This is a genomic window from Corallococcus sp. AB032C (assembly GCF_003668935.1).
In the GTDB taxonomy this organism is placed as follows: Bacteria; Myxococcota; Myxococcia; order Myxococcales; family Myxococcaceae; genus Corallococcus; species Corallococcus exiguus.
Genome location: NZ_RAWP01000027.1, coordinates 1 through 56,512, shown reverse-complemented (window position 1 = coordinate 56,512; position 56,512 = coordinate 1). Strand labels below are relative to the sequence as shown.

49 protein-coding genes (1 of these 49 cut by a window edge) are annotated in these 56,512 nt (G+C 69.7%); 17 read left to right on the top strand and 32 right to left on the bottom strand.

What is annotated here, in order from left to right:
- On the top strand, positions 1–842 hold the 3' portion of the coding sequence (nadC, locus tag D7X99_RS14520; RefSeq protein WP_169820991.1) for a carboxylating nicotinate-nucleotide diphosphorylase. 37 nt of this gene lie to the left of the window's left edge; 842 of the gene's 879 nt are visible here — the last part of the coding sequence; its start codon lies beyond the left edge, outside the window; it ends in the stop codon at positions 840–842.
- Between the two features lie 69 nt (positions 843–911).
- Here nadC and D7X99_RS14515 read toward each other — a convergent pair whose 3' ends face one another.
- The 6 genes from D7X99_RS14515 to D7X99_RS14490 form a co-directional block, all read right to left on the bottom strand.
- Positions 912–1,139 (bottom strand): hypothetical protein, encoded by a 228-nt coding sequence (locus tag D7X99_RS14515; protein WP_121778328.1) that lies wholly within the window; start codon positions 1,137–1,139, stop codon positions 912–914.
- Positions 1,140–1,262: 123 nt separating this feature from the next.
- On the bottom strand, positions 1,263–1,847 hold the full coding sequence (locus tag D7X99_RS14510) for an NAD(P)H-binding protein (RefSeq protein WP_121778327.1): 585 nt from the start codon (positions 1,845–1,847) through the stop codon (positions 1,263–1,265).
- Positions 1,848–1,858: 11 nt separating this feature from the next.
- On the bottom strand, positions 1,859–2,728 hold the full coding sequence (locus D7X99_RS14505) for an aldo/keto reductase (RefSeq protein WP_211486137.1): 870 nt from the start codon (positions 2,726–2,728) through the stop codon (positions 1,859–1,861).
- Positions 2,725–3,564 carry an SDR family oxidoreductase gene (locus D7X99_RS14500; RefSeq protein WP_121778326.1) on the bottom strand — a complete coding sequence of 280 codons (840 nt, stop codon included), beginning with the start codon at positions 3,562–3,564 and terminating at the stop codon, positions 2,725–2,727. The genes D7X99_RS14505 and D7X99_RS14500 overlap by 4 nt, the downstream gene beginning before the upstream one ends.
- Positions 3,565–3,587: 23 nt before the next feature.
- Entirely contained in the window at positions 3,588–4,643 is a 1,056-nt protein-coding gene (locus D7X99_RS14495) for an NAD(P)-dependent alcohol dehydrogenase (RefSeq protein WP_283244453.1), read from the bottom strand.
- A 69-nt stretch (positions 4,644–4,712) separates the two neighbouring features.
- The gene (locus tag D7X99_RS14490; protein ID WP_121778325.1) at positions 4,713–5,615 is read right to left on the bottom strand and encodes a LysR family transcriptional regulator; all 903 of its coding nucleotides are present in this window, start codon (positions 5,613–5,615) and stop codon (positions 4,713–4,715) included.
- A gap of 234 nt (positions 5,616–5,849) precedes the next feature.
- Here D7X99_RS14490 and D7X99_RS14485 point away from each other — a divergent pair, with 234 nt between their 5' ends.
- From D7X99_RS14485 to D7X99_RS14475, 3 genes are all read left to right on the top strand, one after another.
- On the top strand, positions 5,850–8,126 hold the full coding sequence (locus D7X99_RS14485; RefSeq protein ID WP_121778324.1) for a hypothetical protein: 2,277 nt from the start codon (positions 5,850–5,852) through the stop codon (positions 8,124–8,126).
- 94 nt (positions 8,127–8,220) lie between these two features.
- Complete coding sequence (locus D7X99_RS44655; RefSeq protein ID WP_147476153.1) at positions 8,221–9,246, top strand: HmuY family protein; 1,026 nt, start codon at positions 8,221–8,223, stop codon at positions 9,244–9,246.
- On the top strand, positions 9,246–10,826 hold the full coding sequence (locus D7X99_RS14475; protein ID WP_121778322.1) for an MXAN_6640 family putative metalloprotease: 1,581 nt from the start codon (positions 9,246–9,248) through the stop codon (positions 10,824–10,826). The genes D7X99_RS44655 and D7X99_RS14475 overlap by 1 nt, the downstream gene beginning before the upstream one ends.
- On the opposite strand, the gene D7X99_RS14470 is transcribed toward D7X99_RS14475, so the two are convergent.
- Positions 10,823–11,827 (bottom strand): hypothetical protein, encoded by a 1,005-nt coding sequence (locus tag D7X99_RS14470; RefSeq protein WP_233613374.1) that lies wholly within the window; start codon positions 11,825–11,827, stop codon positions 10,823–10,825. The two genes, D7X99_RS14475 and D7X99_RS14470, sit on opposite strands and share 4 nt — an antisense overlap.
- A 223-nt stretch (positions 11,828–12,050) precedes the next feature.
- Here D7X99_RS14470 and D7X99_RS14465 point away from each other — a divergent pair, with 223 nt between their 5' ends.
- The gene (locus D7X99_RS14465; RefSeq protein ID WP_121778320.1) at positions 12,051–13,664 is read left to right on the top strand and encodes a LysM peptidoglycan-binding domain-containing protein; all 1,614 of its coding nucleotides are present in this window, start codon (positions 12,051–12,053) and stop codon (positions 13,662–13,664) included.
- Positions 13,665–13,768: 104 nt separating this feature from the next.
- On the opposite strand, the gene D7X99_RS14460 is transcribed toward D7X99_RS14465, so the two are convergent.
- The 4 genes from D7X99_RS14460 to D7X99_RS14445 all read right to left on the bottom strand — a co-directional run bounded on the left by D7X99_RS14460 (position 13,769) and on the right by D7X99_RS14445 (position 19,587).
- Positions 13,769–15,364: an aromatic amino acid hydroxylase gene (locus D7X99_RS14460; protein WP_121778319.1), complete on the bottom strand. Its 1,596-nt coding sequence runs from the start codon at positions 15,362–15,364 to the stop codon at positions 13,769–13,771.
- Positions 15,365–15,457: 93 nt separating this feature from the next.
- On the bottom strand, positions 15,458–16,378 hold the full coding sequence (locus D7X99_RS14455; RefSeq protein WP_121778318.1) for a LysR family transcriptional regulator: 921 nt from the start codon (positions 16,376–16,378) through the stop codon (positions 15,458–15,460).
- Positions 16,379–16,392: 14 nt separating this feature from the next.
- Positions 16,393–17,214: an NAD(P)-dependent oxidoreductase gene (locus D7X99_RS14450; RefSeq protein ID WP_121778353.1), complete on the bottom strand. Its 822-nt coding sequence runs from the start codon at positions 17,212–17,214 to the stop codon at positions 16,393–16,395.
- Positions 17,215–17,310: 96 nt separating this feature from the next.
- Positions 17,311–19,587, bottom strand: a complete 2,277-nt coding sequence (locus tag D7X99_RS14445) for a kelch repeat-containing protein (RefSeq protein WP_121778317.1) — start codon at positions 19,585–19,587, stop codon at positions 17,311–17,313.
- A 648-nt stretch (positions 19,588–20,235) separates the two neighbouring features.
- On the opposite strand from D7X99_RS14445, the gene D7X99_RS14440 reads away from it, so the two are divergent.
- Positions 20,236–22,920, top strand: a complete 2,685-nt coding sequence (locus D7X99_RS14440) for a M1 family metallopeptidase (RefSeq protein WP_121778316.1) — start codon at positions 20,236–20,238, stop codon at positions 22,918–22,920.
- 18 nt (positions 22,921–22,938) lie between these two features.
- On the opposite strand, the gene D7X99_RS14435 is transcribed toward D7X99_RS14440, so the two are convergent.
- The 3 genes from D7X99_RS14435 to D7X99_RS14425 all read right to left on the bottom strand — a co-directional run bounded on the left by D7X99_RS14435 (position 22,939) and on the right by D7X99_RS14425 (position 24,883).
- The gene (locus D7X99_RS14435; RefSeq protein ID WP_121778315.1) at positions 22,939–23,337 is read right to left on the bottom strand and encodes a hypothetical protein; all 399 of its coding nucleotides are present in this window, start codon (positions 23,335–23,337) and stop codon (positions 22,939–22,941) included.
- An 83-nt stretch (positions 23,338–23,420) separates the two neighbouring features.
- Positions 23,421–23,765: an antibiotic biosynthesis monooxygenase gene (locus tag D7X99_RS14430; protein WP_120580272.1), complete on the bottom strand. Its 345-nt coding sequence runs from the start codon at positions 23,763–23,765 to the stop codon at positions 23,421–23,423.
- The gene (locus D7X99_RS14425; protein WP_121778314.1) at positions 23,762–24,883 is read right to left on the bottom strand and encodes a cytochrome P450; all 1,122 of its coding nucleotides are present in this window, start codon (positions 24,881–24,883) and stop codon (positions 23,762–23,764) included. The genes D7X99_RS14430 and D7X99_RS14425 overlap by 4 nt, the downstream gene beginning before the upstream one ends.
- Positions 24,884–24,946: 63 nt before the next feature.
- On the opposite strand from D7X99_RS14425, the gene D7X99_RS14420 reads away from it, so the two are divergent.
- Positions 24,947–25,630 (top strand): helix-turn-helix transcriptional regulator, encoded by a 684-nt coding sequence (locus tag D7X99_RS14420; protein ID WP_121778313.1) that lies wholly within the window; start codon positions 24,947–24,949, stop codon positions 25,628–25,630.
- Here D7X99_RS14420 and proC read toward each other — a convergent pair.
- Both proC and D7X99_RS14410 read right to left on the bottom strand, forming a co-directional pair.
- The gene (proC, locus tag D7X99_RS14415; protein ID WP_121778312.1) at positions 25,612–26,463 is read right to left on the bottom strand and encodes a pyrroline-5-carboxylate reductase; all 852 of its coding nucleotides are present in this window, start codon (positions 26,461–26,463) and stop codon (positions 25,612–25,614) included. The genes D7X99_RS14420 and proC overlap by 19 nt on opposite strands.
- Positions 26,464–27,208: 745 nt before the next feature.
- Positions 27,209–27,985: a YdiY family protein gene (locus D7X99_RS14410; RefSeq protein ID WP_120580276.1), complete on the bottom strand. Its 777-nt coding sequence runs from the start codon at positions 27,983–27,985 to the stop codon at positions 27,209–27,211.
- A 144-nt stretch (positions 27,986–28,129) separates the two neighbouring features.
- Here D7X99_RS14410 and D7X99_RS14405 point away from each other — a divergent pair, with 144 nt between their 5' ends.
- Together D7X99_RS14405 and D7X99_RS14400 are read left to right on the top strand one after the other, a co-directional pair.
- Positions 28,130–29,017, top strand: coding sequence for a PhzF family phenazine biosynthesis protein (locus tag D7X99_RS14405; protein WP_121778311.1), 888 nt, complete (start codon positions 28,130–28,132; stop codon positions 29,015–29,017).
- 154 nt (positions 29,018–29,171) lie between these two features.
- Positions 29,172–29,840, top strand: a complete 669-nt coding sequence (locus D7X99_RS14400; protein WP_121778310.1) for an Hsp20/alpha crystallin family protein — start codon at positions 29,172–29,174, stop codon at positions 29,838–29,840.
- 16 nt (positions 29,841–29,856) lie between these two features.
- On the opposite strand, the gene D7X99_RS14395 is transcribed toward D7X99_RS14400, so the two are convergent.
- From D7X99_RS14395 to D7X99_RS14385, 3 genes are read right to left on the bottom strand one after another with little or no spacing between them, the layout of a single operon-like run.
- Positions 29,857–30,552, bottom strand: a complete 696-nt coding sequence (locus tag D7X99_RS14395) for a hypothetical protein (protein ID WP_121778309.1) — start codon at positions 30,550–30,552, stop codon at positions 29,857–29,859.
- Positions 30,549–31,214: a hypothetical protein gene (locus tag D7X99_RS14390; protein ID WP_121778308.1), complete on the bottom strand. Its 666-nt coding sequence runs from the start codon at positions 31,212–31,214 to the stop codon at positions 30,549–30,551. The genes D7X99_RS14395 and D7X99_RS14390 overlap by 4 nt, the downstream gene beginning before the upstream one ends.
- Complete coding sequence (locus D7X99_RS14385; protein WP_121778307.1) at positions 31,211–31,888, bottom strand: Fic family protein; 678 nt, start codon at positions 31,886–31,888, stop codon at positions 31,211–31,213. Before D7X99_RS14385 ends, D7X99_RS14390 begins: the two co-directional genes overlap by 4 nt.
- 157 nt (positions 31,889–32,045) lie before the next feature.
- On the opposite strand from D7X99_RS14385, the gene D7X99_RS14380 reads away from it, so the two are divergent.
- The gene (locus tag D7X99_RS14380) at positions 32,046–32,966 is read left to right on the top strand and encodes a diacylglycerol kinase family protein (protein WP_121778306.1); all 921 of its coding nucleotides are present in this window, start codon (positions 32,046–32,048) and stop codon (positions 32,964–32,966) included.
- On the opposite strand, the gene D7X99_RS14375 is transcribed toward D7X99_RS14380, so the two are convergent.
- The 8 genes from D7X99_RS14375 to D7X99_RS14340 form a co-directional block, all read right to left on the bottom strand.
- Positions 32,956–33,846, bottom strand: coding sequence for a protein-glutamate O-methyltransferase CheR (locus tag D7X99_RS14375; protein WP_121778305.1), 891 nt, complete (start codon positions 33,844–33,846; stop codon positions 32,956–32,958). The genes D7X99_RS14380 and D7X99_RS14375 overlap by 11 nt on opposite strands.
- Before the next feature lie 2 nt (positions 33,847–33,848).
- Positions 33,849–34,913 (bottom strand): chemotaxis-specific protein-glutamate methyltransferase CheB, encoded by a 1,065-nt coding sequence (gene cheB, locus D7X99_RS14370; protein WP_121778304.1) that lies wholly within the window; start codon positions 34,911–34,913, stop codon positions 33,849–33,851.
- An 11-nt stretch (positions 34,914–34,924) separates the two neighbouring features.
- Positions 34,925–35,260 carry an antibiotic biosynthesis monooxygenase gene (locus D7X99_RS14365; protein WP_121778303.1) on the bottom strand — a complete coding sequence of 112 codons (336 nt, stop codon included), beginning with the start codon at positions 35,258–35,260 and terminating at the stop codon, positions 34,925–34,927.
- A gap of 22 nt (positions 35,261–35,282) precedes the next feature.
- Positions 35,283–36,812, bottom strand: coding sequence for an AarF/ABC1/UbiB kinase family protein (locus tag D7X99_RS14360; protein ID WP_121778302.1), 1,530 nt, complete (start codon positions 36,810–36,812; stop codon positions 35,283–35,285).
- 34 nt (positions 36,813–36,846) lie between these two features.
- Positions 36,847–38,949 carry a methyl-accepting chemotaxis protein gene (locus tag D7X99_RS14355; RefSeq protein WP_121778301.1) on the bottom strand — a complete coding sequence of 701 codons (2,103 nt, stop codon included), beginning with the start codon at positions 38,947–38,949 and terminating at the stop codon, positions 36,847–36,849.
- Positions 38,949–39,437 carry a chemotaxis protein CheW gene (locus D7X99_RS14350; protein WP_121778300.1) on the bottom strand — a complete coding sequence of 163 codons (489 nt, stop codon included), beginning with the start codon at positions 39,435–39,437 and terminating at the stop codon, positions 38,949–38,951. Before D7X99_RS14350 ends, D7X99_RS14355 begins: the two co-directional genes overlap by 1 nt.
- Positions 39,434–41,602, bottom strand: a complete 2,169-nt coding sequence (locus D7X99_RS14345) for a chemotaxis protein CheA (RefSeq protein WP_199756343.1) — start codon at positions 41,600–41,602, stop codon at positions 39,434–39,436. Before D7X99_RS14345 ends, D7X99_RS14350 begins: the two co-directional genes overlap by 4 nt.
- A gap of 176 nt (positions 41,603–41,778) precedes the next feature.
- Positions 41,779–42,702 carry a PAS and helix-turn-helix domain-containing protein gene (locus D7X99_RS14340; RefSeq protein WP_121778299.1) on the bottom strand — a complete coding sequence of 308 codons (924 nt, stop codon included), beginning with the start codon at positions 42,700–42,702 and terminating at the stop codon, positions 41,779–41,781.
- A 286-nt stretch (positions 42,703–42,988) separates the two neighbouring features.
- Between D7X99_RS14340 and D7X99_RS14335 the strand changes: the two genes are divergently transcribed.
- From D7X99_RS14335 to D7X99_RS14325, 3 genes are read left to right on the top strand one after another with little or no spacing between them, the layout of a single operon-like run.
- On the top strand, positions 42,989–44,047 hold the full coding sequence (locus D7X99_RS14335) for a DUF72 domain-containing protein (RefSeq protein WP_121778298.1): 1,059 nt from the start codon (positions 42,989–42,991) through the stop codon (positions 44,045–44,047).
- A 38-nt stretch (positions 44,048–44,085) separates the two neighbouring features.
- On the top strand, positions 44,086–44,397 hold the full coding sequence (locus D7X99_RS14330; protein ID WP_126934629.1) for a hypothetical protein: 312 nt from the start codon (positions 44,086–44,088) through the stop codon (positions 44,395–44,397).
- On the top strand, positions 44,330–44,680 hold the full coding sequence (locus D7X99_RS14325; RefSeq protein ID WP_120565617.1) for a Smr/MutS family protein: 351 nt from the start codon (positions 44,330–44,332) through the stop codon (positions 44,678–44,680). Before D7X99_RS14330 ends, D7X99_RS14325 begins: the two co-directional genes overlap by 68 nt.
- Before the next feature lie 6 nt (positions 44,681–44,686).
- Here D7X99_RS14325 and D7X99_RS14320 read toward each other — a convergent pair whose 3' ends face one another.
- The 4 genes from D7X99_RS14320 to D7X99_RS14305 all read right to left on the bottom strand — a co-directional run bounded on the left by D7X99_RS14320 (position 44,687) and on the right by D7X99_RS14305 (position 50,632).
- Positions 44,687–47,407 (bottom strand): SNF2-related protein, encoded by a 2,721-nt coding sequence (locus tag D7X99_RS14320; RefSeq protein ID WP_233601453.1) that lies wholly within the window; start codon positions 47,405–47,407, stop codon positions 44,687–44,689.
- Positions 47,408–47,649: 242 nt separating this feature from the next.
- A complete protein-coding gene (locus D7X99_RS14315) occupies positions 47,650–48,975 on the bottom strand; it encodes a DUF58 domain-containing protein (RefSeq protein ID WP_121778297.1) in 1,326 nt (441 codons plus the stop codon).
- Positions 48,972–49,907, bottom strand: a complete 936-nt coding sequence (locus tag D7X99_RS14310; protein WP_121778296.1) for a MoxR family ATPase — start codon at positions 49,905–49,907, stop codon at positions 48,972–48,974. Before D7X99_RS14310 ends, D7X99_RS14315 begins: the two co-directional genes overlap by 4 nt.
- Before the next feature lie 56 nt (positions 49,908–49,963).
- Complete coding sequence (locus D7X99_RS14305; protein ID WP_121778295.1) at positions 49,964–50,632, bottom strand: hypothetical protein; 669 nt, start codon at positions 50,630–50,632, stop codon at positions 49,964–49,966.
- A 402-nt stretch (positions 50,633–51,034) separates the two neighbouring features.
- Here D7X99_RS14305 and D7X99_RS14300 point away from each other — a divergent pair, with 402 nt between their 5' ends.
- A complete protein-coding gene (locus D7X99_RS14300) occupies positions 51,035–53,131 on the top strand; it encodes a peptidylprolyl isomerase (protein WP_121778294.1) in 2,097 nt (698 codons plus the stop codon).
- Between the two features lie 17 nt (positions 53,132–53,148).
- Here D7X99_RS14300 and D7X99_RS14295 read toward each other — a convergent pair whose 3' ends face one another.
- Complete coding sequence (locus tag D7X99_RS14295) at positions 53,149–54,270, bottom strand: HD domain-containing phosphohydrolase (protein WP_121778293.1); 1,122 nt, start codon at positions 54,268–54,270, stop codon at positions 53,149–53,151.
- A gap of 246 nt (positions 54,271–54,516) precedes the next feature.
- Between D7X99_RS14295 and D7X99_RS14290 the strand changes: the two genes are divergently transcribed.
- The 3 genes from D7X99_RS14290 to D7X99_RS14280 form a co-directional block, all read left to right on the top strand.
- Positions 54,517–55,518, top strand: a complete 1,002-nt coding sequence (locus D7X99_RS14290; protein WP_121778292.1) for a dihydrodipicolinate reductase — start codon at positions 54,517–54,519, stop codon at positions 55,516–55,518.
- Between the two features lie 20 nt (positions 55,519–55,538).
- Positions 55,539–55,988, top strand: a complete 450-nt coding sequence (locus D7X99_RS14285) for a MaoC family dehydratase N-terminal domain-containing protein (RefSeq protein WP_121715724.1) — start codon at positions 55,539–55,541, stop codon at positions 55,986–55,988.
- Positions 55,988–56,512 (top strand): MaoC family dehydratase (locus D7X99_RS14280; protein ID WP_121778291.1); only part of this gene is annotated, 525 nt, incomplete at its 3' end. The genes D7X99_RS14285 and D7X99_RS14280, both read left to right, overlap by 1 nt.

Here is a 56,512-nt window from a genome sequence, read left to right as displayed (position 1 = left end):
CCCTCGACGAGGACCTGGGTGCTGCGGGGGACGTCACCTCGCTGGCGGTGGTCCCCGCCGAAGCGGAGGGCAGCGGTGAGCTGGTCGCGAAGGAGCAGATGATCGTCGCCGGCCTGGACGCCTTCGTCCGCGTCTTCCACATGGTGGACGCGGAGGTGGAGGTGGAGGTCCTCAAGCGCGACGGCGAGGAGATCAAACCGAAGGTGGTCGCCGCGCGCGTCCACGGCAAGCTGCGTTCGCTGCTGGCCGCGGAGCGCACGGCGCTCAACCTGGTGCAGCGCGCCGCCGGCATCGCGACGCTGGCCCAGCAGGCGATGACCTCCGTGCGGGGCTCGAAGCTGCGGGTGCTGGACACGCGCAAGACTCCGCCGGGCATGCGAGGCCTCGCGAAGCACGCGGTGCGCATGGGAGGCGCGTCCAACCACCGCTTCGGCCTCTTCGACGGCATCCTCATCAAGGACAACCACATCGCGGCGGTAGGTGGCGACATCACCGAAGCGGTGCGCCGCGCGAAGCTGAACGGTCCCCGGCTGGTGAAGATTGAAGTGGAGGTCACCAACTTCAAGCAGCTGGAGGAGGCCATCGCCGCGGGCGCGGACGTCATCATGTTGGACAACATGGACGACGCGCAGATCCGCGAAGCGGTGAAGCTGACGGCGAGCCGCGTGCCCATCGAAGTGTCGGGCGGCGTCACGTTGGACCGGCTGCCCCGGCTGGCGAAGCTGGGCGTGGACTTCGTGTCGATGGGCGCGCTGACGCACTCGGCGCGGGCCATGGACCTGTCGCTGGAGATCGCGACGACGAAGAAGTCCACGCGCAAGCCCCGCTCCGCGCAGGGCTGAAGCGGTCAGCGGTCTTCACGAATCCGTAGAAGAGCGCCTCCGAGTCCTGGGACTCGGAGGCGCTTGTGTTTACGGCTGGGTGCAGCGCCAGACCCCGCAGGAACCGCCGCTCGTGCCGCACTCCATCTGGGTCGAGCACGGCTTGCAGGTGCGCGAACAGATCATCTGGACCGCGGACGTCTGGCTATCAGTCGTCTCCGCCGTCGAGCCGGGAACCATGGCCAGGGCCGTGCCCGCCATGATGCCGATGATCAGCGCGAATCCAGGAATCGTCTGCTTCAGTCGCGATGCCTTCATGCTTCCTCCGGGGTGGGGGCCACCGGGCCAGAGCATCCTGGCCCGCTGACAGGAAGGCATTCGAACAAACGCCGGGGATCGAGCCAAGACGGAACCGCTTCGCTGGAGGAGTTCTTGGACACTTCAAGCCCGGCTCACGCCGAGGCTCCTGCGGCTCTCCATGCCGGGGGTGGCCGCCAGCTTCACGATGAGGTCTGAGAGACTGTCGAGCGAAACGTCGCGTCCCTTGAACGGCTCGCCCTTCTGCGTGAGGGTGTACCGAATCTCGTGATCGTGTGTGAACCAACCGGGGCGCAGGATTGTGTAGTCGAGGTCCGAGGCCTCGATGACCACTGCTGAGTCGCGATACGGATCGAGGATGCTGCTGTACCTCTCCCCCGGCACCTCGCCGTAGATGCCCATCGAACTGATGAAGACGAGGCGCCGCACGCCCGAGGCGTGCATCGCGGACACGATGTGCTCGGCCTGCTCCTTCATCGCGCCAGTCAGGTTCGCGTACACGACGTCCTGCCCTTTCATGGCGGCTTCGAGGACCGCACGATCCAGCACATCGCCCTCGACGATGCGGACGCGGCCGGGATCAGGGTTCCGCAGGCGGCTCGCGCGACGCAGATAGAGCGTCAGCTTCGCGTCGGTATCACGCAAGAAGACACGGGTCGTGTTGCGCGCGAGCTGCCCGTTGGCGCCGAGGATGAGCACGTGGGGCACGTTTCGCACGCTCAACTGATGCCCTTCACTTCACTGAGCCGCTTGACCATCACCGGATCACGATGGTCGAAAAAGCTGCTCGTGTTCGTGTCGAGCGTGGCAATGGCCGCCATGTCGTCGGCGCTCAATTCGAAGTCGAACACCGCGAAGTTCTCGGCGATGCGCTCCTGACGGACGGACTTCGGAATCGCGACGACGCCGCGTTGAACGAGCCACCGCAGGATGACCTGCGCCACGCTCTTCCCGTGCCTGGCACCAATGGAGTGCAGGAGCGCGTTCTGGAAGATGTCGTGCTTCCCTTCCGCGAAGGGGCCCCACGACTCGATCTGCACCCCGTTGTCGCGCAGGAACTTCTGTGCCTCGAGCTGCTGACAGAACGGGTGCGTCTCGATCTGGTTCACGGCCGGCACGATCTCGTTGTGGACGATGAGATCCATCACCCGGTCGGGATGGAAGTTGCTGACGCCAATCGCGCGGGCGCGCCCCTCACGTTGCAGTTCCTGCATCGCGCGCCAGGCCCCGTGCACATCTCCGTATGGCTGGTGAATGAGGTACAGATCGATGACGTCGAGCTGAAGCCGCCGCAGGGAACGTTCGATGGCCTTCCGGGTCTTCTCGTAGCCCGCGTCTTCAATCCACAGCTTCGTCGTTACGAAGATCTCGTCGCGCGGGATACCGCTGCGGCGGATCGCATTCCCGACTGCTTCCTCGTTCTGGTACGCGGCCGCCGTGTCGATGAGCCGGTAGCCGACACGGAGTGCTTCTTCCACGCTCCGTTCGCACTCCGCGAGATCGCGCACCTGATAGACGCCGAAGCCGAGGAGGGGCATCTTCACCCCGTTGTTCAGCACTGCTTCCGGCACCATGGTTTTCGTCGTCATGCTTTGATCTCCACGTTCAATCGGCCCATCCGAATGGCCGGAATGACGCCGCCATCCATGAGGAGATCGCTCCCCGTCACGAAGCCGGCGTCGGGACCGAGCAGGAACGCTGCGGCGGACGCGACCTCCTCGGGAGTACCGACTCGCTTGAGCGCTGATGCCGCGATCATCGCTCGGTAGGCCGCACCGATCGGTGAAGACAGTTCCTTCTGCGCCAATGGCGTGAGGATGATGCCTGGGCTGATCGCGTTCAACCGTGCGCCGCGTTCAGCCCAACGCAAACTCTCAGCCTGGATGCGGAGGTGGTTGGCGCGCTTCGAGATGGCGTACGCGGCTCCCGAATCAGAGATGGCTGACGGCTGGAGTGAAGGCAGCTTCAACAGCTCGTCGGCGGGCGTGGTCGCGAGCGCCAGGTCGACCTCTGTCGGTAGGGGCGGAAGCATGTAGCCGGCCATGCTCGAGATGATGATGCCCGCCCCACCCGGGGCGACAATGTTCCCGAACTCCTCGAGCACGAGCGCAGTACCGAGCAGGTCGACCGCGAGAATCCTGTCGGGCGGCGCCATGTTCGGAGATACGCCCGCCGTGTGGACGACCTCGGTCACCGCTCCAAGCCTGCTGGCCTCCTTGACGACCTCGTGGATGGACGTACGCGAGGCCACGTCCACCGGCATGGCCGAGACCGCGTAGCCCGTCGCTTCCAGGCTCTTGGCGGCGGCGTCCAGTGTCCGCTCGTCAAAGTCCGCGAGCAGCACCGTCTTCCCCGCGCCCTGCCGGCGGGCAATCGCTTGCCCGATCCCACCAATGCCAATCACAACCAGTACGTTCTTGCTCATGATGTTGGATTCCTTGGGTGACTTCACGGCTGTGGCAACGAGGCCATGTCGATGACGAAGCGGTACCGAACGTCTGCTTGCCCGAGCCGCTCGTAGGCCTCGTTCACCTGATCGATGCGAATCAGCTCGCAATCTGGAAGCACCTGCTTCCGGCTGCAGAAATCGAGCATCTCCTGGGTCTCGGCGAGACCGCCGATGGGCGAGCCCGCGATGCGGCGACGGCCGAAGAGAAGTGGCACCGAGCTCGTCTCGGCCAGTGGCCCGACCTGACCCACGATGACGAGCGTTCCGTCGATATCCAGGAGCGGCAGGTAGGGGAGGAGCTCGTGCTTCGTCGGCACCGTGTCGATGATGAGATCGAGGCTTGAGCCTGCTTTCGCCATCGCCTTGGCATCCGTCGACACCAACAGGCGATCCGCACCGAGCGCGAGGGCGTCCGCTTCCTTGGCGGCGCTGCGGCTCAGCACGGTGACTTCGGCGCCCATTGCGACGGCGAACTTGACCGCCATGTGGCCAAGCCCCCCCAGTCCAATGACCCCCACGCGGCTCCCCGGACCGACGCCCCACGTCCGTAGCGGGGAGTACGTCGTGATGCCAGCACAGAGCAGCGGCGCCGCCTTCGAAAGGGCGAGCGCGGCCGGCATGCGGAGCGCGAACTCCTCCCGGACCACCATGAACTTCGAGTAGCCCCCGTAGGTTGGATCTCCGGTCACCCGGTCCATGCCGTTGTACGTGTGGGTATGGCCCTCGCGACAGAGCTGCTCTTCGCCCTTGCGGCACTGGTCGCAGCGCTGGCAGCTGTCGAGCATGCATCCCACCGCCACGGCGTCGCCCATCTTGTGGCGTGAAACGTCCGAGCCAACGGCGATGACACGTCCAACAAACTCGTGACCGGGAACGAACGGGTACCGGGTCGCGCCCCAGTCGTTGCGCGCCATATGCAGGTCCGTATGGCAGATGCCGCAATAGAGGACCTCCATCGCGATGTCGTTGTGCCGGAGCTCGCGGCGTTCGAAGGTATAGGGAGAAAGAGGCGCATCCGCGGAATGCGCCGCGTATCCGGTGGTCTTCATCGGCATGAGCAGAGGTGTACGCGCGAAGGCACCTCCGCGAAACCGCCGGTTCTGGGACGGACGCTTTAGGAAAGCTTAACGACTGCTGGCCAGCTCCCGGGCGACCGTCACGAAGGCGCGCAGCGCGGGAGAGATTTGAGCCCGGTTCGGGAAGTAGAGGAACAGGCCGGGCACCGTCGGGGCGTACTGGGAAAGCACCACCCGCAGGCGGCCGCTGCGGAGGTCCTCGGACATCGTCGGCTCGAGTCCGTAAGTCAAGCCGACCCCCGCGATGGCAAGCGTGCGGCGCAGCTCGTTGTCACTGAGCACGACCGGTCCACGCACGGGGACGCGGACCGTCTTCTTTCCACGCTCCAACTCCCACGCCCAGAGTCCACCGCCGGGTCCCAGCCGGAACACGAGGCAATCATGGTGGAGCAGATCGGCGGGCTTCTGCGGGGTACCGCGCTTGTCGAGATACGAAGGCGCGCCTGCGACAACGACGCGGCAAGGGCCCGTGAGCCGGATGTGCACCATGTCCCGGTCAATGGACTCGACGAGCCGGATGCCGGCGTCGAAACCCTCGGCGACAGGGTCGACGAGTCGATTATCGACGCTCACCTCCAGTTCGACCTTTGGGTGTCGTTCGACGAACCGGGGGATCAGTCGTTCGAGTACCAGCGAACTCGCGGCGGTCGGAACGGTGATGCGAACACGTCCGGTCACTTCGCCACGCCTGGCCTTCACCGTCTGCAGGGCCTCCAGCGCCTGGTCCACCGCCGGCCCTGCGTTTTCAAGGAGCCGTTGGCCCGCCTCCGTGAGGGCGACGCTGCGCGAGCTGCGAATGAGCAGCGGCGTCTCCAAGCGCTCCTCGAGCTGGCGGACCGACTGGCTGAGTGCGGACGTCGACACGCCGAGCTCCCGCGCGGCCACGACGAAGCTCAGCTTCCGTGCGACGGCGACGAAGGCGTTGAGCGCGTTGAGCGGAGTGAAGGCCATCGTGAGGGTTCTCCATACCTGCTCATCAAACGGTACCAGCCACACGGGTCGGACGATGCGGAAACCCCGGCGCTGGTTGTTCGAAATGCGCTCCAGTCTGGAACACCGCGCACCGGAGTGGAGCGAGTGTCCGCGCCAGTCCGGTGCGGTGCGGAGCCGTTCCAGGGCGAGCGGTGACGGCATGGGGCTCGCAATGACTCGCGGCTGAACCCCACTCCCGCGAGCAGGTGTGCCATGCCGTCCGCCCCCAGCACCGAAGCCATCCAGCGCATCTCCCTGAAGAACCGCGAGTACGCATACATCGAGGACGCCAACCGCGGAGTCGTGCTCATGGAAGTAGGCCCGCGCGTGCTGACGCTCGAAGCGCACCTGACGCTCGTGGCGAAGGAGCGGATGGTGGAGTTGGGCGCCGGCAGCTGGTGCGTGGTGCGCAACCCCGTGGTGCGCGTGGACGGCCAGGTGGCGCTGGACGACTTCGGCCAGGCCCGCGTCGCGGTGGGCGACCGCGAGGTCCGCGTGGGCCCGAAGGTGTTCCCGCTGTACCCCGGCGAGGAGCTGGAGGGCGACATCGTCCCGGAATACGTCCTGGGCGTGTCGGAGGCGCTGCGTCTGCGCGCGCTCACCGCCTTCACGGACGCCCACGTCCCAGACGCTCCCCGCCGCCGTGAAGCCGGTGACGAGTGGCTGGTGCGAGGCCCCGGCCGCTACGTGCCGGGCGAATCCGTCACCGTCGTGTCGCTGGAGAAGGCCCGCGTCCTCAAGGAGACCGAGTACTGCGTCATCCTCAATCCCGTGGACCGCGCCACCGGCCGCGTGCAGGAGGGCCGCCGCAAGGTCGTCTCCGGCCCGGATGTCTTCTTCCTCGAACCCGGCGAGGCGCTGGAAGGGGACGTGCGCCGCAAGCATGTCCTGTCGGAGCTGCAGGGCCTGAAGCTCCAGGCACTGGACGACCTCTCCGAGAACGAGGGCGGCGAGCCGCGTGCACGCAAGGCCGGTGACACGTGGATCGTCCGCGGCCCTCGCACCTACGTGCCCAGCGAGAAGGTCCTCATCCACCGGGAGATTGCCGCGCTGTCATTGGGGCAGGGGGAAGGCCTGTACGTGCGCGACCTGCGCTCGGGCAAGGTGTCGCTCGTCCAGGGGCCTTGCCAGTTCATGCCGGAGGCGCACCAGGAACTGCACGAGAAGCGCCTGTCCCCGGACGCGGAGGCCCTGCTGGGCCTCACTCCGCCGCTGCCGCCCGCGGAGGCGAAGGACGCCCGCGCGCCACGTCCCATGATCGCGACGGAGAGGGGGGACCGCACGCGCGCCATCGTGCTGCGCATCGAGGACAACACGGCGGTCCTCATCAACGACTTCGAGTCCAATCACGCGCGCGTGGAGTTCGGCCCCGCGAAGGTGATGTTGCGCCCGTACGAGGACGTCACCGTCCTGGACTTGTCCGGCAGCACGCCCAAGCGCCCGCGTCAGCTCAAGGTGCTGATGCTGCGGCTGGGGCCGGACTTCGCCACGGACCTGTTCGAGGTGGCCACTCGCGACCACGCGCGGCTGCGCATCAAGCTTTCATACAAGTGGCAGTTCGACGTGCAGGGCGACCCGGAGAAGGACAAGGCCATCTTCCGGGTGAACGACTTCATCGGGTACGTGTGTGAGAACCTCGCGTCGCGCATCCGCCAGGTCGCCGCGGAGAACGAGTTCGAGACCTTCCACAAGAACGCCAGCGTGCTCATCCGCCGCACCATCTTCGGCATGGATGACGCGGGACGCGCTCGCAAGGACCGCCTCTTCTCCGAGAACCAGCTGCGCATCATCGACATCGACATCAAGGACATCGCCCCCGTCGATGATAAGACGGCCCTGAAGCTGCGCGAGGCCATCGACACCAACATCCAGATCCAGCTGGACGCCTCACGCCAGGAGGCCCAGGCCGCCGCGGAGCTCAAGCGCATCCGCAGCGAGGAGGAGAAGCAGCTCGCTGACATCGCCAGCCACCGCAAGTCGGAGGCGGAGCGCCAATCCCTCATCGAATTGCAGAACCGCAACCACCAGCTGGAGACGCTCAGCCGCGCCAAGGTGGAGGCGGAGGCCCAGCTGGAGCGCGCCCGCGTGGAGAGCGAGGAGGCCCTGGCCCGCGCCGAGTCCGACGCCCGCGCTTCGCGCATCCGCTCCGAGGCGGAGCTCGAGCGCGAACGGCTCACCACCCAGGTGGCCCTGGAGCGCCAGCAGCGCCTCAATGACCTGGAGGTGGAACGCCAGTCGCGCCTCGCGGAAGTGGAGGCCAGTCAGTTCCGCCAACGCGTGGAATCCCTGGGGGGCGGGGAGAACTTCGTGAAGGCCGTGGCCGCGCAGGCCCAGGCCGCCGTCGTCGGAGGCCTCGACAAGGTCGTCTTCCTCCCCAGCGGCTCCAACCTCAACCTCTTCGACGCCATGCAGGGACTCCTGGGCCCCGGCGGACAACCCCGCCTGTCCGCCCACAACGCACCGAAGCCGCCCGGCGACACTTCGGCCTGAAAATGGATCGTCGATATTGAAAATGATAATCGTTATCGAATAGAGATCGTCCCCATCGAACGGCGGCGGGTCTCCGCGGCGAAAGGTGACGACGATGAGCAACCCCGAAGGGGCGGTCCGGAAGAGCGGTGCACGTTGGTTCGGCATGGGGGCCCTGGCGGCCCTCGCGCTGGCCGTGGTGGCGCCGGGATGCAGCAGCGACGACTGCGTGGATGCGTTCGACTGCCGTGATGAGGGCGCGGCCCCCGCGGGCCAGGCCTGGACCTGCAACGCGGACAAGAAGTGCGAGCTGCGCACCCTGACGCCGGACGAAGAGCCGGAGACGGACGCGGGCACCACCACCGACGCCGGGACCACCACCGACGCGGGCACGACGACGGACGCAGGTACGACCACGGACGCGGGCACGGAGACCGACGCGGGTACGGAGACCGACGCCGGCACTCCCACGGACGGTGGCGCGGAGCTGTGCCGCAACGCCGTGGCCTGCACGGAGCAGAGCATCGACAAGCTTCGGCTCCGGACCACCGTCGCCACCGGCGGCGTGACCGAGGAAGGCACGACCCAGGGCGAGTACCTCACGTTCCTGGACGGCCGCGCGGGTGGCACCAGCGTTCCGGAGTCGTACACCTACGCGCGCTTCACGCCGACGGGGCTCCAGAAGGTCGACATCGATGATCAGGCCGCGCTGAGCTCGACGGCGTGGGACGTCGCGGTGCGCCGGTACGTCGTGCGCTTCAACAGCGGCGTGTCCGGGCCGTCGTGCGTGACAGTGGCACCGACGCCGGACGGCACGACGTTCGAAGCGGTGACGTCCGTGCCTACCGATGCTCAGTTCCAGGCGGAGAACTACTACACCCCCGACACCTGCACGTTCAGCGGGGACCCGTTCGGCCTCCAGAGCCCGGCGACCCAGACCCTCACGTTCTGGGACTATGCCCAGTGCCTGCAGATGACGAACAAGGTCTTCCTCATCCAGTTGGCGGACGGCCGTCACGCGAAGCTGCAGGTCAAGGCCTACTATGAGCCCACCGTGCAGTCGCAGTGCGACACGACGGGCTCGGTGAGCTCTTCCACCAGCGCCGGGTCGATCCGCCTGCGGTGGGCCTACCTGCCGTGATGACCCCCGGGGTTCCCACGCTGCTCCTGCTGCTGGCCGGCGCGGGAACCCCGCGTGGCCTCCCGCACGAGCGGGAGGCCGTACAGAAGCGGGTCGCCGAGTCCGGGCGGCCCACCTCGCCTGGCGCGCAGGCGCCGCGCTATGAGCCCGGGGACACGGTGGAGTCCGTCGTGTCTCCGGGCGGGCGCTTCCGCATCCACTTCACCCGCCAGGGCACCCACGCCGTGCCGCCAGCGGACGCGGATGGCAGCGGCGTGCCCGACTTCGTGGAGCTCGTCGGGCGCACCTACGAACGCGTGGCGACGTTCTACGTGGACCTGGGCTTCCGCCTGCCGCCCGACGACACGAATCCGGCCGGGGACGACGGCGGCGACGGCCGCTTCGACGTGTACCTGGTGGACTTCGCGGGGATTGGCGACGGCGCCTTCCGGCAGGAGACCTGCCTGGAGGGCGTCACGCGCTGCACCGGCTTCATGCTCCAGGAGAACGACTTCACGGGCTACAACTACCCGTCCGACGCAGAGGCCGTGGAGATCCTGGCCAGCCACGAGTTCTTCCACGCGGTGCAGGCCGCCTACCGGCCCGACCTGGGCGGCGTCGCCTCCGAGGGCACCGCCGTCTGGGCCACCGAGCGCTTCGAGCCCGCGCTCGACGACCTGGAGCACTTCACCCGCGGCTACATGCTGACTCCGGACAGCACGCTGGTGCTGGACCCCGCAGGGCCCGGCGTGACCTTCATCTACGGCGCGGGGCTCTTCTTCCAGTTCGTGGGCGAGCGCTACGGTGACGGCGCGCTCGTCGCGCTGCTGGAGGAGTCCGTGCGCCAGCCGGAGGCCCGCTGGCCGGTGCTGCTGGACACCTGTCTGCGCCGCGACTTCGCCTCCAGCTTCGACGCGGCCTTCGCCCAATTCGCCACCTGGAACCTGGGCACCGGCCCGCGCGCGACGCCGGGGTTCGGCTACGCGCGAGGGGAGGGGTATGCACCGGTGGCGAAGACGGCGGCGGAGTTCCCCACCACGCTCGACCGCGTGCGCGTCGCGGCGGCGGCCTCGCGGATCTTCGAGGTCCCCGGCGGCGCGTCCTTCGTGGGCGCCTCGTATGAGCCCGAGCCGGGCATCGATCCGGCCACGGTGCACCTGGTCGTCGCGGCCGTCACGGATGACGCCGTACTGCGGGTGGCGACCGTGGACGGGCCGGACGCCCTGCGCGCCCAGGTGGCCGCGGATGACGCCACGCGCGTGATGGTGGCGGTCGTGGACGGCCGGATGGAAGGCCTGGGCCGCTATGGCCGGCTGTGCATCGCGGTCACCGGCCAGGCCGCGTCCTGCGCGCCGCTCCATGCGACGGATGCGGGCACGGACGCCGGAACCGACGCCGGGACGCCCGATGCTGGCGCGGATGCGGGCACCCCCGATGCGGGGACCGTGGACGCGGGCAGGCCCGTGGATCCCATTGATGATCCGCGCACGCCCTCGGATGACGGTAGCTGCCAGGCCGCGGGTGGCCCCCTGTCCGGTGCGCTCGTCGCGCTGCTGCTCGGTGGGGGCCTGCGGGCCCGGCGGCGTTCACGGGCGCGTTAGCGCTCGAACTCGTCGCACCCCGTCTCCTGCTTGGACGGGAAGGCGGACTTCTTCTCCTGGCGCACGTAGTCGTGGCTCTGGGAGAAGAGGTCCGGGCTGTTCACGGTCACGGTGCCCTTGGCGGCGTCGGCCGTCTTCCACTGGAGCGCCTCCGGCTTGCCGTCTGCGGCCGTGAGCCCCAGCACCCAGGTCCCGGTGCCCTTGCCGGCCTCCACGGATGTCACCTTCATCGTCGTGGCCTCCTGCCCCAACTGCACCTCCACCTCACCCGTCGCGGGCTTGACGGTGAAGCTGCGCGTCGCGGCCGAGCAGGGCTTGAGCACCACGAAGCCCTTGCCCTGGCGCGTCAACTCCACCCACGTCCCCGCGAAGGGCTGGAGCTTGTCCGCGGCCACGGGAGCCTTCGCGGCCGTGGGCGCGCCTTCCGCCGCGCAGTCCAGGTCCTCGCGCTTGAGCAGCCCCGCCGTGGCCTTCTGGGGGCCCTGGAAGCGCGCGGCGAGGAAGTCCGGCTCCACCGGGTCGACGTAGGCCTCCACCGCGTCGCCAGACACCACGAACGCCTTGCGCGGCGTGTTGGCCGCGTCAGACGCGTGGAAGACCGCCTTGGACACCTTCACCTTGCAGATGCTCAGTGGCTTGGAGGTGCTCCGGGCGAACGTGTCCTTGCCTGAGTAGCCGGCGCCGCAACAGGACGGTGACGGACCCGACTCCAGGACGAATTGCTTGGGATTGACGCGCAGCGTCCAGGCGTCTTCCTCACCCGCCTGATGAAGTGACCAATTCGTGACTGTCTTCTTCTGGACGACCAAAGCGCAATCGCAGGTGCCCGCGCTGCTGCCCTGCGGGAACGAGCCCGAGAAGTGCACGAGCGTCTCGTTGCTGCCCTCGACGATGGCGAGCGTCCCGCCCTTGTTCGAATAGACCCCCGTGAGTCCCTCGGACCCCTGAGCCGAGGCGTCCGGGACCGCGCTCGTGACGCAAATGGCAAACAGCAATGCCAAACTTTTGAATTCCGGTTGGATCCTGGACATCGGACTGGTCCTCCTGGGCAGGTTCTTCAGCCTCAGCGGATCGATCCGCTGAAACTGAAGTTACTGGAATCACTGGTTTCACGCGATTGTGACTGGGAATGCGAAACTGATCGCATTGCCTTTCGATAATCCGGTCAATCCAAGCACGTCCGCGGCGCCTTTGGTCGCGGCCAGACATAGAGGGGTCTTCTCCGTGACCGTCTCCAACGTTCGCATCCAGTCGGGTGACACGCTTTCCGGCCTCGCGAAGCGCTACAACACCACCGTTGACGCGCTGGCCAAGGCGAACAACATCAAGGATCCGAACAAGATCCTGGCTGGCCAGACGCTGAAGGTGCAGGACGGCTTCGACACGAAGGGCACCAACAAGTCGAGCGCGGGGACGAAGACGTCGGGCGACAGCTTCACGCAGTCCACGGACGGCGCGAAGGCGACGACGCCCGCGACGAACACGTCATCCAGCAGCGCGACCAACGGGGAGCTGGGCGGGCTGAGCCGCAAGTATGAGGCTCGCGGCCCCGGCACCGTGTCCACGGGCAAGGGTGACAAGGGCGGCGTGTCCTACGGCTCCTACCAGTTCGCCTCCGCGAACGGGTCCGCGCAGTCGTTCGTCAACTCGCTGAAGAAGACGAACCCGGAGTTCCACAAGGCGCTGTCGGGCAGCAAGCCGGGCACCGCGGAGTTCTCCGCCGCGTGGAAGCAGCTGGCCGCGAAGGACCCGAAGGGCTTCGACAAGGCGCAGCACGACTACATCAAGACCACGCACTACGACGCGGGCGCCGCCAACATCAAGAAGGCGACGGGCATCGACCTGGACAAGCGCTCCGCGGCGCTGCGGGACGTGGCCTGGTCCACCTCCGTGCAGCACGGCCCGGGCAAGGCGGACGACATCTTCAAGAAGGCGCTCAACGGGCGCGACCCCGCGAAGGTGAGCGACGAGCAGCTCATCAAGGACATCTACGCCGAGCGCGGCCGCACCAACGCCAGCGGCACCCTGGTGCACTTCTCCGGCAGCTCCAAGGATGTGCAGAAGGGCGTGGCCAACCGCTTCAAGTCGGAGGCGAAGGACGCCCTCGCGATGCTGAAGCAGGAGAAGTCGGGCACCACGACGAAGCCGGCCAACACCAACACGGGCGTGGTTCCCCCGTCCGTGAACAACGGTTCGAAGCCGGGCACCACGGAAGGCAAGCCCACGACGCAGGGCACGAACACCTCCAAGCCCACCACGGAGGCGGCCCCCGCGAACACGGAGCAGGTGGCCCCGTCCAAGGACAAGCCGGCGGTGCACGTGAAGGTGCCGTACTACAGCCAGTTCGAGAACGGCCACGGCTACACCGCGAGCGACACGGCGTGCTTCAAGGCCGCGACGGCGATGGCGCGTGACTCCGGCGCGACCGTGCTGGGCCCCGACCGCCGCATCCAGGTGGGCAAGAGCGAGAACGGCGTCGGCGCGCTCAACGTGGACTCGAAGAAGGCCGCCGAGGGCCGCAGCTACATCGACAAGCAGCTGGAGGCCGGCAAGCCGGTGGTCGTCGGCGTGAGCCACAAGGACGCGAGCTACAACGCGGACGGCCTCACGGACCACTTCGTGACCATCACGGGCCGCGGCGTCGACGACAAGGGCCGCACCTACTACACGTTCCACGACCCGGGCACGAAGAACGCCAGCACGGGCAAGGACACGAACCCGAACAACCGCTTCTACGTGGATGACAAGACCGGGAACATGTACCGCCCCGGCAAGGCCGCGAACGGCTACGTGACCGAGCGCCACTACGACGTGGCCATGGTGCGCATCAACAAGTAGTCCCGGCGGCGAAAGCCCCTGGAAGTGATTCGGCCCGGCGACCTCGTGAAGAGGTCGACCGGGCCGTTTGCGCGTCATCCGTCTGTGATTCGAAGCACCGGGCCCTACGCCTGCGCCGCCTCGCGCCGCGCGGGCACCTCGCCGCGCAGCTCCGCGACCTCGGCGCGCAGGAGCCAGTCGGTGGGGAAGTCCGTGGACGCGCGGGCGATCTGCTCCAGCCGCTCGGCGGCCAGCTGCCCCGTCTCGCGGATGCGGCGCACCTCCGTGTAGAGGGCGGCCAGCGACGGGGGCAGGGCCTGCGCCTTGCGCTCGCGCGCCTGGGCCTCGCCGTCGCCCGCGGTGAAGGCGTCCATCTCCCCGAACCACTCGTCCCACGTGCCCGGGTCGGCGGGGCCGCCCGCCACGGACGGCAGCCGCTCCGTCAGGTACAGGCGCGCCATGGACGGCAGCGTCAGCTCCTGGCCGGCCAGCGTGCCGCGCAGGGCAATCACTTCTCCGCCGCCCACCGCGAAGCCCTCCAGCACCAGCCCGCTGTCGAGCGTGAGCGTGAAGCTCCCGCGCTCCGGCAGGGTGCCCTGGCCAAAGGCGACCAGCGCCGCGCCGCTGAACGGCATGTCCACGGCGTGCCCGTTCATGGACGTGAGGATGGGGCCCTCCAGCCGGGCCAGCGCGGTGGACAGGCCCGGGGCCACGTCCTTCGCGGCGGGCAGCAGCTCCACCACCTTGCCCGTCACCTCGCGGCCGTCCGCGAGCACCAGGTGGTTGACCGTGCGCGCGCGCAGCGCCTCGTTGAGGCCCAGGTCTCCGCCGCGCTTCCACGCGAGCGTGGACTCGAACTCGGCCAGGACCTCGAAGAGGTGCTCGAAGTCGCGCGCCACGAAGAGCTGCGGCTGCATGCGGGTGATGTCGTAGTCCGTGTCCGCGCACGCCACGCCCAGGGACAGCTTGTGCACGGCGGACGTCAGGCAGTGCCGGGCCTCGCCAATGCTGGACAGCAGGCCCGCGCCGTAGATGCGCGGGTGCTTCAGGTCGCCAATCAGCCCGTACTCCGCGGTCCACCAGTACAGGCGGCTCGCGCGGGTGCTCTCGCTGATGTAGCGGTGGCTGGCGTTGGCGGCCTCCAGGCGGGCCTGGGCGTGGGAAATCTCCTCCTCCGTCGCGGTGGGGTCCTCCTTCACCACGGAGAGGTTGCGGATGGCCTCGAAGACGGCCTGGTCCTCCACGCTGGCGATGGCCTTGAAGCCCACCAGCCCCACGGCCTTGAGGTACTGCGCGTAACGCGCGTTCGCGATGATGGGGGCGTGGCCCGCGCTCTCATGGACGATGTCCGGCGCGGGCGTGTACTGGATGTGCTCGTGCGTGCGGATGTCCGCCGCGATGGCCAGCACGCCCTGCGCCTGCAGCTCCGTGAAGACGGCCGGCGGGATGAAGCCGCGCACCGCCACGCAGGACCAGCCCAGCTTGGACAGCTTCTCGTTCATCTCGTCCAGGCTGGGGATGGCCTCCGCGCCAATGCCCGTGGCTTCCAGGCCCTCCAGGTAGACGGGGTGCGCCTTGTCGCTCAGGTGCTCGCGCAGCTGCCCCAGGATGTGCCGCCACACCGCCTGATCCCTGGGCGTGTACGCCGCGTAGTCCTGGCCCACCACGTAGCGGCGCAGGTGGGCGGGAAGGCGGGCAATGGTCCGTTCCGTGGGTGTCATCGCGAGCGGCTCCTTCAGGAGATGCAGGACTCCTGAAGAATACCCACCCCACTGCAAGACGGAAATCCGGCAGAATTCGACGTCTTCGTCGGATTATCGCCGTTTGTTCAGGCGGCGACGCAGCCCGTCAAGGATGGATTGGACGGCGGGGCTGAGGCCTCCGGAGGGCCAGACGGCTACCACCTCCACGACCTGGGGCTCCTGTTCGCGCAGGGGCCAGACGTGGAGGTCGGTGGGGAACGGCTGGGTGGGGCGTACGTCCGGGGCGATGGTGCAGGCCTTGTAGGCGCGCAGCAGCTCGTAGAGGTGGAGGAAGCTCTCCACGCGGCCGACCTCGGTGACGGACACGCCGTGCGCGGCGAAGCGCGCGCTGTTGGCGCCGCCGTAGGGGTCGTCTCGAAGCCAGTCCACGAAGCGCTGGCCCTGGAGGTCCTTCACGTCCAGCGAGCGGCGGGAGGGGTGCTCCCGGGCGAGCGCGGAGTCGGGACCCGCGATGACGACGAAGGACATGCGCAGCAGGGACTCGGTGTCCACGCCCTCGTGTGGGGGCAGGGGGGTGAAGTCGAGCGCCAGGTCCTGCTGCCGCGTCTGCACCTGCCGCATGAGTTCGTGCGAGCCGCCGAAGCCCACCACCAGCTTGAGGTCGGCGGCGGCGGCATCCTGCGCGATGCCGCCCAGCAGCGACATGGACAGCGTGGGGTTGAGGCCCAGGCGCAGGGTGGGCTCCACTCGGGCCAGGTCCATCAGCCGCTTCACGTCCAGCTGGTGCAGCGGCGTCTGGGTGCCCGCGTAGAGGCGCTCTCCACGCGCGGACAGTTGCAGGCGCCGGCCCGGCCCCCGCTCCAGCAGGGCGGCGCCATCCGCGAGCGCTTCCTCCAGCGCGCGGATGTGCTCGCTCACGACGGAGCGGGCGACGCCCAGGTGCTCCGCGGCGGCGTCGATGCTGCCGGCCTCCACGGCGGCGGTGAAGGACTCGAGCCAGACCAGGTGTCGCTGGAGCTTGCGCGGGGGCATGGGGCCGAGCCGCGCTAGAGGAAGAAGTCGGGCAGCAGCTCCGCGCCGGGGACGGACTGGTACTTGTCCAGGTTGGTGATGCCGGCGGCGCGCAGCACTTCATCGTCGATGCAGAAGTTGCCGGTGAAGGAGCGGCTGGGCTTGGTGAGGATGGTGTACGCGGCGTCCGCCATGATCTCCGGCGTGCGGCTGCCTTTGATGGTGTCGTCGCCGCCCAGCAGGTTCTGCACGGCGGCGGTGGCGATGACGGTGCGGGGCCACAGCGTGTTGACGGCGATGCCGTCGTCCTTGAGCTCCTCCGCCATGCCCAGCGCGCACAGGCTCATGCCGTACTTCGCGATGGTGTAGGCCACGTGGGGGCCGAACCAGCGCGGCTCCATGTTGAGCGGCGGCGAGTTGTTGAGGATGTGCGGGTTGGAGGACTTCTTGAGGTACGGGATGCACGCCTGCGAGCACGCGAAGGTGCCGCGCGTGTTGATGCCGTGCATCAGGTCGAAGCGCTTGAGCGGCGTCTCCAGCGTGCCGGTGAGGCTGATGGCGCTGGCGTTGTTCACCAGGATGTCGATGCCGCCGAAGGTCTCCACGGCCTTGGCGACGGCGGCTTGGATCTGCGCCTCGTCGCGGATGTCCACCACGCAGGGGAGCGCCTTGCCGCCGGCCTCTTCAATCTCCTTCGCCGCCGTGTAGATGGTGCCGGGCAGCTTGGGGTGCGGGTCCGTGGTTTTCGCGGCGATGACGATGTTGGCGCCGTCGCGGGCCGCGCGCAGCGCGATGGCCTTGCCGATGCCGCGGCTGGCGCCGGTGATGAAGAGGGTCTTGCCTTGGAGGTTGGACATGGGCCGCATCCTCGCTCAATCGCGCGGCGCCGCAATGCCCGGAGCGGCCGGACCTGTGTGGGTCCGACCGCTCCTCAACTGAGTTTCAGGTGGACTTCAGGGGCTCGCGGGCGTGTAGACGAGGACGGCGCTGACGGTTGCTCCGTCGTCCCGGTCATAGCCGCTGATGAAGAGCACCTTGCCGCTGGGAAGCACGGTGGTGGCCATCAGGTAGCGGTTGGACGCCATGCTGGTGGAGAACGCGGAGGTACCGGTTGAAAGGTCGAAGACCTCCGTCGTCAGGCCCACCGTGGAGTTCCCGCCCGCGAGCAGCAGCTTCCCGGAGTTCAGCCGGACCAGGGATGAGCTGGCGCGCTCGTAGGTGAAGTTGCCCAGCGTGGCCTGGACGTTGAGCACCGGGTCGTACGTCGCGACCAGCGTCCCATCCACCAGGACGACCTTGCCAGACGGCTGGAGGAAGGCGTCGGTGAAGGTCCGCGTCGTCAGGCCGGTGGCGGTGCTCCAGGTGTTGTTGGACGGATCGTAGATCTCCGACGGCAGGTTGCCGCCCACGGTGAGCACCTTGCCCGACGGCAGCAGGACCGCGCGGTGGTTGGACCGGGCATAGGTCGGGCTCGCCACCGGCACCCAGCTGTTCGTGGCGGGGTCGTAGAGCTCGATGGAGCGGTTGCTGACGGTGTCGCCCGTGGTGACGCCGCCGATGACCAGGACCTTGCCGTTGGGCAGTAGCGTCGAGGTATGGGCGCCGCGCGCGAAGCCCATCTGCGGGCCAGCCGTCCAGGTGTTGGTCGCGGGATCATAGAACTCCACGGCGCGCAGCGCGGTGCTGGCCGGGTACGCCACGAAGCCGCCCGTGACCATGACCTTGCCAGAGGGCAGCAGTGTCACCGCGGGGTTGTAGTGCGCGGTGCCCAGCGTTCCAGCGGAAGACCAGGTCCCCGTCGCGGGATCGTAGAGCTCCGCGGTGCCCAGGGCGGTGGAGGAAATCGTCCCGCCGAAGACGAGGATCTTCCCGGAGGCCAGGGGGATGAGGCTCGCACCGAAGCGGCGCTGCGTCATGCTGGCCGTGAGGTCCCACCGCGCGACCGTGGTGGGCGGCGTGCACGCGGGGGCGTTCTGCACCGCCACGGTGAAGGCCTGGGACGCGGAGAAGCCCTGGGCGTTGGTGACGGTGGCGGTGACGGTCGCGTTCCCGCCGGTGGGCGCGCAGGTGGGGGCCTTCCAGGAGGTCTCGCTGGAGGTGAACCCGGACGAGGGCGCCGCGAGCGTGCCGGTGCTCGAGGCCCAGTTGAAGGTGAGGGCGCCACCGTTGCCGTCCTCGGCGAGGACGCGGAACGTCACGGTGCTGTCGCCCACCACGGACGCGCTGCTCTGGTGCGCGAGGACGATGCGCGGGGGAACGTTGGTGGTCGCGCCGTCGCCCACGCAGATGCGCAGCGTGCCCTGCGTCTGGCCGCCCTTCGGATCCTTCACGGTGACGGTGAGCGCGCAGTTGCCGCACGAGTCGCCAGCGGGCACGGCGGTCGGGGTGAAGGAGGCGACGTTGGAGGTGTCATCGGTCCAGGTGCCCGCGCAGGACGCGGCCCACTGGTAGGTCAGCGCGTCGCCGTCCGGATCCGTCACGTCCGCGGTGACGGTGGTGCTCTGGCCCACGGGCACGGGGGACCGGGACGCGGTGACGCGGGTGACGGCGGGGGAGATGTTGAACGTGACGGACACCTCCGCGGTGCCGGCCGTGGTGCCGCCGTCCTTGGAGATGACGGTGATGTCGATGCGGATGGTCGCCGTGGCGCCGCGCGAGTCGATGACCGTCAACGTCAGCCCATAGACGCCCGGGGTCACGGGCGCCGTCCAGGTCGTGGACGTGAGCGTGGGCGAACCGAAGGTGCCATCCGCCGCCGTCCAGGCGTACGTGATGGAGTCGGACGCATCCGGATCATGCGCCGTGGCCTGGAGGGAGATGGAGCCCCCGGGGAGGATGCTGCTCGCGGATGCCACGAGCGAGTCGATGCACGGGGCCGAGTTGTCGAACGGGCCCGGGCCATTCAGCGCCTGGAGGGTGATGGCCACGATGGAGGTCGTGCCCGCGGTGATGGTGACGTCCGAGGCCGCGCCCCGGTAGCGCAGGGCGCCGTCCGCGGCGAAGGCCTCCGCGGTGAAGGTGCGCTGGGTGCCGGCGGGCACTTGGTACATGGTGCCGCTCCAGCCATCCGTGCCCTTCGTGAGCACGGTGGTGGCGGAAGGCACGCCGGACGCCGTCAGCGTGACGGTCACGCGGGTGATCTCATCGCCCGCGAGCGCCTGGGGCACCGCGCTGACGAACCGGACGTTGCCGGTCTCCCGCTCCGGCTCGCCCCCCGTGTCGCAGGCCATGACAGAAATGACAGCGCTGATTAGTGCGTAAAACAAAACCCGAGGCGGTGTGGCTTGTCGGCGCATCGCACGTTCCTGGCGAAGTGAGAGGAAAGGGCGATCTATCAGTTTGGACGCATGAAGACAGACATGTTGTGGGGTTCTGCGGTGTCTGTCTAAACCCGATCGGGGTCTATGAGTACCCCGTGGCGGGGTGGGGCTCTGCGCGTCGTGTCTGCGGCGCTATGGATTGGAGACGTCCCAGGATGGCTTTGGACGCGAGCTGAAACGCAGCATCCTGAGGCATGATCCGTGTCCGCCGTCGTGGGACCACGATGGTCTTGACTGTACGGACGGAACAAAGTCGTAACCATCCGTGTGCCCACGCCTGGGAATGGCTGGTGGCTGGATGTCCTGGTGCTTGCATGAACGAATGGCTCGTAGGGAATTCAGCGCCTCTTCCTGGCATGTGTCGGTCAGGTCTTCACGATCGAGGAGATCGAGAGCGACGGCGTCCTTGTTCTCAACGTTTCCCGCATTGGCGTGCCCCTGTTCGGAGGGACTCGACACATCATCATGGTGGACCCGGCCGACGTCGGAGTCGTGTAGTCACCGGCCGCATCCAGGCTGCGAAGACCGCTGGCGGACGTTGGTCTACGCTGCGCCCCCATGCGACTGCTCCCACTCCTCGTCCTGGTGGTGTTGACCGTCCGCTGTGCCCACGCGCCGGAGGCCGCACCGGCTGCTTCCGCGCCGCCCGCCGTCTCGTGGCCGGAGGCACTGCCTCCCGCGCTACGGTTGCCGGACACCGTGCGGCCCGTGCACTACGCGCTGGACCTGAAGCTCGTGCCCAAGGAGGACACGTACCCGGGGAGCGTCACCATCGACGTGGAGGTCCGCGAGCCCGTGCGCCAGGTGTGGCTGCATGCGCAGGACGTGGAAGTGACGCGGGCGCGTGTCACCGTGGCGGGCCGCACGTTCGCCGCGAAGCCTGTCACCGCGCCCGAAGGACGTCTGGGATTGCTGCTGCCGGAGGAACTGCCGGTGGGCAAGGCCCAGCTCCTGCTCGACTTCACGGGCAAGGTGGACCGTGAGCGCAGCCAGGGCATCTACGGGGTGGAGGAGGGCGGTGAGCCCTACCTCTACACGTTCTTCGAGCCCATCGACGCGCGCCGTGCCTTCCCGTGCTTCGACGAGCCGACCTTCAAGGTGCCGTGGCGCCTGCGCTTCACCGTGAAGGCCGGACACGTGGCGCTGGCCAACCATCCCGTCGTGTCGCGCGAACCGCTGGCGGACGGCCTGGAGCGCGTCACCTTCGCGGAAAGCAAGCCGATGCCCAGCTACCTCGTGGCCTTCATGGTGGGGCCGTTCGACGTGGTGGAGGCAGGCACCGTGGGACGCACGAACGTGCCGCTGCGCTTCATCGTCCCCAAGGGCCGGGGTGCGGAGACTCGCTTCGCCGCGAGCATCACGCCTCGCATCGTGAAGGGACTGGAGGACTTCTTCGACCAGCCGTATCCGTACGAGAAGCTCGATGTGGCGGTCGTGCCCCGGTACTGGGGCACCATGGAGCACCCGGGCATCGTCGCGCTCGGACAGCCGCTCACGCTCATTCCGCCCGGCGAGGAGACGCTGGCTCGCCGCAAGTCGTACGCGGTCATCGCCAACCATGAGCTGGGCCACTACTGGTTCGGGGACGTCGTCACCTGCTCCTGGTGGAACGACATCTGGCTGAACGAATCCTTCACCGCGTGGTTGGACCGGCAGACCGTGGACCGGCTGGAGCCGTCCTGGGACTACCAGCAGGAGCGCGCCATGTCCGCGACCCGCTCCGCCCTGGCGTCGGATGAGCTGGCGTCGGCGCTGCCCGTGCGCAAGCCGGTGGAGAGCAATGACGACATCGTGGGCTCGTTCGACAACGGGACGACGTATGACAAGGGCTCGTCCGTCATCGCCATGTACGAGGCCTGGATGGGACCGGAGCGCTTCCGCGACTTCCTCCGGGGCTATGTCCGCAAGCACGCGTGGAAGGTCGCGACGATGGAGGACTTCCTCGCGGACCTGTCCCAGGCGGCGGGGCCGGAGGTGGCGCAATCCTTCGGCGGGTTCATCGAGCGGAGCGGGGCGCCTCGGATCACCGCGCAGCTGTCGTGCCCGGCGGGCGGTGCTCCGTCCGTGAAGCTGTCGCAGGAGCGGTACCTGCCCGTGGGCTCCAAGGCGGACTCGCGGCAGGAATGGCAGGTGCCCGTGTGTCTTCGCGTGGGCACGGGCACGCAGTCGTCGCGGGTGTGCTCGATGGTGCAGGGGCCCTCGACGGAGGTCGCGCTGCCCTCGAAGCAGTGCCCGGCGTGGGTGCTGCTCAACGCGGGCGGCACGGGTTACTACCGCGGCGGTTACACCCGCGAGCAGTTGACGAAGCTGCTCGCGACTCCGGCCGCCGCCTTCACTCCCGCGGAGCAGATGGCGCTCTGGGCGGATGTGGATGCGGCGGTGAGCCGGGGCGACCTGCCGCTGGGGGAGGCGCTGAAGGCGGTGCCTGCCTCCGCGAAGTCGACGAACCGGCTCGTGGTGCAGAGCGGCGCCTCGCTGCTGGAGCTCGTGCGTCTGGAGCAGCTCACGCCCGAGGAGCGCCAGCGCTTCCGCGCGTGGGTGGCCTCGCTCTACTCGGCGCGCGCGCGGGCCATGGGCTGGGTGCCGAAGCCGGGCGAGGACGACTCCGTGAAGGATTCACGCTCCCTGTTCCTCCGGCTGGCCGGGGGTCTGGGCGATGACCCTCGGCTGGTGAAGGAGGCGCTGCCCCTGGTGCGCGCATGGCTGGCGGACCGCAAGTCGGTGGACCCGGAGGCGTTCAGTGCCGCGCTGCCCCGAGCGGCGACGCACGGCGATGCGGCGCTGTTCGACGCGCTGCTGGAAGCGGCGAAGAAGGAACAGGACCGCACCGAGCGTTCCCGGCTGCTGATGTCGCTGGGCTACTTCCGGAGCCCGGAGCTGTTGTGGAGGGCGTTGGGGCTCGTGGTGTCTCCGGACTTCGACGTGCGCGACTCGCAGATCATCCTCCGGATGGCGTTGATGTCGCCGGAGTCGCAGTCGCTGGCGTGGAACTTCTACCAGACGCACTTCGATGCGCTGGCCCAGCGGCTGCGTTCGGATGAGCTGGGCCGGCTGATTGGCCAGACGGGGAGCCTCTGCGATGACATCCACCTGGCGCAGGTGGAGACGTTCCTCACGCCCCGCGTGGACAAGATTGAAGGCGGACCGCGCGCGCTCACCCGGGCCCTGGAGTCCATCCGGCTGTGCATCGAGTCCCAGAAGCTCCAGTCCCCGAGCGTCAAGGCGTTCCTCCGCGCCCGGTGAGCCCCACGGCGTGAAGCCTCACGGACCGTAGGGACACATCTTCAGCATCTGCGCGATGGGCGGGCGGCAGAGCTCCAGGAGCTGGGTCTCGTCCAGGAACGAGGACGTCCGCGCCTTGAAGAAGCATGCCGCGGGATCATCCGAGGGCTGGGCGTACTGGCAGAGCTGGAGCGCCTGCGGGTCGGCGAGGAAGCCCTTCTCCTTCACCCGGAGGAAGCACTGTGCCGGGGTGTCGGAACGGGCACCCTGGCAGAGCTGCGCCGCGATGCTCTCACTCACCGAGCTGCCCTGGCGCGCCGCTTCGAAGCAGGAGTATTGCGACGCACCCTCGGGTGGGCCTTCCATCTGCCCCACCGCCGGAAGCCCGAGCAGCGCGGCAGCCAGCCCCCAGGCACCTCTCCAATGGCCTCGCTTCATCGTCCACCCCCCAAAGAAGGTGGGGGAGTCATGGCCCGCATGGGAGGGACGGGCGGGAAGACAGCCGCCGTGCGCCGGCCACGTCAGTCGTGCACGGTGCGACTGTCGGCGGGCACGGCCGCCCGGTCCTTCAAGCCGTAATCCCTCACGACGTGCGCCACTCGCAGGCGGTAGTCGCTGAACACGCCACCCCGGCCTTCGCGTTGGGCCTCACGGTGGGCCTCCTGGCGCCGCCACTCCGCCACCGCCGCCTCGTCGCGCCAGTAGGACAGGGACAGCAGCTTCCCCGGGGTGCTGAGGCTCTGGAACCGCTCGATGGAGATGAAGCCGTCGATGTCCGCCAGCAGGGGCCGCAGCTCCGCCGCGAGGTCCAGGTATCGCTGCCGATGCGACTCGTGTGTCCAGACCTCGAAGATGACAGCAATCATTCCAGTCCTCCCAGGACGCGGGCATTGGTGGAAGCACGCCAGGTGACGGGGCCCGACAACGGTGACAGGTCCAGGCCGCTCGCGAGCACACGCACCGCCGCCGCCTTGGCCATCGTCGTCGCGAGCAGGGGCCCGGGGCAGGCATGCGAGCCCAGGCCGAAGGTGAAGCTCTGGCGCCGCGCGCGCTTTGGCAGGAAGGCGTCGGGCTGGGGATTCTCGAGTGGATCCCGATTCGCGGCGGCGAGCACGACGACCACGGTCGCACCGGCCTCCAGCGCCTGACCCGCGATGGTCGCGGCGGCGTGGGTGAAGCGTCGCGTGTTCTGGACCGGGGAATCGTGTCGAGCCGCTTCCTGGACCACGTCGTCCATCGTGCACGCGCCATGTGAGAGTTGCTCGCGCAACTCGGGCACGTGAGCGAAGGCCCGCAGCGTCGAGCCCAGGAGCCCGGCCGTCGCTTCATATGCCTGGGTAAGCAGACCCACGGCGTTCGGGATGCGCAGGTCCTCCGAGCCATGGCCTTCCAGAAGCCGCGTCGTGAACGCGGTCCTCGCCGTGGACTGGAAGCAGGCCGCCACGCGTTCGTTCAGCCTCGCCGCACCCTCACTGCCCGCGGGAGGACCGGCGGCCGAGCGGACATAGGCATCCACGTCCTGCACGCTCGCCTCCAGCGTGTCTTCCGGGAAGCCCAGCAGCGACCCCAGCACGAACACGGGAAGCTGGAGGGCGGCGTCCGGCAGCCGAGACAGTGAGGGCGTCGCGAACAGCCGGGCCGCCTGGCGGCGGCTCTCCGCTTCGACCTCACACAGCGCCTCCGGCAATGCGCGCGAAAGCGTCTGCTTCACGGCGGGGTAGGGGCCACCTTCGTTCATCCGCACCAGCCGGCCAAAGAGGGACCCGGCGGCGGTGCCCACCAGATGCGGAGGCACCGGTTCCGACAGTGGCCGGACCCGGCAGTGCTCGCTCGTGAGCACCGCGCGGACGGTGGCCGCATCCGCCGCGATCCATGGCCCGAAGCCGGGGACGCGGTGCAGTCCGCCCCGGGCGCGAAGCTCCGCGTAGTAGGGGTATGGGTCCGGGTGGGTGACGGCCTGATACGGGTCGGTGGGCGGTGTCATCGGTCCTCGTGGCCGGACACTCTGCTGCCGTTGCCGTGTCCGTGTGCTAGGAAATGGTTCGCCATGGACCGAACGATGAATGCAGGGCCGGACCTCACGACGCTGGCCACGGCCGTGGGTGACGCCACGCGGATCCGGATGCTGGAGCTGCTCATGGAGGGACGGGCGCTCGTCGCGAAGGAGCTCGCGTTCGGTACGGGCGTCAGCCCCGCGACGGCGACCGCGCACCTTCAGCGGCTGGAGCAGGCCCGGCTGGTCCGCGTCACCCGGCAGGGGCGCAACAAGGTGTTCCGGATCGCCACGCCCACCGTGGCGCGGATGGTGGAAGCGCTGATGACCGTGGCGGTCCGTGGACCCCGTGCGTCAGTGACTCCGGAACCCCTGCGTGCCGCGCGCTATTGCTACGACCATCTGGCGGGCAGATTGGGCATGGGCATCACCGACGCGCTCCTACGGGCCGGGCATCTCTCCCTTCGTAAACGGGCATTCGCGCTCACCCCGAGCGGCGAGGCGTGGTTCCAGGACTTCGGCATCGACCTGGCGCCCGTGCGCGAGCAGCGGCGCCACTTCGCCCACCGCTGCCTGGACTGGAGCGAGCGGCGCGATCACCTTGCAGGGGCGTTGGGCGCAGCGCTCGCCGCCCAGGTGTTCTCATTGGGATGGGTGGAACGTCAGCCCGATTCTCGCGGCCTCATTGTCACGCCTGGAGGCCAGCGGGGGATCAAGCGTCACTTCGGCGCGCTGTAGGCCGCGGCGTTCGCGTCCGCGCGCTCCCGGGTGCGCTGGATGGCGACGGAGACCGCTTCGCCCACGACGCGAGGGAGGCCGTGGGAGTCCATCGCCATCAGGCCCGCCTCGGTGATGCCTCCCGGGGTCGCTATTTCCGTGATGAGGCGAGGGGTGGTGGCGCCGGGTTCGGCCAACAGCTTCGCCGCGCCAATGAGCGTTTCCTTCGCGAGTGCCGCCGCTTCCGCCGCGTCCATTCCGTGCGCCATCGCGGCCTGGGCCAGGGTCTCCACGAAGCGGAAGACATACGCGGGGCCCGTGCCGCACACGCCCGTGCAGACGGTGAGCGCTTCCTCGGTCATCCACATGGGCCGTCCCGTCGCCGCGAAGACGGACTCGGTGGCCTGTCTCGCGGTCTCCGTCGCTCGGGTCCCGGCCGTCAGGGGCGTCACGCCTGCTCCCACGCGCACGGGCGTATGGGGCAGGGCGCGGATGACGGAGACGCTGGAGGGCAAAGCCGCTTCCAACTGCGCGAGCCGCACGTCCGCGGAAAGCGACACCACGGTCTGCCCATGTTCCAAGGCAGGCGAGATGACCGCCATCAGGTCCCGCAGCTGCGCCTGTCGCACCGCCAGCACGACTACGCCCGCGCCCCGCACCGCCTGCGCGTTGTCCATGAGGACGTGCACGCCGTGCCGGGAGCGCAATTCCTCTCCGCGCTCGGGCCGGCGCACCGTGACGCGAAGGTCCGAAGGACGTACGTGGCCGGACCGCAACAGTCCCAGGATGAGGGCTTCGGCGATCTTGCCGCCCCCCAAAAGGACGACGGGGGCGGGAATGGAGGGGGACGCCATGGCTGAAGCCTAACCTCAGGTAGGCCGCCAGGAGTTCGCCAACAGGGTCCGTGACCCTGTGGTCTCCGCGACGGCGCGCGCCTTGGCGGGGTGCGGCAATGGGGACCGACGGGATGCAGGCGCGGGCGGTGGGGCGGGCCCACGAAGAGAGGCGCCCGCCCGGGGCCGGTTACCTCCAAACTTGTCCGACAGTCGGACAGGCTTCCCCTGCATGAGGCCCGGGGCCACGCCAGCCCCGCCATTGAGCGACGTCGGGCGTGCCGACGCCAAGGTGATGTCACGGACAGCGGCGCCCGCACGGGGCCGGTTCCCTCCAAACCTGTCCGACAGTCGGACAGGTTTTCGCCGCATGGGGCCCGGGGCCGTGCTGGCCCGACGGGTGACGTCGAGTCCATGTCAGACCCCTGTGGTTGGATGGCGATGCTGGGACGAAGAGGGGATGGGGATGGTGCGAGTGGGGAGCGTGGTGGATGTGGGGGCGCAGTTCGAGCGCGGGCTTTCGCTTGGGAGACTGACGGCCCGTGCGCGATTCGGAACGGAAGCGAAGCTGGCGCGTCTCTATTCCGTATTCCGGGACACAGCGCGCGACGCGCTTCGGTGGATCGCGGCGCGGGGCCTGGTGGTGCAGGGCCCCAGGCGCACGCCGCGCGCGGTGACCGTGGGTGAACCGTTGACGCTGGAGAAGATGCTTCCTCCCGAGCCTGGCTTCCGCGCCCGGTTCGTCAACGCGCTCCTTGCCACCCACTCAAAGCTTCACACCCACCGTGGTGCGCAGCTGCGTGTCCAGGGCGGGCACTGTCGCGGGCGGCGCGCTGTCGTAGGTGAGGTTGAAGCCGATGCCCACTGTGACGCGGGGATTGGGTGTCACCGCGAAGATCGTCTCGTTGAGCACGCGCAGGTCGGAGGGACGGGTGACTCGCGGCTGGATGTAGACCGTCTCCACGAGGTTGATGTTCTCCATCAGCTTTATCCGTCCCAGCAGGTAGCTGGAGACTCGCGGATCCGTGTAGCGGTCTCCCGCGTCCGGCTCTCCGTCCTTGCGCAGCCGCTCGTGCTCCAGCATCAGCGCCACCCCGAAGGTGAGCCCCAGGCGGTCCTCGTTGAGCAGGATGAAGCGCGGTCCCGCGCCCAGCAGGATCCGGAGCTGGAGCCGGCGGAACTCGTTGTATTCGTGCTGCGCGAAGATCTCGCCCGACACCGTGTCCGTGAGCTTGCGCCGGTAGCGCACGTGCTCCAGCACCTGGCTGACGATGCGCTCGCCGCTGGCGAACGAATACTCACCCCGGATGACGCCCAGCCAGACGTCACGCTCGGAGCGCAGCTGGCCCACCAGGGAGCCCCGAATGGAGAACAGCTCCGTGCTGCCCGTGCGCCAGTCGCCACCCAGCTCGATGGCCGCGGCCGGTCCCGGCTCCGCCTTCTCGTCGAAGAGCGCCTGCACGTTGACGATCTGTGCCGCCGCGCCGCTCGCGTGGAGCAGCACCACCAGCACCACCCACCCACCCGACTTCAGGAGATTCATGCATCCTTGCTGTGCCTGCTCTGGCGCTCTCGTTCAACCCTGTTGTGGGGGCTCCGGTGCGTCGGTCCAGCGCTTGACGCCAACGGTCCAGGAGGAGCATGCCTGCGCTGTTTCCCAGACCCTTCCCCTGTCCGGAGTCCGTCCATGCAGGTCCACATCATCGATGCCTTCACCCGCACCGCCGGTGCGGGAAATCGCGCGGGCGTGGTGCTCGACGCCTCGGCGCTGGATGTCCCCACGATGCAGCGGACCGCCGCGGCCGTCAGCGCGTCGGAGACCGCGTTCCTGCTGTCCCGGCCCGGTGACGCCACCGTGCGCCTGCGCTACTTCACGCCCGTGGACGAGATTCCCTTCTGCGGCCACGCCACGGTGGCCACCTTCCACCTGCTCGCGGAGAAGGAACTCCTGCGAAGCCCGGGGACGTACACGCTGGAGTGCCCCGGCGGCACGCTCGGCATCGAGCTGGAGCCCCAGGGCACGCGTGGGACTCGGGTGTGGATCGCCACGCCCCCGCCTCCCGCGCAGCCCAACCCCGTGGCCCTGGACGCGCTGATGGCCACGTTGGGCGGGACCGCGTCGCAGGTGGACCCGTCGCTGCCGGTGATCCGCCAGGGTCACCGGTTGGTGGTGCCCCTCCGGCGGCTCGCGGACCTGGAGGCCCTGACGCCGCGAGGCGCGGCGATGAACGCGCTGCTGATGCCGCACGGCTTGCGCGGCGTCTACCTCTTCACCCGCGAAGCGAAGGAGGAGGGGAGCGTGGCCCAGGCGCGCTACTTCGTCCCGGGCTTCGGCATCCTGGAGGACCCCGTGACGGGCTCCGCCGCGGGACCGCTCGCGGCTTACCTCGCCGAGCATGGGAGCCTTCGCCTGCCGGAGCACGGCGGCACGGTGTCGGGTCGCATCGAACAGGGCGACACGCTCGGCAAGCCGGGCCGCATCGACATCCAGGTCACCGGCCAGCCAGGCCACATCGAACGCGCCCGCGTCGGTGGAGTGGCCCTGACCGTGATGGACGCCACGCTGCTCGCATAGCGAGGCTCACTCGCGTGACGGACCGCGGGGCCGGGCCCCTTGTTGGCCTCGCCGCGCACCTCCAGGTTCGAGGTTGGGATGATTCCATCCCCGCTTGAGTGACCGGTGCGGTCCGGCGGCCAGGCGCCAGCCGGCTCCACCGGGGGAGGACGTCATGGCAACCGACAACAGGAACCCAGGCGCGCAGGGGGGACCCTCCTCCTCGCCCGTCATGAAGAACGCCCAGACCGAGGTGCCGAGCGCCACCTCGCCGGGACAGGACCCGAGGACGGGCGCTGGCATCAGCCGCCGCGAATCCCAGGCACCGGCCATCGGCAGGGAAGCCGCGCCCGCGAGTCCGTTCGGGCTGCTGCGCCGGATGATGGAGGACATGGACCAACTCGTCTCCGGCTTCGGAGGCCGGGGCCTCACCGCTCGGAGCGGCCTGCTGGAGGAGGGCCTCTGGTCACCGCAGGTGGACGTGCTGGAGCGCAACGGGAACCTCATCGTGAAGGCCGACCTGCCAGGAATGCGGCGGGAGGACATCCACGTCGAGGTGCTGAAGGACCTGCTCATCATCGAAGGCGAACGCTCCTTCGAACTGGAGGAGGAAGAGGAGGCCGAGGGCATCTGGAGCCTGGAGCGCAGCACCGGTCTGTTCCGCCGCGTCATCCCGCTCCCGGAAGGCATCGACACGGAGTCGATCCATGCGAACTTCGAGAACGGCGTCCTGGAGGTCTCCCTGCGGCTTCCGGAGGAGCTGCCCCAGGGCAAGCGCATCGAGGTGAAGGGAGGATCGCGCGAGCAGGCCCGGCGGATGACGCGCGGCAAGCCCATCCACTGAGGGAGGGGTGCGCGGATCAATGCGTGTGCCGGCGGCCCTCGTCTTCCACGACGGCCGCCGCCACCTTCTCCGCCGAGTCACGCAGCTCCGCTTCGGGCGGCGAGTGCCAGGACTCGAAGGCGAACAGCTTCCGCATCAGCTTCCCGGCCTGATAGCCGGGGCGCAGTTCGATGGCGTCGAACATCCAGGACAGCGCTTCGTCCGCGAAGGTGTACCAGGACTCCTCGCAGCCCGTGGCGTCCATGGTGAGGTTCATCGTGGTGACGAGTCCATCCGCCAGCGCCAGCGTCCGGATGTCATTGTCGCCGGGGCCGGACGGCAGGTCCCGCTTCAGCGCCTGGAAGTGGGCATCCAGCTTGAACAGCCATTCGCGCGACTGCTCCAGCGCGTTGATGATGAGCTGGATGTTGTATTCCACGCTCATGTTAGGGGCGGGCTTCTGTCTGAAGAAACGGTGGCACCAGCAGTAGCCGCCGAAGCTCTCATTGCCCAGATACAGACCCGTCTCCGTGTACCAGGGCCCCAGGTTCTGGTTGAGCATCCGCTGGATGTGCTTCGCCATCGTGTCGTGCTGCTCGTCCGTGAGCTTGCGCGTCCCCGGGGGCACGCGCGGCGCCAGGTATTCGCGCAGCAACCGGATGAGCTTCTCCGGGTCATACCCGTCCAGGCTGTCGCGGATGAGCAGCCAATGTCCCAGGGCCGACCGGGTCATACGGCCACCTCCGCGACCCGCGCCGCGGCGTCCCGGAGGACCTCCGGGGGCGGCGCCAGCCAGGACGTGAAGACGAAGGCCGTGTCCAACTGCTCCTGCGTGGCGTCCGACAAGGGCAGTCCCATCGCCTCGATGCACCACGACATGGCGTCCTGCGCGACCTGGTACCAGGTCTCCTCGCAGGACGTCGTCTCCGCCGTCAGGTCCACGGTCCGCACCAGCCCTTCCGCGAGCGCCTTCGCCCGGAGAGCCCTGTCGTCGGCCGCCAACTCGAGCTGACTGCGCGCGGCCTGATACACGCCGTCCAGCGCGTACAGAAACGAACGGATCCGCTCCAGCGCCTCCAGCATGAGCTGGATGTTCGCATCCACGTCCATCGTCCGATGCGGCGGGTTCTGGTTGAAGAACGAGTGACACCAGCAATAGCCCCCCAGCACTTCATTGCCCAGGGGCAGGCCACTCTCCGTGTACCAGGGCCCCAGTTCGGCCTGGAGCAGGTCCTTCACGACGTTCTTCGCCTGCTTGAGCTGGCCTTGCGCAATGACTCCGGACCGCAAGGGGGCCAAGGCCTCCCGCAGCCGGGCCGCCAGCGCTTGCGGTGCATAGGCCTCCAGGCTGTCGCGGATGCCGCGCCACGTGAAAGCCGAAGCGTCACTGCTCATTCAGGCACCTCGTTGGGGCACGGGGCGTCCGGCCCCGCGATGGTCCGGGCCAGCAGCCTCGCCAGCCGTGTGTAGTTCACCGCGTCCCCCGGACGCTTGGGCCACAGCACCACGGGCGCCAACGGTGGCGTGGGCAGCTGGCCCCGGCGCAGCATGTATTCCAGCCACAGCCGCGCCGCGCGGGCGTTGCCGTCCGGGAAGGGGTGGAAGAAACACAGGTCCAGGTACAACCGCGTGGCATGTACCACCGGGTGACGCTCTTCCCGCGCGTCCGCTTCCACCTTGTCGCGGAAGGTCGCCTCCAGGCCGGGCGCTTGCGCATAGCGGTGCGCGCCTCCCCGCGCGAACGCGTCTCCGGTGCGGAAGCCCGTGGGCGCCCCCAGGAGCTCCGACTGGATCTCCACCATCCGGGCGAAGGTCAGCGGCTCGCCCATGTCCGCGAACCGCCGCACCCGGTCCAGGGCCCGTTCGAAGCGCCCCGTCCGCGCAGGCCCCTGGGCTTCATGGGCTGGTGCGTCATGACGGTGCAGGAACTCCTCCTGGGCCCCTGTCTCCCGGAAGGGCTGACGCGCCGCCGCCGCCAGGTCCGCTCGGAGCGCGGGCAGCGCCCAGTCCAGGGCGAGTGTGGCCTCCCGGTGGGGCGCGAGCTGCTCGGTGGAGGACGGGGCATTCACTCGGGATCCGGGACGAAATGGGGGGCGGAGAGCCCAGCATGGCCGGGGCCGGGTGACAAACACCCCGGGCGATAAGGCCCTCCCGTGGGTCACGGAGTGGAGCCTGGGCTCACAATTGCGTAAACAGGTCGTTCTCGCAGCAGGGAGAAGGCACTGAATGAAGACGTTCCTCGTGGTCAACCCGCGCAGCGCCAACGGGCAGACGGGGAAGCGATGGGTGGAGATCTCCGCGCAGGTGGGCAAGGTGCTCGGCGACTTCGGGTACGGCTTCACCAGCGGCGGCATGGATGCGGCGCGTCTGGCGCGGCAGGCCATCGATGACGGTTTTGAGTGCATCGTCGCGGTGGGCGGCGACGGCACCCTCAACGAGGTCACCAACGGCTTCTTCCGCGACGGACAGGTCATCAACCCCCGGGCCACGCTGGGCCTGTTGCCCCGAGGCACGGGCGGCGACTTCCGCCGCACCTTCGGTTGGGACCTGGAGCTGACGTCCGCGCTGGAGCGGCTGCGCACGGAGACCACCGAGCCCTTCGACGTGGGGCAGCTGGAGTTCACCGACAACGACGGCAAGCCGGCCACGCGCTTCTTCGCCAACATCGCCTCGTTCGGCGTGAGCGCGGTGGTGGCCCGCGAGGTGAACCAGGGCAGCAAGGCGCTGGGCGGCAACCTGAGCTTCATGTGGGGCACCGTGAAGGGCCTCATCAAGTACCAGGAGCAGCAGGTGCGCCTCACGGTGGACGGCGGCGAGCCGGAGACGGTGAGCGTCACCGCGGTGGCCGTCGCCAACGGCCGCTACTTCGGCAGCGGCATGTTCGTGGCGCCCGACGCGGTGACGCACGACGGCCTCTTCGACGTCACCATCTGGTCCAACTACGGCCTGTCCGACTTCGTCCTCAAGTCCAAGGGCGTCTACAACGGCGACCACGTCACCTGGAAGGGCACGCGGCGGCTGCGCTGCCGGACCCTCCACGCGGAGCCGCTGACGGGCGACGTGTTCCTGGACGTGGACGGCGAGACGCCGGGCCGGCTGCCCTGCACCATGACGCTGTTGCCGGGCGCCATCCGCCTCAAGGTGTAGCGCCGGAGCGGGGCGAGCGCCGCACGTCCTCCACGGGCGCGCCGACGCCAGTCGAGGCGGGCGTGGGGCGGTACCAGCTCGTCTGTCCAATCAGGTGCCGCGTGAAGCCGTCCTCCACCAGGGGCGAGGCCTCCGCGGCGCCCAGCACCAGGTAGCCGTCCGAGTGGAGCATCCGCCGCACGCGGGCGAGCACCGCGCGCCGGGTGGGCGCGTCCCAGTAGATCATCACGTTGCGCAGGAAGACGAGATCCACGGGCGCTTCCAGCGGGAAGTCCTCCATCAGGTTGAGCGGCCGGAACTCCACCGGCTTGCGCACCTGTTCGCTCAGCCGCCACCCGTCGCGCTCCTGGTGGAAGTAGCGCTGGCGCAGCTCGGGAGTCAGGCCCCGGTGGATCTCCTTCGCGTCGTAGCGGGCCTCGCAGGCGCGCACGATCGCGCGGGTGGAGAAGTCCGTGGCGAGGATGCGCACCGTCCATCCGGTGATGAGCAGCCCGGCCTCGGCCAGCGTCATCGCGACGCTGTAGGGCTCCTGACCGTAGGCACATGCCGCGCACCAGATGCGCAGCGTCCGCGTGCGGATGCGCCTGGCCAGCAGCGTGGGCAGCACCGTGGTTCGCAGGGCCTCGAAGACGGGCGCGTCGCGGAAGAAGGCCGTCTCGTGGTTGGCCAGCGCTTCCGCCAGCCGCTGGTGCAGCGGACTGCCCTCCGGCTGCGAGCGCAACCGCGAGACCAGGGAGGAGAGGTCCGGCAGCCGTTCCTCGCGCATGAGGGGCGTGAGCCGCGTCTCCACCAGCGCGTACGTGTCGGACTCCAGCACGAGCCCGGAGCGGCGCAGCACGCGCTGCCGCAGGTACGCGAAGTCGTCGGGAAGCAGGGACATGTTCAGGTCCTCCGTCCGCGCGGATCCACGCGCCGCGCCAGCTCCAGGGACAGCGCCTCCAGGGGCACCACGGCATCCGCGAGCCCCGCTTGTTCCACCGCACCCGGCATGCTGCCGACGACGCAGCTGGCCTGGTCCTGCACCACCACCTGACCGCCTGCCTCGTTCACCCTCCGGCAGCCGCGCAGCCCGTCCTGGCCCATGCCGGTGAGCACCACCGCCAGCACCCCCGCGCCGTACACCTCCGCCGCGGAGCGGAAGAGCAGGTCCACCGCCGGACGGCACGCGTTCTCCGCCGGCCCCTGGTGCGTGAGCAGCCGCACGCCCGTCGCATCCCGGCACACGGCCAGGTGGAAGTCGCCGGGAGCGACCCAAACCTCGCCCGCATTCACGGATGCGCCGGTCACCGCCTCGCGCACGGTGAGCGGCGTCACGCCCTGCAACCGCTCCGCGAGCAGCCGGGTGAAGAGGGGCGGCATGTGCTGCACGATGAACACCGGCACCGGCAGGTCCGCGGGCAGCGTGGACACCAGGCGCACCAGCGCGCCAGGGCCTCCGGTGGACGCGCCGACGACGATGGCCTCCACCCGCGCGGGAACTCGCGGTCTGGACTGCGGCTCGCGCGTCACCAGTGGAGGCGAGGGCGTGGCGGACGGCGTGCGCACGTTCAGCGCCTTGAGCTTGCGCACCAGTTCGTCCCGCACGGCCTCCACGGTGATGTTCATCCCGCCCGCGGACGTGGGCTTCGTCACGTAGTCGCGGGCCCCCAGCGCGAGCGCCTCCAGGGTCAACACGCCCGCGCGTTCGGTGAGCGCGCTGAACATCACCACGGGCAACTCCGGGGCTCGTTGGCGCAGGAGCTTCAGCGTCTCCAGCCCGTCCAGCTCCGGCATCTCCAGGTCCAACAGCACGACGTCCGGCTGGAACTGCTCCACCTTCGCCAGGGCGATGCGGCCATTGGGCGCGGTGGCGACGACCTCCAGGCCCGGAGCCGCGCCCAGCAGCAGCGACACCTGCCGCCGCACCACGGCCGCGTCGTCGACCACGAGGACCCGGATGGCGTTCATTCGCACCCGCTTCACCGCGCCGCGTGCGCGACCGGGCAGCGGCCCACGAGGGCGCTGGAGGCACTTTCGCCATACACCTCGTGGCGCGGACGGCTCGCGAGGATGGCGCTGGCGCCCCAGTCCGTCACGCGGTGGAAGGCCTCGGACGCGACGAAGGCGTCGAAGCCCTCGCGGCTGTGCCACTCTGAGACGATGAGGTAGCGCCCCGGCGCTCCCACGCTCTTGAACAGCTCCGTGTGAGCGTGCGTCGGCAGCGTGCGCATCGCCTCCAGCACCAGCGCGAACTTCCGCTCGAAGGCTTCCGCCTTGCCCTCACGCACTTCGTAGTTCATGCCGATGGTGACCATCCGTCACCTCCTTGTCCGTGCTTCATTCGAGCCAGACCCGGACACGCCGGCGGCCCTCGTCCAGGTGGAACAACTCCGACGGCCGCAGACCCGCCGCGACCGCCGCGATACCAATGGCCGCCGGATCCACGCCCCGCGCCGCCAGCTTGCGAGGCAGGTCCTCCGGCAGCAGGTCCTCCAGGTGCGCCGTCACGTCCGCGCGGAAGGTGAGCGCGACGCGCGTCCGCCCTCCTTCCGTCACCTGGACCTTCAGGTAGCGCGCGGTGCCCTCCACGGGAGCCGCCGACGGCGATGGCGGAGGCGGCAGTGACGGGGCGCGGGCCTCATCCAGGAGGGGTCCCCATGCGATGGGCGCATCCAGCACGTCCAGGTGTCGCACCAGCCCGTGGAACGCGCGCAGGACGAACAAGAGCGACGCGGGCCCCGCCGCGCGGAAGTTCCAGCGGTGCGGCCCCAGTGCCTCGGTGAGCCGCTCGCCCAGGCGCCAGCTTCGCGCGTGGAAGGGTTGGTCCAGGAGGAAGGGCTCCAGCAGCACTCGGCTGACGGCGGGCAGCGCTTCCGCCATGGGCTCCAGCAGCTCCGGCGCGAAGCCCAGCATCACCCACGCGGACAGGAGCTGCTCCGGGCGCGGCGGCGTGCTCGGACAGTTCAGGAGCGTGATCAACCGCCCCAGCCCCACGGGCAGCTCCGGCGGCAGTGTCTTCACGCAGCCGAAGTCGAGCACTCCCAGCACGGGCTTGCCGTCCGGTCCCCGCGACACGCGGTAGTTGCCCGGGTGCGGATCCGCGTGGAGCGCGCCCCACGTGAAGCAGCCGTGGAGGAACAGCCGGACCAGCGTCGTGGACAGCGCGCGGCGGTCCGCTTCGCTCCAGCGCCAGCCCTCCGCGAGCGACGTGCCCTCCACCCACGTCATCACCAGCAGGTCTTCCCGCGTGAGTTCATCCACCGGCACGGGGATGACGACGCCCGGCACCTCCGCCATGCGAGTGCCCGCGTCCTGCAGCGCCTGGGCCTCGTGGCGATAGTCCAGCTCGCCCTGGAGCATGCGGGCCAGCTCGTGGCGGTAGGCGGACAGGTCCAGCTTCCCGCGCCAGCCGCCCAACGGAGCGGCAAGCCACCCCAGCGCGCGCAGGTCATCCCGCACGGCCTCCGCGATGCCCGGGTGCCGCAGCTTCACGGCCACGGTGCGCCCGTCATGCAGCACGCCCCGGTGCACCTGGCCCAGCGACGCGGCGATGCCCTCGCCCTCCAGCGACTTGAACACCTCCCGCCAGGGACGGCCCAACCGGCGGGACACCTCCTCCAGCGCGGCCTCCGGGGCGAGCGGGGAGGGCGCCTCCGCGAGCGAACCGAACCCCGGCGTGTCCGCGCCCAGCTCCGCGAGCGTGAGCACCTGGCCCACCTTCTGGGGCAGCCCGCGCAGCCCCAACAGGCGCTGGGCCAGCTCGTGCCGCGCGCGCTCCGCGTCCTGGGGCCGGGACCCCCGCCGCGGACGCGTGGAGGCACGGGCCACCTGGCCCAGCTCCCACCACCGCTTCAATCCGGTTCGCACGTGCCGTCGCTCCCTGTGCCTGACGCCGCCCGCGCTACTTCGTCCGCGTCTGCTTGTCGGAGGTGTCCACCTGCACGACCAGCCGTTGCAGCGACTGCGCCATGTGGGCCAGCTCCACCGCCGATCGCTGCGTGCTGCCCGCGCCCTCGGTGGTGCTGCGCGCGGCCTCCGCCACGGCGGCCATGTTCTCGGAGATCTGCTGGCTGCCCTTGGCGGCCTCGCCCACGTTGCGGAGGATCTCCCCCGCGGTGGCCGTCTGCTCCTCCACGGAGGAGGCGATGGACGTCTGCAGCTCGTTGATGCGGCCGATGGTGGCGCCAATCTCCAGGATGGCGTTGACCACCTCCTCGGTGTCGCCCTGGATGCTGCCGATCTTCTGACCGATGTCCTCCGTGGCGCGGGCCGTCTCGCGCGCCAGCTCCTTCACCTCGTTGGCCACCACCGCGAAGCCCCGGCCCGCCTCGCCGGCGCGGGCCGCCTCGATGGTCGCGTTGAGCGCCAGCAGGTTCGTCTGCTGCGCGATGGAGGTGATGACCTTGATGACCTTGCCGATCTCCTGGCTGCTCGTCCCCAGCTTGCCGACGACGCTGGACGTGGAGTCCGCCATCTTGACCGCGGACGAGGCCACCTTGGCGGCGGCGCTCGCGTTGCGCGCCACCTCGCGGATGTTCGCGTTGACCTCCTCCATGCCGGACGCGACGCTCTGCACGTTGCGGCTGACCTGTTCGGCGCCGGCGGACACCTGCGTGGCCTGCGCCGCGGTCTCCTGCGCGTTGCTCACCATCTGCTGGCTGACGCTGGACAGCTCCTGCGACGACGCGGCGAGCGTCTGCGAGTGCTGCGTCACCTCCTGGAAGATGCCGCGCAGGGTGCTGTCCAGATCCCTCTCGCGCTGCTGCACGGCGAGCTTCTCCGTGATCAGCTCCCACGTCACCATGGGCCCCAGGTAGCGGCCCTGGCCGTCGTACACCGCCGTCACCAGCAGGTCCGCGGTCTCCGGCCCAATAGGGATGTTCGCGCGCACCGGCAGGTTCTTGTCGTTGGCCAGGATCTTCCGCTGGTACGCCACGTCCTTGTGGAAGACGTCGATGTGGGAACCCAGCACCCGGTCCGCGGCGATGGGCAGGTGCTTCTCCACGCGCTGCAACAGCCGGCGCGAGGCGGGGTTCAGGTAGACGATCTTCAGGTCCAGGTCGGCCACCATCACGCAGGTGGGCGCGTTCTCCAGCATGGCCCTCAGGCGCGCCAATTCCGTGTCCGCGCGCTGCTGATCCGTGACGTCCGTCCACGTCACCACGTAGCCGGTGAGCGCTCCACGCCGGCCCGAGATGCCGTCGATGCGCGCCTTGAGCAGGGCGGGGCCCACCGCGAAGTGGGCCTCGTGCGGCAGCGCGGAGGGGTCAAGCAGCCGCTCCTCCTCCATCCGCAGCTGGTGCTCGAAGTGGGCGAGGAAGTCGCTGCCCGCGTCCCCCGCGCTGTCGCGGAAGCCGGCCGTCTGGCTGATGCGCTCGATGGCCTCCGAGGAGGACGCGTTCGAGAAGACGATGGCCAGGTCCGCGTCCAGGATGAACAGGTTGACGCTCGCCGCGTCCAGCACCGCCTCGCTCAGGGCGCCTTCGAGCGGCGTGGGCGCACGGCGCCGCGAGGACCGGGCCGCGGGCACGGACGCCGTGGCGACCCGGCGTCCCTCCGTCCGGGAGGCACGCGCCGGAGCACGCTTCACGGCGGCGGTCCGGGATGCGGCCTTCGCGACGGGCCTGCTCACGATGTCGTCGTGCAACGTGCCCACGGCCGCCAGCAGCTCGCGGGCGACGGAGCCCGGCACGTCCAGCTCATCCAGCACGGTGGCCAGGTGCTCGGCGACGCGCCCGAAGTGATGGGGCTTGAGCTCCATGCGCGCGTGCACGTCACGCATGGACGGGCCCTTGTAGACGACGGGCCCGCCCAGGTGCTGGGTGAGGAACGCGACCATCTGGCGCTGCAGTGGGATCATGTCCGCGCGGCGGAAGTAGGGCTTGAGCAGCGCGTCCGTCATCACCCGCGCGTAGAGCTTCTGCACGGCGGCCGTCAGGGGGGCCTTGCCGCCCAGGCGCTGGAAGAGGGTGGTTTTCACGGCGGGCGCGGTCGGGCGGGCCATCAGCGGGACTCCTGGGGAAGCACGGGGAAGGATGGGGCGGCGGAGGCGCTGGACTTGGGCGAGAGCCCGTCCACCACCGCGTCCGCGGACAACACGAGCAGCAGCCGGTCCGGCAGCGCGTGGACACCCAGCAGGAACGGGCGCAGCGGCCCGCGCAGGTTGTCCGGCAGCGGCGCCAGGTCCGACTGCTCGAAGGGGAGGATGTCGCCAATGGCATCCACGCGAAGGCTCACCGCGCCTTCGTCGCCGCGCAGGACGACGTGGGGCGCGTCCGCGGGGGCGGTGCCTTCGGGCAATTCCAGACGGCGGCGCAGGTCGATGGCGGGGACGATCTGCCCGCGCAGGTTGAGCAGCCCCGCCACTTCCGGAGGCGCGCCGGGGACGCGCGTGAGCGGGGGCGGCAGGAGGATTTCCTGCACGCGTTCGATGTCCAGACCGAACAGGTGGTCGCCCACCTGGAACGAGCACAGCTGACGGAAGGCGCTCATGGCGCACCGCCTGTCAGCAGCTCCGGGTGCACGGCGCGCACGGTGCCCTCCACGTCCAGGAACTCGGTGGCCCGGGCCTGCACCACCATGGAGCCCAGCACGCCCGGGCGGCGCGTCTCCCACTGGAGCGCGAGCTCCACCTCCGCGACGTCGAGGATGGCGTCCACCACCAGCCCCACGCGCGTGTCCGCGTGCTGGGTGACGACGACGGACAGCGACTCGCCCAGGGCGACCTGAATGTGCTGCGCCATCCGCTCCGTCGCGCCGGGCCTCGCCTCCAGCACGGACGCCACGCGCACCAGCGGCAGCAACTGCCCGTGGTAGCGCGCCATCTCCATGCCTCCGCTCAGCCGCTCGATGTCCGATGCGGGCAGCTCCTCCAGCCGGGCCACGCGCGACAGCGGAATGGCCACGCGGCCCTCAGCGCCATTGCGGCACAGCAGCACGCGCTCGCGCGGCTCCTCCGGCGCCGGTGCTTCCGCGGCGGCCTCCGGAATGACGACCTGGGCCTGCGCCTCGGTGACCAAGCCCGCGCGGCGGCCCAGGCCCATGGCGTCCAGGATGAGCGCCACGCGCCCGTCGCCCAGCACCGTCGCGCCCGCGTAGCAGGCCAGCCCCTTCAGGTGCTTCCAGAGCGGCTTGACGACGATCTCTTCCGTGTCGTGGATGGCGTCCACCCACAACCCGAAGGTGCGCTCACCGGCCTGCAGCACGACGACGGTTGCGCCCTCGTCCAGGTCCGGCATCGCCGGCCCCACGCCCAGCTCGGCGGCGAGCACCACCAGCGGCAGCAATTCCCCGCGCAGCCGCAGGACGCACGCGCCCTGGATGCGGGTGATGTCCCTGCGCGCCTGGTCCGGCTCCAGGAACACCACCTCCCGCAGGGAGGCCTGCGGCAGCGCGTAGCGGTCCCCCCGGCAGGTGACGAGCAGCGCCGGGATGATGGCCAGCGTGAGGGGAATCTTCAGGGTGAACGTCGTGCCCTGGCCGGGCCGGCTGTGCACCTCCACGGTGCCGCCAATGCGCTCCACCTGCGAGCGCACCACGTCCATGCCCACGCCCCGGCCGGACAGCGACGTGACGTGCTCCGCGGTGCTGAAGCCCGGCATGAAGATGAGCATCATCGCGTCCGCGTCCGGCATCCGCGCCGCCTGATCAGCCGTGAGCAGGCCTCGCTGAACAGCGACCTGCCGCACGCGCTGCACGTCGATGCCCGCGCCGTCGTCGGACATGCCCAGGTGCACGAGCCCGCCCTCATGCGACGCGCTCAGCGTCAGGCACCCCACGGGCGGCTTGCCCGTGGCGAGGCGCTGCTCGGGCGTCTCCACGCCGTGGTCCACGGCGTTGCGCAAGAGGTGGGTGAGCGGATCATGCAGTGCCTCCACCAGCGTCTTGTCCAGCTCCGTGTCCGCGCCCTGCAATTGCAGACGCACCTGCTTGCCGCATCCGTGCGCCAGCTCACGCACCAGCCGGGGGAAGCGGTTCCACACCTGGCCCACCGGCTGGAGCCGCGTCTTCATCACCACCTGCTGCACCTGCGTGGTGACGACGTCCAACCGCTGCGACGCGGTGAGCAGGTCCGCGCCCGGCGTGGGCGAGGCCGCGCATTGGAGGATGCGGTTGCGCGCCAGCACCAGCTCGCCCATCAGGTTCATCAGCCGGTCCAGCAGCGCCACGTCCACGCGCAGCTTGGAGTCCACCCCGGTCGCGGCGCCGCGCCAGGGCACGGCGCCCGGAGGCGTCAGGGGCTCGGATACCTCCAGCGGCGCGGAGCCCGCCGCCGCGCCCGCCATTCGAGCGAGCAGCGCGGCGTGGTCCGCCACGGGCTCCAGCCCCGTCGCCTCGATGTGCTCCAGCGTCCCGCGCGCCGCGTCCGCCAGCGCCAGCAGCGTGGACACGCGCTCGCGGTCCAGCACCAGGCGCCGGTCGCGCGCCAGGCCGAGCATCTCCTCGGCGGCGTGCATCAGCGCTTCCAGGCGGCTGAAGCCCAGGAAGCCGCAGGTGCCCTTCACGGTGTGCAGGGCCCGGAACAGCTGCGCCAGCAGCGGCTGCGAGCCCGGCTGCGCCTCCAGCTCCAGCACCGTCGCCTCGATGCTCTGCACGTGCTCGCGGGACTCGAGGAGGAACTCCCGCATCACGTCGTCCCAGCCCGGAGTGTCACTCACGCGCAGGGCGCCCCTTGGACGGAAGCCCACTCAGGCTGTATGTGTTTGATGAGACGGTTTTGCCTGGCGCTGCCCATGGGCAACGGCCCCCCCGACCCACAAGACTCCAGAGTCGAAGTCCCAGCATCCTCCAAAGTCAACGGCCTGAAAGCTGTCCCAGAGGGAAGGCGCCCTGATCAGAAGAACAGGCGGAGCAGGTCGTATCGCGTCTCCGCGCCCAGCTTCCGGAGCAGGTTGGCCTGGTGGAATTTCACAGTGCGCTCGGTAATTCCTAACACGGTCGAGATGTCGGTTGGCGAGCGGCCGAGCGCGAGATATCGCAAAACATCGCCTTCCCGCTCGGACAGCCGCGCGGCGTTCGCCATGCGCCGCACCTTCGCCTCGAAGAGGCCGCTGAGTGTTTCATCACCAATGGTGTGAACGCTGACACGCGCGGTTCCGGCGCCCGTGGGGGTGGCGGTGACGACCTCGTAGCCCTCCGCATGCTCGGCAGCCTGCCGCACGATGGTGTGCGGCCAGGAGACAGGCGCCGCCATCGTCAGCGGACAGTCCAGGCAGGGTGCGTCGCGGTGCGCGAAGGCGCCGAAGCACGGCCGGCCCACCATCTCCTCCTGTCGCGTCTCTCCGGTCGTCCACACCGCCTTGAGCGTCCCGAACGACGACAGCTCGGTGGAGATTTCGTAGCTCAGCTCCTGGTGTGCTCCGTAGGCCCGGACCGGCTCCGGGAAGTCGGTGCGCTCGGGGACGGAGAGGGGTGGAGCGGAGCGCGTGACGATGGCCACCAGCCGCAGGGGAGGGCGGCCCACGGCGGCCACGTCCAGCTCCACCGGCAGCCGCTCGCCGTCGCGCGTGAGCACCTCCGTCTCCAGTCGGGTCTCGGCGCTGGTGAAGATGGCCCGCAGCGCCTGTCCCACCTCGCGTCCGTGCTCGCGCGGCGTGCAGACATCCGTCCAGCGGCGCCCCAACAACTCCTCACGCGGCCGGCCCAGGAGCGACGTGAAAGCGCCGTTCGCCAGCTCGATGCGGCCGCGCCGGTCCATCACGACGATGGGCCGCGTGTCCCGCTCCGCGAGCAGCGATGCGGTCAACGACCAGTCCATGAGGCCCCCCGGCCGTTGCAATCCCGTCCAAGCTTTACATGAGTAATGCCGAATTCCTTGGTTTAATTAGCTTACAGCGAGGCGACTGGGTTTGCATTTGGACAAAGGTCCAATCACATACCGTGGTGATTGGAAGAGGACTGTCCGTGCGTGGCCGGCCGCCTGGGGGGCGTGCCGGAAACCTGGAACGTCCCCCTGAATCGGGGCAACCTGCTGCATCGCCTGGGCTCGGGGATTACTCCCAGGGCTTCCCCGCCGTCCCCAACGAGGGAGAGGAGCTGCACGCATGAGCGCACCGCGACGACCCGCGCAGTTCGACCTCTTCACCGGAGCGGTAGAGGAGCCACCCGCGTCGTCGCGGCGCAGGACCCAGCCGGTGGGACCCGCCGAGCCGTCCGACGGCCTGCGCATGTTGGGCGAGCAGCTCCCGCGCGGCGTCTACCTGGGCACGTCGTCATGGACCTTCCCGGGTTGGAACGGGCTCGTCTACGACCATGAGGCCAGCACGACCCAGCTGGCGCGCGAGGGCCTGGCTGCCTACGCGCACCACCCGGTGCTGCGCACGGTCGGCATCGACCGGACGTTCTACGCGCCGGTGCCGGCAACGACCTTCGCTGAGTACGCGCAGCAGGTGCCGGACGGCTTCCGCTTCCTGGTGAAGGCCCACGAGGCCTGCACGCTGGCGCGCTTCCCCGTGCACGAGCGCTATGGAGCGCACCGGGGGCAGGTGAACGAGCGCTTCCTCCAGGCGGCCTACGCCGTGGACCACGTGGTGGCGCCGTTCCTGGAAGGGCTGGGCGACAAGGCCGGGCCGCTCGTCTTCCAGTTCCCGCCGCAGGACCCCGCGGCGCTGGGCGGCGCGGGCCGCTTCGTGGAGCGGCTGCACGCGTTCTTCTCCGCGCTGCCCCGGGGACCGCTGTACGCGGTGGAGGTGCGCAACGAGGAGCTGCTCACGGAGGGCTTCGCCCAGGCGCTCGCGGACACGGGTGTGAGCCCGGTGCTCGCGGTGTGGGCCCACATGCCGCCCGTCGCTCGACAGGCGAAGCTCACGCGCGCCTTCGAGGCCCGCGCCGTGGTGGTGCGCTGGATGCTTCCGCCGAACCTCGGCTACGAGGAGGCCTACGCCCGCTATGCGCCCTTCAACCGGCTGGTGGACGAGGACGTGGGCACCCGCGACGTGCTGGCCCGCGTGTGCATGGCGGCGGTGCGACGGGAGCGTCCCGTCTTCGTGATCATCAACAACAAGGCGGAAGGGAGCGCCCCGCTGTCCGCCGTCCGGCTCGCGGAACGCGTCGTGTCACACAAGGAGGAGGGCGGCCAGAGAGGCGCCGTTCACGCAACATGACTTGCGCGCGAGCACGGCGCTTGCTTACGTGAATGCTCATGATGGTGATGACCCTGGCCGCGCTGTTGATGCAGATGACCGCCTCCGGTGGAGCCGGCTCGGAGGGCAAGCGTGCGGGCAACCATCACGACCCGGCTGGCGAAAGCCACCCGCGAGCGGTGAAGGAGGACATCACCTCGCTCAAGGGGGAGATCACCAGCCTCAAGGAAGAGTTCCGGCTGGCGCGCGAGCGTCAGCGCCTGGCGGCCGAGGAGAAGCAGCGCCAGGAGGAGGCACGCTACGGTGTCACGCCGAAAGCCACTCCCGCCCCTGCCGCCGGAGGGTCCGGAGCCTCCGCCCACGCCAGATGAGCTGGGAGGCGAGCTGGGAGCAGTAGAAATTCCGGTCGATGGAAACCTCGACCTGCATCTCTTCCAGCCTCGCGAGGTGAAGGAACTCGTCACCGAGTACCTCTGGGCCTGCCGCCAGAAGGGCGTGCTCGACGTGCGCATCATCCACGGCAAGGGCACGGGCGCGCTGAGGCGCACCGTCCAGTCCCTGCTGCCCACGCTGCCGGAAGTGGAAGGTTTCCAGACAGCCTCCGAAGCGGACGGAGGCTGGGGCGCGACGTGGGTGCGGCTCAAGCCCCTGTGACGGGGCTCAGGACAGCCAGAAGTACGCGGACGCGATAAGGGTGCGCTTCTCCGTCACGCGGGCCTTGTTGGCCAGCTCCGCCATCTGCCGATCCTTGGAGGCGTAGCGCTTCTCCTCCTCGTTGCGCAGCGACGCCAGCTTGCGGCGGTAATCGCGCTCCTGCCGGTCCGAGTGCGCCCGCGCCTTCGCGCGCTCCGCGACGTCCTCGATGCCGGAGACTTCCTTGCGCGCGTCGAACCACGCCTGACGGGCGGACTCCACAACCTCGCGGGACTCCATCAGGCAGTCCTCGACGTAGCGGTCCGCGCGCTCCTTGGCCTTGTCCAGCTCCAAGGCGTTGCGCCGTTCCGCGGCCCGAATCAGCTCATCCTTGGCGGTCATGAGCGACTGCTCTTGCATGAGCTGGACCGACACCGGCGCGGGCTGACGGCGCTTCTCTTCCTTGGCGTCGAGCTTCGTGAAGTGAACGCCGTCCGTCAGCGGCAGGGCGCGGAAGCCGCCGTCCCGGTCCTTCACCAGCACCAGGTGGACCAGCTTCTCCTCCGGCTTGAGGCCCGTCGTCTCGAACTTGTAGACGAACCACCAGCCCTCGCTGCCGGCCAGCCGCGCCAGCCGTGAGGGCAGGCCCGCCGCGTCCAGCTGCAGGTAGCTGACGGTGTCCTGGGTGCGGTCGCGCACCGCGTAGGCGGCCTTGGCCACCTGGAGCCGTCCGGAGGTGCGGCTGCCCAGCACGGAGCCGGTGAGCGCCCTCGCCTCCTGCTGGCGCTTGGCCACGACCTCCTTGGCCGCGTCTCCCGCCACGCGCAGCCGGCGGCGCACGTCGCCGTCGAAGCGCTCCAGCACCACCGAGCGCATCGACGTCATGCGCTGGTTGATGGTGCCCTCCAGCTCCTCGCGCAGCTTGTCGAAGGCGACGTTGATGTCCTTCGGGTCGCGGCAGGACTGGTAGATGTCCAGCACGCGGCGCTCGAAGTCGACGCCGCTCTCCAGCGCGCCCAGGATTTCGTCGGACGCGCCGAACACGCCGTCGAAGAGGTTGAGCTTCTTCTCCAGCAGCTCGAACAGGCGCGCGTCCGCCGCGTTCTGCCGGTTGAGGAAGTTCACCACCAGCACGTCGCGCTGCTGGCCGTAGCGGTGGCACCGGCCGATGCGCTGCTCCACGCGCTGCGGGTTCCACGGCAAATCGTAGTTCACCACCAGGTTGCAGAACTGGAGGTTGAGGCCTTCGGCACCGGCCTCCGTGCAGATGAGGATCTGCGACTTGTGGCGGAACTCCTCCACCAGCGCCCGGCGCTCCTCGGGCGTGCCGCCAGCGTCGCCGGACAGGAGCGAAATCTTGTCCTTGTAGCCGTGGTCCGACAGCAGCCTGAAGAGGTACTGCTGCGTGCGCTTGGACTCCGTGAAGATGAGCGCCTTCTCCGGCCAGGAGTGCGTGCGCATCACCGCGAACGTGCGGTCCAGGGCGCGCTTGAGCGCCTCGCCCTTGGCGTTGATGCGGATGGAGTCCGCGAGGTCCGCGTACTGGCGCAGCTCCCAGACCTCCTGCTCCAGCGTGCGGACCTGGGGCGCCTTGGCGGGGTCGTCTGACCACTCCTCGCCTTCCTCCACGAACTGCTTGGCCTCTTCCGGCTCGAAGAGCGACAGGGCCTGCTGTCCCAGCCGCGCGGCCGACAGGCGCTTCTCCAGGTTCTCCGACAGCCGCCGCAGCGTGGGCGCGATGGCGAACGTGGAGGAGGCCAGCAGCTTGCGGTAGCACAGCGTCAGGAGCGTCTTCTTGCCCGGCTCGATGGCCGCGGCCTCCGAGCGCTGCAGGTACTCACTGACCTTCTCGTAGAGGTCGTGCTCCTCGGGGGAGGGGAGGAAGTCCTCCACGATGCTGCGGCGGTTGGTGTAGCGGACGTACTCGCGCACCTGACGGCGCAGCGTGCGTTGCACCACCGGGGCCAGCCGCTCCTTGAGCTCGCACGCGGCGGCCTCCGTCATGCCGCCGCCCTCGTCGGCGCGGTAGCGGCTGCGGAAGGCGTGCTCGGGGCCCAGGATCTGCTCGTCCAGCAGCGACATCAGGCCGAACAGCTCCATCAGGTCGTTCTGGAGCGGGGTGGCGGTGAGCAGCAGCTTGGGGCGGCCCGCGAGCGACGCGCGCAGCGCCTGGCCCGTCTTGTTGTTGGGCCGGTGCGCGTTCCGGAGCCGGTGGGCCTCGTCGATGATGATCAGGTCCCACGGAATCTCCGACACGAGCGCGGAGCGGTTCGCCGCGAACGGGTGCGAGCAGATGACGGGGAAGGGCTGATCGAAGCAGTTGTTGTGCTTCTTCACGTCGCGGCCGTCGACGAGGACGCTGTCCAGGTCGAACTTCTCGCGCAATTCAGCGTTCCACTGCGCGCGCAGCACGGCGGGGGCGAGGATGAGGATGCGGTTCTTTCCCTCCGCCATGAGCTGGGCGATGACGAGGCCCGCCTCGATGGTCTTCCCCAGGCCCACCTCGTCCGCGAGCATGCAGCCGCCGCGCGACAGCGCGTCCAGCGCGAACATCGCCGCTTCGACCTGATGCGGGTTGAGGTCCACCTTCGCTTCGGCCAGCGCGTTCGCCAGCCGCTGCTGCGTGTCACCGCTGCGCGCGAGCAACTCCTCGGCGAGGAGCCGCTCGTGGAAGGGCGTCAGCCCCGCCTCCACCAGCTCCTCCGCGGCACGGGCCGCGATGGCCGCGGCGTCTGCTTCCACTTCCAGCTTCAAACCCCTCGCGACCTCCGCCAAGTCCCGCCTCCCGTCCGGTTTGGAGCGTGCGCGCGTGCGCGCGAACAGTTGAGGCGCGCCATTGTGGGCAGCGATCGCCATCTGTAAAGGGGGTCCTCCCGGAGGCCGAAAACTCGGCCTCCGCGCGATTGGCAAGCATGCTGTTCGGCGGAGTGACACATGCGCGCGCGAGCGTTGGAATGTCTCAAAGGGCTTGACGAATGCGTCGTGAGCGCTCAGAGCCGCCCGCGCGCCTTCACGTCCAGGTACACGTTGAGTGCAGCGGCGCCGAATCCGCGTGCTGGTGCGCGCACCACCAGCGCCCCCGCGTCACGCAGCGTGGTGGCGGTGCGGCGGTACTCGGACTCCATGCGGGAGGCGACCTGCCGCGCGTAGGCGGACGTCGCGTCGCCAGGAACGTCGGTGGCGGCGGCCTCCAGGTCCTCGTCCAGCAGTGACGCGACGACGGGCAGGTGCCGGGGGCGCAGGGCCAGCGTGCGCGTGAGGAGCGCGGAGGACGCGTCCGGATCCACCAGGTCGGTGAAGAGCACCACCAGCGCGCGGCGCGTCTGGCGTGCGAAGGCGAAGTCGAACGCGCGGCCGTAGTCGCTCTCCTCCAGGCCGGCCTCCGCGCGGTAGAGGGACTCGGTGATGAGGCGCAGGTGCTCCGCGCCCTTGCGCGGGGGCAGGAAGGTGCGCACGTCGCTGGCGAACGCGAGCACGCCCACCACGTCCCCCGCGTCCAGGCTCACGCGCGCCAGCCGCAGCGCCGCGTCCACCGCGTGATCCAGCTTCCGGCGCCCCTGCACCCGGCCCGCCATGTGACGGCCGCAGTCCAGCAGCAGCAGCACCGGCTGGTTGCGCTCCGGCTGCCACGTGCGCACCAGCGTGTGGCCGTGGCGCGCGGAGGACTTCCAGTCGATGTGCCGGTAGTCGTCGCCGGGGCGGTACTCGCGCAGCGATTCGAACTCGCGGCCCTCCACGGACTTGCGCAGGAGCGTGCGCGCGGACACGGCCTCCGACGCGCGCGCCAGCGTCAGCGCCTCGCGAGAGAGGGCGCGCAGGTCCGGATACACCTTCACGTCCTGACCCGCGGGCAGCCGCACCTGCCGCGAGCACAGACCCAGGGGCCCCATCAGGCGCAGGTTCACGTCGCCGAAGCGCGCATCGCCCCGGGAGGGAGGGTGCACGCGGTACGTCAGCCGCGTGGTGTCTCCCGGCTCCAGCGTGAAGGGCTGCCGGTGGCCGTGGCTCTCCACGTCCAGGGGCGGCTCGTCGCGCAGCTCGCCGCGCACGGGCCTGTCCGTTCGCGAACGCAGCTCCCAGCGCACGGTGTTGTCCACGCCGGAGGAGAGGATGGGCTCCACCTCGCGGCGTGCGTCGACGTCACGGGCATGCGGCGCGCGCAGGAAGTCCACCGCGCACAGGAGCAGGACGGCCACGTCCACCGCGAGCGCCAGCCAACCGAAGGCGGGGCTCGCCACCGCGAGCGCGGCGGGCACCAGCGCTCCGGCGAACAGCGCCACGGCGAGGCCGCTGGGGACGGGGCGCCCGAGGCTCACCGGGGCACTCGCACCCGTTCGAGCATCTGCCTCAGCACGTCGTCCGCGGTGACGCCCTCCACCTCCGCCTCGGCCTTGAGCAGGAGGCGGTGGTTGAGGACGCTGGGCGTGACGGACTTCACGTCGTCCGGGGTGACGAAGTCGGTGCCCCGGAGCGCCGCGTGCGCCTTGGACGCCGCGAGCAGGGCCTGCGCCGCGCGAGGGCTCGCGCCCAGCCGCACGCGGGGGTGTGCACGGGTGTCGCGCACGAGCTGCACCACGTACTGGAGGATGGAGTCGTCACACGCGACGCGCGCGGCGCGGTCCTGCAGCTCCGTCAGCGTGGCGGCGTCCAGCACGCGGGACACGGCGGGTGGTCGGCCCTCGCGCTGGTGGAAGGCGCGCAGGAGCGAGGTCTCAGCGTCGCCATCCGGGTAGCCCACGCGCACGCGCATGAGGAAGCGATCCAGCTGCGCCTCGGGGAGGGGATAGGTGCCCTCCAGCTCCAGCGGGTTCTGCGTGGCGACGACGAAGAAGTGCGGCGGCAGCGCGTGCGTGACGCCGTCGATGGTGACCTGCCGCTCCTCCATGGCCTCCAGGAGCGCCGCCTGCGTCTTGGGCGGCGTGCGGTTGATTTCATCCGCGACCAGGACCTCCGTGAAGACGGGGCCCTTCATCAGGCGGAAGGTCTGCTCCTGCGGCTGGAAGACGTTGGTGCCCAGGATGTCCGCGGGCATCAGGTCCGGGGTGAACTGCACGCGGGAGAAGGACAGGCCCAGCGCCCCCGCCATGCTGCGCGCGGTGAGCGTCTTGGCGACCCCGGGCACGCCCTCCAGCAGCACGTGGCCGCGCGCGAGGAAGGCCGTCACCAGGTCGGCCAGCACGCGGGGCTGGCCCACGACGGCCGAGCCCAGCGCGTCGAGGAGGCGGGAGAGGGGCGTGGCGTCGGACATGGTGGCGGGCGACGGTAGCCCGCCTCATGTCCGGCGCGGCAGCGAAATCCTCGGGCCTACTCCTGGCGCTTCAGGCCCATCAGTGTGCCCAGCACCGCGATGACGCCGCCGAGGATGCCCAGGAAACAGCCGATGCTCGGCGACGAGTTCATCATCTCCGCGTTGCCCATGGGCGAGGGCACGAGGGTGGTGTCCGAGGAGAGCTTCAGGAACACCAGCGACCAGACGAGGGTCACCACGCTGCAGACCATCTGCGCGCCCCACGGCAGCATGGGGTTCACCCAGGTCATCACCTCACGCGCCCGCAGGCCCACGAAGACCATGGTCGCGACGGCGAAGATGAAGGAGATGAACCCCAGGCTGATGAGGCCCAGGAAGTCGCCGCCCTCCGCCGTCTCCTTCCACGGAATGAAGCAGGAGAGCACCACCAGCGTCGCGCCCCAGAACGCGATGCGGTCGCCGCCTTGCAGCTCGCCCAGGAACGAGCGCGCGTCGTCCAGCAGGACCTCCGGATCATCAATGGGCGAGCGAGAAGATTCCAGCTCACGGGCCTCTCGGGACCAGGGGTCCGCCACCGCGTCGCCCGCGTCGTCCTCATCCTCATCGACAGGAGCGGGTGCCGAGGCGCGGCGGGCCGGCGCACGGGCGGGCGCGGCCTTGGCGGCGCCACCGCCCCGGGCGGGAGGAGCGGCACGTTGGGCCTTCTCCCGGGCGATGTCGTCCATGCTCCGCACGTTGGTGGCGTCTTCGCTCGGCGGCGGCGCGGCGGGGCGGGCGCCCGTCCTGGCGCGGGCCGGAGCGGGGCGCGCGCGAGGCTCCGGAGCGGCGCGGGCCGGAGGGGGCCGCGAGCGCGGCGGCGGCCGGACGCCGGTGCTCTCGTCATCGCCGCCAGAGTCCCCCTCATCCCCGGCTCCCCCGAGGAAGGACTCGTCGATGATGTGGTCGCAGTGGGGGCAGATGGCGGTGTCTTCCGCGACCTTGCGATTACAGCCTGGGCAGTTCAGGGCCGGTGCTCCGGGAGGGGGGAAACGGCCCGATATCTTCCCGGCCCCAGCGCGCGGCTGTCAAACCCGTTCAGCGCCATAACCCCTGGATTTTCGCGGGGAATTGACCTAGCCCGTTCGAGCATGGCCCGCCTGCCCGCCGCCGTGTCCGCCGGATTCCTCCTCGCGAGCGCCTGTGTCCGCTCGGTGCCGACGCCCGACGTGCCTCCGCCCCCGGTCGAGCCCTCGAAGGCCATCGAGCGGATCCAGGACTGGGAGGACCGCCGCTCCCTGGGAGGCGGGGACCTGGTGCGGTTCGCCACCTCCGCGCCGGATTGGGCCGTGCGCGTGCGCGCCCTCCGGGCCCTGGCGCGGATCCAGGACGTGGAGACGCTGGAGGCCGTCCTCGCCGGGCTGACGGCGCGGCGCACTGCCGTGCGCGACGAGGCCGCCTTCGCGGCGGGTGAGCTGGCGCAGTCGTGGGAGCCGCTTCCGGAGGCCGCACGGGCGGCGCTCACGGAAGCGCTGGTGCGCGCCGAGGCCTCGGAAGCCTACGCCCGGGTGCACGACACGCTGCTGGAGTCCCTGGGCAAGCTGGCCACGCCTGGCGCCGTGGAGGTGCTGACGGCCCGACTGTCTCCGGCCAATGGCCCCTGGGCCGAGGCCGCGGCGACGGCGTTGGGCGTGGCCGCGCGCAAGGCCGGACCCGCGGCCGTGGCGAACGTCCCCCTGGAGACGATCCGCGCGCTGCTGGATCCCCGCTTGCGGAGCGAAGTGAACGTCGCCGGGGCGTACCTTCTGGCTGCGTCGAAGCGGCTGGACGGCGTGGATGCGCTCCGCTCCTGCGTTGCCAATTCGATACCGGATGTGATGGCCCCGTGCGTGAAGAGCCTGGGCGACCTGGGCAGCCCGCGGGACGCGCTGGCGCTGAACCTGATGTTGGGCGAAGCCACGTCCCGCACGTCGGCGGAGGTGGCGCGTGCGCTGGCGAAGCTCGCCGCGAAGTGCGAGGCCGGCTCACCCTGTGCCCCGCTGAGCGCACTGGAAGGCCAGTCGCACCTGGCGAAGCAGGTGGCGGAGGGGAAGGCGGCGAAAGGCCACGTGTTGCTGGCGGTGGCGCAGCAGGGACTTCCGCTCCAGGGCCGGCCGGTGTTGTCGCGAATGAGGAGTGCGCTGGCGGAAGCAGACCGCACCGCCGTGTCCGACGAAGCCCACACGGACCTCGCCTGGCTGGACTGCCGGTTCGCGGCGGCGATGGACCGACAACTGGGCACTCTGGAGCAGGTCCTCCAGTGCGGCTACGGCCGCGTCCCCGAAGCCCGATGGCTCGCGCTGGGACTGCACGAGGTGGCGCAGTTCAAGGGGCAGCCCACCGGCGCTGCGTTCGCGGTGCCCTACCTGGACCACGTGAGCCCCATCGTGCGCGGCGCCGCGCTGGACGTCCTCTCCGAGCGCCCCGTGCCCGAAGCGCTGGCGCCCATTCGCGCGCTCATCGGAGGAGGGGACGCGGTGGTGGCGGGACTGGCCGCGTCCGCCGCCGGCAAGCTGAAGGACGCCGAAGCCCTGCCCGCGCTGGAGGCCCTGGCCGACCGCGTCCCCAAGGAGCCGGACCTGGCGGAGGCGGTGGCTGGCGCGCTCGTCGCGTTGAAGGGCCTCGCGGCGGAACCCCGCATGCGCGAATGGCTGACCCATCCACACGCCAACGTGCGCCGGATCGCGGCCGAGTCCCTCACCACGCTCACGGGAGCGCCGGTCCGCTCTTCCCGCGTGGAGCTGCCTCCGGAGACGTACCGTCCGCCGGCAGCGCCCTCCGGCACGACGCTCACGCTGCGCACGCGCAAGGGCGACATCACCGTCCTGTTGGATCCGGATGCGCCGCTCACGGGCGGCAACCTGATGGCGCTCGCGAAGCAGGGCTACTTCCGGGGCATCACCTTCCACCGCGTGGTGCCGGACTTCGTCGCGCAGGGCGGAGATCCGCGCGGAGACGGGGAGGGTGGGCCTGGCTACTCCATCCGCTGCGAGATGACGCGCCAGCCGTATGCGCGAGGCACCGTGGGGATGGCGCTGTCGGGCAAGGACACTGGCGGCAGCCAGTTCTTCTTCACCCACTCACCGCAGCCGCACCTGGACGGCCGCTACACGGCCTTTGGTGAAGTGATTCAAGGCATGGACGTGGTGGACGCGCTGCTGGAGGGCACGATCATCGAAGATGTCCTCGTCGGTACCCGCGCCCCCTGAAGCAGGCCCCTCGCGCGTCAGGCCCCGGCGGCGCGCGCGGGCACCGGCTCGCCCTGGGCGTTGAGGTTCGCGCCCGTCCAGCGGTGGCTCTCCGCCTCCTCCATCGTCTCCACCTCACGGCGGATGCGGGCCCACTCCGTCTCCGGCAGGCCGAGGAACGCCTCCGCGAGCATCGGGTCGAACTGCGTGCCCGCGCAGCGGCGGACCTCGTCGCGCGCCACGCTCATGGGGCGCCCCTTGCGATAGGGCCGGTCGGAGGTGATGGCGTCCAGCGTGTCCACGAGGCAGAAGATGCGCGCCCCGATGACGATCTCCTCGCCCTGGAGCCCCAGCGGGTAGCCCTTGCCGTCCCAGCGCTCCTGGTGCTGCAGGACGATGAGCGCCGCCTCGTGCAGGTACGGCATCTTCGCCAGCATCCGGTAGCCGAACTCCGGGTGCAGCTTCATCTCCACCCATTCCTCCGGCGTGAGCGGCCCGGGCTTGAGCAGGATGGAGTCACGCACGCCAATCTTCCCGATGTCGTGCAGGAGCGCGCCCTGCTCCACCACGTCCAGCGCCGGTCCGGTGAGGCCGATCTCCTGCGCCAGCCGCCGCGCGTACAGCGACACGCGCCGTGAGTGCCACTGCGTCTCCGTGTCCCGGTAGTCCAGCGCGCTGATGAGCCCGTCCAGCAGTCCCGTGGTGCGCTCGATGACCCGGCGCTCCAGGCCTTCGTTGATGGCCAGGAGCTCCGCGTTCTTCTCCGCGACCTCGCGAGTCAGCCGCTCGTTGGCGGCCACCAGCCGGTGGTGCTCGAAGGCCTGCCGCACGCTGCTGGTCAGGTCGCTCAGCGCCCACGGCTTGCCCAGGAGCCGGAAGACCTCGCCCCGGTTCACCGCCTCCGACGCCGTCTTGAAGTCCGCCGCCGCCGTCAACATCAGCCGCACCGCGCGAGGGTTCTTCTCCCGGAGCGCCGACAACAGCTCGATGCCGTTGAGGTACGGCATCATGAAGTCCGTGATGACGACGTCGAACCCCTGCTCCCGCGCCGCCACCACCGGATCGCTGTGTGTCACGACCTCGTAACCCTCCGCCTGGAGGATCCGGGACAGCGCCGCGAGGATGAGCACGTCGTCGTCCACCACGAGGATTCGGGCCATGGGCTGATACGCTCCGAGCGAGTGGGCTGCGTTTTTCTCAGACTCTTATAGCCGGTCCACAGGCGGCCAGACAGGCCCCCCCAAGCTTTCCAGTGCCGCCAAACTGCCGGAATTCTTGAGGTTTCCCTGAAACAGGTGGTCGCTGGATTCCACGTCCTGCTTGCCTGCCCGTCGAGCCGTGTTCTATGGTGGCTGCCTACCCAACGTAAATGGCTGTAACCCCTTGGAATTCGGGAGCAATCTCCGATGGCTAGAGCCCCTGATGGGCCGGTGCCGGTGGTGGTGATGGGGCTGGGGTTTATCGGGCAGGAGATTGCCAGGGCAGCCCTGTCGTCCCCCGAAGTGGAGTTGATGGGCGCGGTGGACCCGCAGCCCTCCCTGGTGGGTCGTCCCCTGGGCGACGTGCTGGGGCTGGCCGGCCCGCGCTTCAAGGTGGCGGACTCGCTGGAGCGCGCCGTGGGGCGCCGCAAGGGCGTGGTGGTGCTGCACGCCACCAGCTCTCGGCTCTCCCAGGTGATGGATCAGCTGCTGGACGCGCTGAAGCTGGGCCTGCCGGTGGCCAGCACCTGCGAGGAGCTGGCGTTCCCGCACCTCAAGTACCCGGAGCTGGCGGAGAAGCTGGAGCGCGCCGCGGAGAAGGCGGGCGTCGCCATCGTGGGCACGGGCGTGAACCCGGGCTTCGTCCTGGACCGCCTGGTGGCCAGCGCCGGTCAGGTGTGCGGCCCCGTGCGCAAGGTGCTGGCCAGCCGCGTGGTGGACGCGCGCACGCGCCGTGAGGCCCTGCAGCGCAAGGTGGGCGCGGGCCTGACGGAGGAGGAGTTCTTCGACCTGGTGGACCGCGAGGAACTGGGCCACGTGGGGCTGGTGGAGTCCGCGGCGCTGGCGGCGGTGGGGCTGGGGCTGGACTGCGACGACTTCGAGGAGGAGGTCGCGCCCGTGTTCGCCGAGGAGGACATCACCGGCGGCGCATTTGTCGTGAAGAAAGGCCGCGTCGCGGGCATGTTCCAGTCCGTGGTGGGTTTGGAGGAGGGGCAGGAGCGGGTCCGCCTCGAGCTGACCATCGCGGTAGGGGCGGAGAACCCACGGGATCGCATCGAGATCGACGCGGATCCCAGGCTGGTGCTTGAGATACCGGGGGGAGTGGCGGGCGACCGGGCCACCGCGAACGCGCTGGTGAATGCCGCGCCACGTTTGACGGCCGCGGAGGCCGGGCTCCTGACGGTGCTCGAGCTTCCGTCAGGTCGCTGAAGGTTCATCAGGAGAGGGAAATGCTGGACAAGAACGCGATTGGCCGCGCCTCGCCGCCGACGCTCAACGAGGTGGAGAAGGGCGCCATCCGGCGCTTCGCCGAGGCAATCGGCGACTACAATCCCATCTACTACGATGAGGAGTACGCCCGGGCCTCGGGCTACCCCACCATCGTCGCGCCGCCCACGTTCCCCGCGTCGTTCCATTCCGCCGCGGACCTCCGGGAGCTGTTGGGGGTGGGCATCAAGAGCCTGCTGCACGCCGAACAGGGCTTCGACTACGAGCGGCCCATCTTCGCGGGGGACCGCATCTACGTGTCCACCCGCGTGTCGGACGTCTTCGAGCGGCCGGGCATGTCCGGCAAGATGGACATCGCGGTCATCGAGGACGAAGGCCGGGACGAAGAGGGCAACCTCGTCTTCCGCGCCCGCCGGACCCTCGTGGTGCGTGCCGCCAAGGAGAACGTCTGATGCCCGCGCGCAAGCTCTACTTCGAATCCATCCGCGTCGGTGACGAGCTGCCGGCGCTGGCCAAGGCCCCGGTGGACCGCGTCCAGCTGTCGCGCTACGCGGGCGCCTCCGGCGACTACAACCCCGTGCACGTGGACGAGCTCTACGCCAAGAGCGTGGGCATGCCGTCCGTCTACGCCCCCGGCATGCTCGTCATGGGCATGTTGGGCCAGCTCATCAGCGACTGGGCCCGCGGCGGCCAGCTGCGGCGCTACAACGTCCGCTTCATCAAGATGGTGTGGCCGGGCGACACCGTGGTCTGCAAGGGCCGCGTGAGCGACCGCCACGGCTCCGGCGGCCGGTACTTCGTCGAAATCGACCTCTGGGCGGAGAACCAGAAGGGCGAGCTCGTCATGAAGGGCGGCTCGCAGATCCAGCTCTTCTACTCCCTGGAGGACGAGAACCGGCAGCGCTCCGGCCAGGCCCCCATCGTGGTGGAGGTGCCCCGCGAGAGCCTGGTCGTCCCTGCCCCCGCCACCCCGGAG

Excerpts from the sequence above, each read along its gene's own strand:
- D7X99_RS14515 (WP_121778328.1), bottom strand. The coding sequence starts at position 1,139 with ATGAAGGCATCGCGACTGAAGCAGACGATTCCTGGATTCGCGCTGATC.
- D7X99_RS14505 (WP_211486137.1), bottom strand. The coding sequence starts at position 2,728 with ATGACGACGAAAACCATGGTGCCGGAAGCAGTGCTGAACAACGGGGTG.
- D7X99_RS14500 (WP_121778326.1), bottom strand. The coding sequence starts at position 3,564 with ATGAGCAAGAACGTACTGGTTGTGATTGGCATTGGTGGGATCGGGCAA.
- D7X99_RS14495 (WP_283244453.1), bottom strand. The coding sequence starts at position 4,643 with ATGCCGATGAAGACCACCGGATACGCGGCGCATTCCGCGGATGCGCCT.
- D7X99_RS14490 (WP_121778325.1), bottom strand. The coding sequence starts at position 5,615 with ATGGCCTTCACTCCGCTCAACGCGCTCAACGCCTTCGTCGCCGTCGCA.
- D7X99_RS14485 (WP_121778324.1), top strand. The coding sequence starts at position 5,850 with ATGCCGTCCGCCCCCAGCACCGAAGCCATCCAGCGCATCTCCCTGAAG.
- D7X99_RS44655 (WP_147476153.1), top strand. The coding sequence starts at position 8,221 with ATGAGCAACCCCGAAGGGGCGGTCCGGAAGAGCGGTGCACGTTGGTTC.
- D7X99_RS14475 (WP_121778322.1), top strand. The coding sequence starts at position 9,246 with ATGACCCCCGGGGTTCCCACGCTGCTCCTGCTGCTGGCCGGCGCGGGA.
- D7X99_RS14460 (WP_121778319.1), bottom strand. The coding sequence starts at position 15,364 with ATGACACCCACGGAACGGACCATTGCCCGCCTTCCCGCCCACCTGCGC.
- D7X99_RS14455 (WP_121778318.1), bottom strand. The coding sequence starts at position 16,378 with ATGCCCCCGCGCAAGCTCCAGCGACACCTGGTCTGGCTCGAGTCCTTC.
- D7X99_RS14450 (WP_121778353.1), bottom strand. The coding sequence starts at position 17,214 with ATGTCCAACCTCCAAGGCAAGACCCTCTTCATCACCGGCGCCAGCCGC.
- D7X99_RS14445 (WP_121778317.1), bottom strand. The coding sequence starts at position 19,587 with ATGGCCTGCGACACGGGGGGCGAGCCGGAGCGGGAGACCGGCAACGTC.
- D7X99_RS14440 (WP_121778316.1), top strand. The coding sequence starts at position 20,236 with ATGCGACTGCTCCCACTCCTCGTCCTGGTGGTGTTGACCGTCCGCTGT.
- D7X99_RS14435 (WP_121778315.1), bottom strand. The coding sequence starts at position 23,337 with ATGAAGCGAGGCCATTGGAGAGGTGCCTGGGGGCTGGCTGCCGCGCTG.
- D7X99_RS14430 (WP_120580272.1), bottom strand. The coding sequence starts at position 23,765 with ATGATTGCTGTCATCTTCGAGGTCTGGACACACGAGTCGCATCGGCAG.
- D7X99_RS14425 (WP_121778314.1), bottom strand. The coding sequence starts at position 24,883 with ATGACACCGCCCACCGACCCGTATCAGGCCGTCACCCACCCGGACCCA.
- D7X99_RS14420 (WP_121778313.1), top strand. The coding sequence starts at position 24,947 with ATGGACCGAACGATGAATGCAGGGCCGGACCTCACGACGCTGGCCACG.
- proC (WP_121778312.1), bottom strand. The coding sequence starts at position 26,463 with ATGGCGTCCCCCTCCATTCCCGCCCCCGTCGTCCTTTTGGGGGGCGGC.
- D7X99_RS14410 (WP_120580276.1), bottom strand. The coding sequence starts at position 27,985 with ATGAATCTCCTGAAGTCGGGTGGGTGGGTGGTGCTGGTGGTGCTGCTC.
- D7X99_RS14405 (WP_121778311.1), top strand. The coding sequence starts at position 28,130 with ATGCAGGTCCACATCATCGATGCCTTCACCCGCACCGCCGGTGCGGGA.
- D7X99_RS14400 (WP_121778310.1), top strand. The coding sequence starts at position 29,172 with ATGGCAACCGACAACAGGAACCCAGGCGCGCAGGGGGGACCCTCCTCC.
- D7X99_RS14395 (WP_121778309.1), bottom strand. The coding sequence starts at position 30,552 with ATGACCCGGTCGGCCCTGGGACATTGGCTGCTCATCCGCGACAGCCTG.
- D7X99_RS14390 (WP_121778308.1), bottom strand. The coding sequence starts at position 31,214 with ATGAGCAGTGACGCTTCGGCTTTCACGTGGCGCGGCATCCGCGACAGC.
- D7X99_RS14380 (WP_121778306.1), top strand. The coding sequence starts at position 32,046 with ATGAAGACGTTCCTCGTGGTCAACCCGCGCAGCGCCAACGGGCAGACG.
- D7X99_RS14375 (WP_121778305.1), bottom strand. The coding sequence starts at position 33,846 with ATGTCCCTGCTTCCCGACGACTTCGCGTACCTGCGGCAGCGCGTGCTG.
- cheB (WP_121778304.1), bottom strand. The coding sequence starts at position 34,913 with ATGAACGCCATCCGGGTCCTCGTGGTCGACGACGCGGCCGTGGTGCGG.
- D7X99_RS14365 (WP_121778303.1), bottom strand. The coding sequence starts at position 35,260 with ATGGTCACCATCGGCATGAACTACGAAGTGCGTGAGGGCAAGGCGGAA.
- D7X99_RS14355 (WP_121778301.1), bottom strand. The coding sequence starts at position 38,949 with ATGGCCCGCCCGACCGCGCCCGCCGTGAAAACCACCCTCTTCCAGCGC.
- D7X99_RS14350 (WP_121778300.1), bottom strand. The coding sequence starts at position 39,437 with ATGAGCGCCTTCCGTCAGCTGTGCTCGTTCCAGGTGGGCGACCACCTG.
- D7X99_RS14340 (WP_121778299.1), bottom strand. The coding sequence starts at position 42,702 with ATGGACTGGTCGTTGACCGCATCGCTGCTCGCGGAGCGGGACACGCGG.
- D7X99_RS14335 (WP_121778298.1), top strand. The coding sequence starts at position 42,989 with ATGAGCGCACCGCGACGACCCGCGCAGTTCGACCTCTTCACCGGAGCG.
- D7X99_RS14330 (WP_126934629.1), top strand. The coding sequence starts at position 44,086 with ATGATGGTGATGACCCTGGCCGCGCTGTTGATGCAGATGACCGCCTCC.
- D7X99_RS14310 (WP_121778296.1), bottom strand. The coding sequence starts at position 49,907 with ATGTCCGACGCCACGCCCCTCTCCCGCCTCCTCGACGCGCTGGGCTCG.
- D7X99_RS14305 (WP_121778295.1), bottom strand. The coding sequence starts at position 50,632 with ATGGACGACATCGCCCGGGAGAAGGCCCAACGTGCCGCTCCTCCCGCC.
- D7X99_RS14300 (WP_121778294.1), top strand. The coding sequence starts at position 51,035 with ATGGCCCGCCTGCCCGCCGCCGTGTCCGCCGGATTCCTCCTCGCGAGC.
- D7X99_RS14295 (WP_121778293.1), bottom strand. The coding sequence starts at position 54,270 with ATGGCCCGAATCCTCGTGGTGGACGACGACGTGCTCATCCTCGCGGCG.
- D7X99_RS14290 (WP_121778292.1), top strand. The coding sequence starts at position 54,517 with ATGGCTAGAGCCCCTGATGGGCCGGTGCCGGTGGTGGTGATGGGGCTG.
- D7X99_RS14285 (WP_121715724.1), top strand. The coding sequence starts at position 55,539 with ATGCTGGACAAGAACGCGATTGGCCGCGCCTCGCCGCCGACGCTCAAC.